The organism is Kitasatospora sp. NPDC001309 (assembly GCF_042896295.1).
In the GTDB taxonomy this organism is placed as follows: domain Bacteria; phylum Actinomycetota; class Actinomycetes; order Streptomycetales; family Streptomycetaceae; genus Kitasatospora.
The window spans coordinates 226,070-282,720 of the sequence record NZ_JBIAXC010000006.1; the positions used below are offsets into that span (position 1 = coordinate 226,070).

Here is a 56,651-nt window from a genome sequence, read left to right on the forward strand (position 1 = left end):
CATCAGCGTGCTGCGGATCGCCGCCCGGTGGTTCCCGGCGGCGAAGAACCCCTTCGTCGCCCAGCTGACCGGTCTCGCCGGGATGGGCGGCAACCTGGTCACCACCGTGGTGCTCGCCCAGGCGCTGCACAGCGAGGGCTGGACGCCCACCTTCACCGCGATCGCGCTGCTCGGCGTGGCGGTGTTCGCCCTGGTCGCGCTCTTCCTCAAGGAGGCGCCGACGGCCGTACGACCGGTCGACCCGCCGCTCGGCACGCCGGTCGGCACGCCGGTCGCCCGCCCGAAGGTCCGACGGCAGATCCAGGACTGCTGGCGGGAGCCGGGCACCCGGCTGGGCCTGTGGATCCACTTCACCACCCAGTTCCCCGGCAACGCCTTCGGCCTGCTCTGGGGCATGCCCTACCTGATCGAGGCCCAGGGGATGACCCGGGGCGAGGCCGGAGGGCTGCTGACCCTGCTGGTGCTCGCCAACATGGCCTGCGGGTTCCTCTTCGGCCGACTGCTCTCCCGCACCGCCCGGACCCGGATGCCCATCGTGCTCACCGTCATCGCCACCACCGCGCTCGGCTGGGCACTCGTGCTCGCCTGGCCCGGCGGGCACCCGCCGATGTGGCTGCTGGTCGGGATCATCCTGGTGATGGGCAGCAACGGCCCCGCCTCGCTGGTCGGCCTGGACTACGCCCGCACCCGCAACCCGGCCGAACGGCTCGGCACCGCCTCCGGGATCGTCAACATGGGCGGCTTCATCGGCACGATGATCACCCTGTTCGGCATCGGCGTCCTGCTCGACGCCCTCTCCCCGTCCGGCGCCGGGTCCTACTCCGCCGACGCCTTCCGCTGGGCGTTCTGCTGGCAGTACGTGCCGCTCGCGGTGGGGACGGCGATGATCCTGCGGCTCCGGCGGAGGGTCGCGGCGGCGGACGCGTAGGGTTTCTGACCTGCGGAAACGTGATTACCCTAAGGCGAAGTTAGGGTAATCGCGTTTCCGTATGCGGAGCTGGGTCAGCCGCCGTACTCGCGCATCAGCTCGGCGATCTGCGGCGCGGTTCCGTAGATCCGGGCGCCGTGCATCTCCACGGTCAGGGTTCCTTGCCGCGGCACTCGGGTGGGTTCGGTTTTCGCCGCCTTCCGGAGCCGGATCAGGTCCACCAGCTTCAACTTCGGGCATCCCGGGACGATTCGGCTGCCTCGGATGCCGACCCGCTCCCCACCCGGGCAGGCGAAGTACGCACCGAACGGCGGCCCGCTGTCCTCCTCCCGGTCCGGCAGGTGGAGCACCATTTCCCCGTGCCGGCAGTGGACCGTCCCGTCGGAGTGGACGGTCAGGCCGGGCCAGTCGTCATGTTCGATCTCCGCGACGATCCGAACCTGCTGCCCGATCGCCTCGGCGAGGGTCTCCGCCATCCGCCGCTGCTGGGTGGGGATGTCGGTGTCGCCTCGGCGGACGGAGGGGAGCAGCTCTTCAGTGACCCAGTCCCTGAACGGTTTGGAAGTCGTCTTGTTGGACCTCATCAGCAGCGAGTAGAGGCCCGCTTCACTCACCACGCGCAGGAATGGATTCGCGTGGCTATACAGTTTCTGACCTGCGGAAACGTCGCAACTATCACTTTTGGTGATAGTTACCGATCGCATGTCGACGGTGCGGTGCTGACGGTTCTCCAGCCCCTTGACGGCCTGGGCCGCATTGCCTCGCCCCAGGACCCGGCACACGTCCGCCGTGACGAACCACGGCTCCCCGTCGATCATCACGACGCGGATCGGCTGCCCCGTGACCGGGAAGCTCGACCGCACCAGCACCATCTGTTCCTGCGGTTCCTGTTCGTCGTCCATGCGGACGCCCCTCCTTCTTCCGGGTGATGGCAGCGCTGCCCGGTGAAACGAGGCCAAACAGGTGAGGTTGCCGGTGCTGGATTGACGTATGGGTGCACGAGTGGTGCCGACCCGGCGCGCGGTCGTGCGTGTACGCCGGGTGGTGCGCGCGGGGCTCGCCGTAGCGGCTCAGATGGTGACGGAGAAGGTGGCCAGGACCCGTTCGGCCAGTTCCTTGTCGCCCTCGACGCTGACCGGGCCGGGGCGGCCGCGGCCGCAGGCGAGGCGGACGTAGGTCTCCCAGTCCATGGTGAGCTGGACGTCGGGGGCCAGGCTGATCGACTCGTCGACGCTGCCGCGCCCGGTGGCGTCCACCCGGACGGTGCGCAGGAACTCCACCGGGCCGGTCACGTCCAGGACGAGGGCCGTCCCGGCCGGGGCGCCGGCGGTGTGGGCGACGGCCTTGGGCAGCAGCTCCAGCAGGACGTCCCGGGCGATCAGGGCGCCGGGGGAGTCCAGGTTGCCGGGGGCGTCGAGGGCCCGGCGCAGGTCCTGCTCGTGCACCCAGACGTCGAAGGCCCGCATCCGCAGCAGCTGGTGGTACGGCACGTCCGTGGCCAGCGGACCGGCGGGCCAGCGGGCCGGCTCCCCGGGTGTCTGCTTGGCGTTCCGCAGCGCGCGGGAGCGGCGGATGATCGTGTACTCCAGCTCGCTGGTCATCTCCAGCGCGGTGTGGCAGCGGCGCTTGTCGACCGGCAGCTCGACGTAGCGGGCGAAATCGGTGGTCACGTGGCGAAGGTCACGCGGCAGCGAGTGGATCGGGCGGGGGTCGCCGAGCAGCTCGGACTCGACCGCGATCACGTGCGAGACGACGTCGCGGACCGACCAGCCGGGGCACTCGGTGGCCCGGTTCCAGGAGCCTTCGGGGAGGGGGGCGACCAGCTCCGATATGGACTCGATGCTCTGGGTCCACGCCTCCGTGTAAGCCTGCACGGTCTGGTTGTCCGTCACGGGAATCTCCGGCCCTCCGTCAGCTTTCCTACGCTCGGCGCCCGGCCGTCGCGGTCGGCCGGGATGGTCCGGCTTCCGGGCGCACACGCTAACCGCACGTTACGCTGCCGGGAGACAGCTGGGCAGCGCTTTCGGGTGACGATCGTAGGTCTCTTGCCGTGGACGGTGGTACTGTGCGCGCTTCATTGATCCAACTCGCGGTCTCCGACGCCGAGCCGGCCGCCGAACGGCGGGCCCGGGCCGCGTCGCTGGTACGGGCCCAGCAGGGTGCCGACCTGGTGGTCCTGCCGGAGCTGTGGCCGCTCGGCGGCTTCGCCCACGACCTCTGGTCGGACGGTGCGGAGACGCTCGACGGGCCCACCTCGGACGCGATGGCGGCCGCCGCGCGGGCCGCCGGGGTGTGGCTGCACGCCGGTTCGATCGTCGAACGCGATCCGGACGGTCCGATCTACAACACCTCGATGGTGTTCGCCCCGGACGGCGAGCTGGTGCACACCTACCGCAAGATCCACCGCTTCGGCTTCGACAGCGGTGAGGCGGTGGTGATGGGCGCCGGGCAGGAGATCGTCACCGCGCCCACCGAGTTCGGCACCCTGGGCCTGGCCACCTGCTACGACCTGCGCTTCCCGGAGCTGTTCCGGGCGCTGCTGGACGCCGGGGCCCAGTTGCTGGTGGTCCCGGCGGCCTGGCCGGCCAAGCGGCGCGAGCACTGGACGCTGCTGGCCCGGGCCCGGGCGCTGGAGGAGCAGGCCTTCGTGCTGGCCTGCAACACCGCCGGGACGCACGCCGGGGTCGAGCAGGCCGGGCACAGCATCGTGGTGGATCCGTGGGGCCGGGTGCTGGCCGAGGCCGGGCCGGCCGAGGAGGTGCTGACCGTCGAGTTCGACCCGGCCGAGGTGGGTCGGGCGCGCGAGGAGTTCCCGGTGCTGCGGGACCGTCTGCTCGGCATTCCGGCGCCGGTCCAGCGGTAGGCACGGGCGGGGGCACGGGGTCCGGGAGGGTTGGTTCGTACCTGCTCCGGGTCCGTTTGAGAAGATGAGCACTCGTCGTGTTCCCCGCCGCCGGTCGGCCGGTCCGTCGCGGGTCGGTACGGTGGCCCGCCCCAGGAGGTCGCGCGCATGTCCGGCACCGGCGCCGGCGACACCCCCCGCCCCGTCGTCATCCAGCGCAACAGCCTGCGCGAGCAGATCGCCGGCGCGCTCCGCGAGGAGATGATGGCCGGCCGGCTGGAGGCCGGCCGCAACTTCACCGTCAAGGAGATCGCCGAGCTGTACGGCGTCTCCGCGACCCCGGCCCGCGAGGCGCTGGTCGACCTCGGCGCCCAGGGGCTGCTGCGGGCCGAGCACCACCGCGGCTTCACGGTGCCGGAGCTGGGCTGGGAGGACTTCCTGGAGATCTTCGAGGCCAGGGTGCTGCTCACCGACAGCTTCCACCGCCAGTTCGCCACCCGCCGGGCCCTGCCCGACCTCACCCGGCTGCCCTCGCTGAGCCGCCGGGCCGACGCGGCGGTGCGGGCCGCCCGGGCCGGGAACCTGGACGTGATGGTGGGCTGCGACCGCCGGTTCTGGCAGGAGGTCTCCGCCCTGCTCGGCAACCGCCGGATCGCGGAGTACCTGGACTGGCTGCGGGTGCAGTCCTGGATGTTCGCCGCGCGGTACCTGCGGGCGATGCCCACCCTGGGCGGGGTCTGCTGGGACCGCCACCCGGACCTGGTCGAGGCGATCGGGGCCCGCGACCTGCACGGCGCGCACCGGATCATCTGCGAGTACAACCTCTTCACCGTCCGGCTGCTGGCCGGGCTGGCCGGGCGGCCGCTGGAGTCGGTGACGGTGCTCGGGCTGCTCACCGAGGTCGCGGACGGCGAACCGCTGCCCGTCCCGGTGGAGCCGCCCGCGCCGCAGCCGGGGTGGCACCGGCCCCGTCAGCTCCCGGCGGACCGGCCGGCGCCGGACGCCGTGGAGGAGTACGGGGCCGCGCCGGAGCCCGGGACGGCCCGGGGCGGGCGGTCCCGGCGGGGTGACGAGGTCGGCCGCGAACTGGGCCGCGAGCTGGGACTCGGCCTCGGTCTGGTGCCGCAGCCGCGCTGGGTGCCGCACACCAGGTTCGGCCGACGGCTGCCCGAGCCGCCCCCCGAGGCTCCGCAGGGACGGCCCGATCCGCGTCCGGCCCCGGGCCGGTAGGGTGGGCGGGCGTCGGACCGGCCGCCCGCACGGGCCGTCCGGGTACCGACCCCGCCCCCCGTCGTCGCCCCGCCCCGCGGGCGATCCCGCCGTCCGGAGAGGAACTGCCGGCCATGGCCTGCGACCTCTGGCTCGTCCCGTTGGTGGACGTGCTGAGCCACAGCCCCGACAACCCCTTCCGGGACGACCTCGCGCTCTACAACGCGGTGCTCACCTCGCGCGGCCTGCCCGAGGTGCCGGTGTACCAGTTCGTCCCGGGTCTGAGCGGGGCGGTCGAGCCGATAGCCGCCTTCGACTACGACTCGCTGCACTTCCTGCGCCGCGCCTACCTGTTGGGCCTCACCGGCCTGGACATCACCCCGGTCGACGCGCTCGGCAGCGACTACGAGCAGCTGCTGGAGATGTTCGAGAGCAGTGCCGAACAGTCGCACCTGGTCTGGCACTTCGACCACGCCGGCGCCTACGTGCCGATCGAGTTCCCGGCCCCGCTGGTGGACGAGACGCTGCTCGCCGCCGGCGGCCCGCTCGGCTCCAGCCACGGGCTGCTGCGCGAACTGCAAGCCGTGGCACCGGCCCTGGGCATCGACCCGCTCAACCCGCCGAGCCCGACCCGACCGCTCGGCCCGACCGGCCTGGAGCAGCCGTTCGGACCGCCGATCGACGACCTGCACCCCTTCGCCCGGGAGCGGCACGCGTGGTCGGGCCTGTACGCGGCGGCGACCCGGAGCCTCGGCCAGGGCTCGATGATCGTCTTCGCCTGACGCCCCGGCATCGCCTCCGGCTCCGCTCCGCGCCGACCCCAGGCCCCCGATCCCCGGGTGCCAGGCCCGTCCGGCTAGCGCAGCGGGCCCTCCGGCGGCCGCTGACGCGGCATGGTGGGCCTCGTCCCCGGCGGCGGCAGCACCCGCACCTGGGCGCCCACCCCGGGTTCGGTGCGGCCGCCCCAGGTCCCCGCGGACTGGGTGGGCAGCTGGGTCATCGAGGCGCGGAACTCCAGCATCCACTCCGAGGTCTCGGTGCGGACCATGTCCGAGACGTCCTCGCAGAACCGGCGCAGCACGCCCAGGCAGCGCTCGGCGGCCTCGCCCGCGGTGCCCTCGGTCGGGCCGAGCACCTCGCGCACGCACTCCGACGCCCAGTCGAACTGGAAGGCCTCCAGGCGGCGTTGGAGCGCCTGCGCGGTGGAGACGTCCCGCATCCAGCCGGAGGTGAGGCCGAAGACCCGGTCGGTGCCGTAGCAGGCGGCGGAGAGCGCGAAGCCCACGTAGCCCCAGGCGGTGCCGTGGGCGAGCGTGCCGGTGAGGCCGACCAGCGGGGCGGTCACCCCGCTCGCCGCGAAGCCGGCCGACCCGAAGCGCAGCAGGCGCGCCCAGCGGCGCTTCCAGATCCGGTCCCGGCGGTACCACTCGATCGCCTCGACCGCCCGCTCCTCGGACCAGCGGTAGAGCTCCTCCAGCCGCTCCGCGGGCTCGCCCCAGTCCCCGAGCGGGAACTGGCGGGCGCTCAGATCGGTCCGGTACCGGGTGGAGGCCCGCCGGGCCACGGCTGCGGCGGGCTGGTCCTCCTCGCCGATCTCCTTGCCCCAGGCACTCTCCTCGGGCTGCATTTCCGGCTGGCTCACCTGTGGGGCTCCCTGTGGCGGGCGGGCGGCATGGTCTGTCGGCGCATCGGCTGACGCGACGTCCGCCGGTGGTTGTCCAACAGCACTTCTTACCGCCAAATGGCTGACCGCGGGGAGCTTCCCCGGTGATCGTTACCGGTTTCGGCCACCGGAACACGAGGTGGGGCGGTTGCGGGGCCCGGCGAGATTTCACCCGTCCGAGCGAGGCGCCGGTGACCCGCCGTCCTGACCCGGACACCCGGCGCGCATCCGACCCGGCCCGACTTGGAGGATCCTCCAAGCTCATCGGTGTACGGACCGCTTCTCCTGGAGGATCCGACGGGACCGGAGAGCGGCCGGAACAGGCCACCGACTACGCTGCCAGGCGTGAAGGTCCTCGTCATCGGCGGCGGCGCCCGCGAACACGCCCTGTGCCGCTCCCTGTCCCAAGATCCCTCCGTGACCGAGCTGCACTGTGCCCCGGGCAACGCCGGGATCGCCCAGGTGGCGACGGTCCACCCCATCGACCAGTCGGACGGCGCCTCGGTCGCCCGACTCGCCGCGGAACTCGGCGCCGACCTCGTGGTGGTCGGCCCCGAGGCCCCGCTGGTGGCCGGCGTCGCCGACGCCGTCCGCGCGGCCGGCATCCCGGTCTTCGGCCCCTCCGGCGCGGCCGCGCAGCTGGAGGGCTCCAAGGCCTTCGCCAAGGACGTGATGGCCGGCGCCGGCGTGCCCACCGCCCGCTCGTACGTCTGCACCACCGCCGAGGAGGCCGCCGAGGCGCTGGACGCCTTCGGCGCCCCCTATGTGGTCAAGGACGACGGCCTGGCGGCCGGCAAGGGCGTCGTGGTCACCTCCGACCGCGCGGCCGCGCTGGCGCACGCCGCCTCCTGCGAGCGCGTGGTCATCGAGGAGTACCTCGACGGCCCCGAGGTCTCGCTCTTCGCCGTCACCGACGGCACCACCGTGCTGCCGCTGCAGCCCGCGCAGGACTTCAAGCGCGCGCTGGACGGCGACGAGGGCCCCAACACCGGCGGCATGGGTGCCTACTCGCCGCTGCCCTGGGCGCCCGCCGGGCTGGTCCAGGAGGTCCTGGACACCGTCCTGCAGCCGACCGTGGACGAGCTGCGCCGTCGCGGCACCGAGTTCTCCGGCCTGCTGTACGCGGGCCTGGCGCTCACCTCGCGCGGCACCCGGGTGATCGAGTTCAACGCCCGCTTCGGCGACCCGGAGACCCAGGTCGTGCTGGCCCGGCTGCGCACCCCGCTGGCCGGCGTCCTGTTCGCCTCCGCCACCGGCACCCTGGACCAGTTGGAGCCGCTGCGCTGGGACGAGGGCGCGGCCGTCACCGTGGTCGTCGCCTCCGAGGGCTACCCGGCCGCGCCGCGCACCGGCGACCCGATCGAGGGCCTCGCCGAGGCCGAGGCGGACGGCACCGCGTACGTGCTGCACGCCGGGACGAGGGCGGACGGGGACGGCCGGGTGCTCAGCGCCGGCGGCCGCGTCCTGTCGGTCACCGCGACCGGCACCGACCTGGCCGAGGCGCGCGAGCGCGCGTACGCGGCGGTGGAGCGGATCTCCCTCAAGGGCGGCCAGCACCGCACCGACATCGCGCTCAAGGCGGCCAACGGCTGACGCCACCGCGACCCCGGCGGCCCCCGTGCGAACCCTTCGCGCGGGGGCCGCGGCCGTGCCGGGCCCGCGGGCGGGCGCCGAAGCGTGGCCGAAGCGGGGCCGAACAACCCGCAGGGCGCAGCGCCCGGGGCGTTTCCGGGGTCGGAGCGTTTCCGGGGTCCGACGCACCGATCGGCGGGCGGATTCCAGCCCATCGGGTGACAGCACCCGCATCCGGCTGACGTAACCCGGCGCCCGGCCTTATGGTGCGCTGGATCGCCGTGCGACGGTGCCGTGCGCCGGGGTCGCCGCCGGGTAGCGGCGCGCCCGCGGGGGGATGCTGGACGGCGATCGGCCGGGTGGTCGCCCGGTGCTTCGCACCGGACCGGTAGCGGCCCCCGGGCGGCGTCGCCGGACCGACCGCGGCGTCACCGCGACGACCGGGCGGTGTCACCGGGACGAGTGGAAACCGGGGCGATCCGGAACGCCCGCCCGGACCGGGGCGTCGAAAATGTCAGTAGCGCCACACAGCATGCACTGCCGGGATCGGACGCCTCCGCTTCCCGGTCGGAACTGATCGTTTCGAGTCGCCTCAGGGCCCGTGGCGGGTGCCCGAGGGCTCCGAAGGGGGTGCCGCACCGTATGGCCGTCGACACCGCGCGCGCTCACGCCCAAGCGGTCCTGCGGATCCGGGGCCTCGCCCTGGCCGTGGCCGTCCTGCCCGCCGCCGTGGCGGTGGTCCTGCTCGCGGGCCGGTTCACCGGCCGGATCGGGGCCGCCGGCTCCTCCGACGCCGCCGGCTGGGACGCCGTCCGGTGGGTGGTCTGCGCGGTCGCCGCGCTGACCCTGCTGGTGGCCGGGCTGACCGCCCGGGCACTGCGCCGGGCCGTCCCGCCGCAGATCCCGGCGGTGCCGGTCGAGCGGGCCGGCGCCCCCGAGCTGTACCGGCTGATCGACGAACTGGCCGAGCGGCTGGACGTCCCGGCCCCGTCGGCGGTGGCGCTCACCCCGGACTGCGACAGCTGGCTGGAGGACGTCGCCCCGCCGCGCCGCCCCCACCCGCTGCGGCCGCACCCCTCGCCCGCCGCGCCGGTCCTGGTGATCGGCTCGCCGTTCCTGTGGTGGATGCGGTCCGGCGAGCTGCGCGCCCTGCTCGCCCCCGTGGTGGCCGGCACCGCCGCCTCCGCCGACCCCGAGATCGCCGCCGCCCGCCGCTTCCTGCGCGCCCTGGACGCCTGTCTGGACTCCGGTCCGGCCGCGGCGCCCGGTCTCGGCGGCGGCACCCTGACCGTCCCGCCGGCCCCGCCCCGCCGGGGCCCGGCCCGGCTCGCCGACCGGATCACCCGGCGGATCGCCCGCCGGCTGCTGGGCGCCTGCCGCGGCCACTCCGCCGAGCTGGAGCGGTCCGTCGCGGGCTGGGCCTCCGAGCAGGCCAGGACGGTCGACTACGGCCTGCGGATCGCCGCCCAGGAGCAGGTCGGCCTGGCCTACGCCGGCTGGGACCGGCTGCTCACCCGGGTCGCGCTGCCCGCCTGGCGGCTCGGCCGCCACCCCGCGCACCTGAACGCCGGCGTGGTCGCCGCGCTCACCGAGCTGTCCCGCCGCGACCGGCTGGCCGACGGTTACGGCACCCGGCTCGGCGACCGCCCGGCCTGCGACCTGTTGGAGGAGCCCGGCGCGGTGGACCGCGCGGTCTCCCGGCTGGCCGCCGAGCTGTTCTTCGGCCGCCCGGCGGCCGGGACCTGGCACGAGCTGGAGTGGGTCGACTACCCGGCCGAGGTGGTGGACGCCGGCTGGCGGGCCAGGGCCGCCGCCCTGCAGTCCGCCCTGGACCGGCTCGCCCCGCAGTCCCGCCCGGGCGCCCCGACCCTCACCCGGCTGCTGGCCCGGCTGGCCGAGGGCGACGGCGAGCGGCTGGCCGCCGCCCTGGCCGCCCAGCTCGCCCGCACCACCACCCCGGCCCCGCTGCTGGAGCCCGACCGCACCGGCCGCGACCTGCTGGTCGACCACGTCACCGCGATGGTCTGCTGCGCCGCCGTGGACACCGCGGGCGGCGCCCCCGGCCTGGACTGGCTGGACGGCCCGGTGCTGCTGCTCGGCGGGGTCCGCCGCACGGACCTGGCCGGCCCGGTCGCCCAGGCGGTGGAGCAGGGCCAGGACGGGCCGCTGCGCGCCTGGCTGGACGCCGCCGAGGTGCGCCTGGAGAAGCCCGTCCGCCTCTGAGGCCCCGGGAGGCCCCGACCGCCCCGGGGCGGCGCTCGGCCCCCGGCACGCGCCCCCGGGGCCCCCGGCCGCCGGCCGTCTCCGCAGGCCGGAGGCCCTGTCCCGGCGGAGCGGAAGATTCCCGACACCAATTGCTACCGTGGGGTGACGGAGCGCCAGCACTGTGTGGTGTATTAGACCGCACGCACATCCGGGGGGCACGTGCCAACCGGGCCTCGGGAGCCGAAGGCGCGCCGGTGTCGAAAGCGACGAGCGACGAGCGACGAGCGAGGGCAGCGAGCGCCGGAGCGAGGAACGTCGACACCGGATCGGGAGCGGCCGGAGGCGAGCGAGGGATTCGCGGAAGTGCACCTGGGAGGGGCGCGTGGGGACCGAACTCAACGGCCGCTGGGAGTCGGGCACGCACGCTTACAGCGTCTCCGACCCTTTCGGCCAGGGCCCGCTGCCCTGGCTGCGCAGCCCCGACCAGTACCTCGCCGGGGCCGAGGGCGCGGTGCCCTGGTACGTCTCGGTGGACGCGCCCGGCCAGCAGCCGCTGTCGGCGGGGGTGCGGCCCAAGCCGCCGGTCGGCACCCCGCAGAGCTCCAACGACGTGGACCAGCAGATCAAGGGCTTCGCCTCGGCGGGGGTGATCCGCCCCGGCGGCTCGGTGGACTTCCGGGTCACCGTCAACCCGCCGCGCGAGTTCACCGTGGACGTCTACCGGATCGGCCACTACGGCGGCGACGGCGCCCGCCACATGACGTCCAGTCCGCTGATCTCCGGTCTGGCCCAGCCCGCGCCGCTGGTGGTCGAGCGGACGGTCTCCTGCCACCACTGGTGGCACTCCTGGCGGTTGCAGGTCCCGCCGCACTGGCAGCCCGGCGCGTACGTGGCCGTGCTGACCACCGCGGACATGCTGCACCGCAGTCACATCCCGTTCACCGTGCGGGACGTCGCCGAGCAGGGGCGGAGGGCCGAACTGCTGCTGGTGGTCCCGGACGTGACCTGGCAGGCGTACAACCTGTTCCCCGAGGACGGCCGGACCGGTGCCAGCCTGTACCACGCCTGGGACGGCCGGGGCGGCCTGGTCGGCGAGCCCGAGGCGGCCGTCACCGTCTCCTTCGACCGCCCGCACGCCACCGCCGGGCTGCCGCTGCACGTCGGCCACGCGTACGACTTCATCCGCTGGGCCGAGCGCTACGGCTACGACCTCTCCTACGCCACCGCGACCGACCTGCACGCCGGGCTGGTCGACCCGGGCGAGCACCGCGCGCTGGTCTTCCCCGGCCACGACGAGTACTGGTCCGAGCCGATGCGCCGGGCCGCCGAGCGGGCCCGGGACGGCGGCACCTCGCTGGTCTTCCTGTCCGCCAACACCATGTACTGGCGGGTGGAGCTGACCGCCGCCGCCTCCGGCGAACCGAACCGGCTGCTCAACTGCCGCAAGCGGCAGAAGGTCGGGCCGGGCAGCCCGGCCGCCGGGGTGCCCGGCGCGGCCAGCGCGCTCTGGCGGGACGCCGGGGAGCCCGAGCAGCACCTGCTGGGCGTGCAGTACTCGGGCCGGGTCGCCGCGCCCGTGCCGCTGGTCGCCCGGCACACCGCGCACTGGCTCTGGGACGGCACCGGGCTGCAGGAGGGCGACGAGCTGCCCGGACTGGTCGCGGGGGAGGCCGACCGGTACTACCCGAAGGTCGCGCTGCCCGAGCACACCGAGCGGGTGTTGCTGGCCCACTCGCCGTACCGGGACCTGGCCGGCCGCACCCGCTACCAGGAGACCTCGCTGTACCGGGCGCCCAGCGGCGCCTACGTCTTCGCGGCCGGTACCTTCGCCTGGTCGCCCGCCCTCGGCCGCCCCGGGCTCACCGACGAACGGGTCCAGCGGGCCACCGCCAACCTGCTGGACCGCCTCTGCAAGAACTGAGTCCGGGCCGCGTGGGAACCGAGCCCCGGGCTCCCCGGGAGCCCGGTCGGGCGGGCGTGAAAGACTGCGGGGGCAGTGACCTCCCCTTTCGCGGTGCCCCACGCCCGTGAACGACCCCTGAGGACTGAACACCTTGAGCGGATTTGTCACCAAGCCCGAGCCGGTCCAGGTACCCGGCCTGGTCCACCTGCACACCGGCAAGGTGCGCGACCTGTACCGCACCGGGTCGGGCGAGCTGGTGATGGTGGCCAGCGACCGGATGTCCGCCCACGACTGGGTGCTGCCGAACGAGATCCCGGACAAGGGCCGGGTGCTCACCCAGCTCTCGCTCTGGTGGTTCGAGCGGATCGCCGACATCGTCCCCAACCACGTGATCTCCACCGAGGTCCCGGCCGGCGCCCCCGCCGACTGGAAGGGCCGCACGCTGATCTGCAAGAGCCTGGACATGATCCCGGTGGAGGCGGTCGCCCGCGGCTACCTGGCCGGCTCCGGCCTGACCGAGTACGAGGAGAGCCGCACGGTCTGCGGCATCGCCCTGCCGGAGGGCCTGGAGAACAGCTCCGAGCTGCCCGCCCCGATCTACACCCCGGCCCTCAAGGCCGAGGTCGGCGAGCACGACGAGAACGTCCCGTACGAGGAGACCGCCCGCCGGATCGGCGCCGAGCTGGCCAACCAGGTCCGCCGCACCACCCTGGACGTCTACGCCCGCGCCCGCGACATCGCCCGCGCCCGCGGCATCATCCTGGCCGACACCAAGTTCGAGTTCGGCCTGCTGGACGGCGAGCTGATCATCGGCGACGAGGTGCTCACCCCGGACTCCTCCCGCTACTGGCCGGCCGACGAGTACCGGCCGGGCCGCTCGCAGGCGTCCTTCGACAAGCAGCTGATCCGCGACTGGCTGGTCTCCCCTGCCTCCGGCTGGGACCGCTACAGCGAGCAGCCGCCGCCGGAGCTGCCCGCCGAGCTGGTCGAGCGGACCCGGGCCAAGTACATCGAGGTGTACGAGCGGCTGACCGCCACCAGCTGGGTCTGAGCCCCTCCGCCGCCCGCGAGCACCGGATCCGTCAGATCCAGCCGTGCTCGCGGGCGATCCGCACCGCCGCGTGCCGGTTCTCGGCGCCCAACTTGGTGGCCGCCGAGGACAGGTAGTTGCGCACGGTGCCCTGGGACAGTCCGGCCCGCCCGGCGATCTCCGCGATCGGGGTGCCGTCCGCGGCCAGTTCCAGGACGTCCGTCTCGCGCGGGGTCAGCGGGGTCTCCCCGGCGCTGATCGCGTCCGCCGCCAGCTCCGGGTCCACGTACCGGCCGCCGGAGAGCACGGTGCGGATGATGCCGGCCAGGTCGGCCGCCGAGACGGTCTTCGGCAGGAAGCCGCGCACCCCGACCTCCAGCGCCCGCTTGAGGTAGCCGGGGCGGCCGTGGCCGGTGACGATCATGCAGCGGCAGTCCGGCAGCACCTGGCGCAGCTCGGTGGCCACCTCGATGCCGTCCTTGCCGGGCATCTGGAGGTCCAGCACCGCGACGTCCGGCCGGTGCGCCCGGGCCATCGCCAGCGCCTCCGGGCCGGAGCCGGCCTGGGCGACCACCTCGATGTCCTCCTCCAGCGAGAGCAGCGCGGCCATGGCGCCGCGGATCAGGTGCTCGTCGTCGGCGAGCAGGACGCGCACGGGCGGGGTGTCGGTCATCGGACGGCCTTCCTCGGCAGCGGGGCCCGCGGTGGCGGGGGATCCGCGGGGGCAGCGGGACCCGCAGTGGGAGCGGGATCCGCGGTGGCAGGGGTCAGAGCGGTACGGCGGCGAGCATCCGGAAGGTGCCCGGCACGGCCGTCGGGACGGTCAGTTCGCCGTCGTGGGCGGCCAGCCGCTCGCGCAGGCCGCGCAGCCCGGTTCCGGCGCCCTGGGAGGGCAGCGGGACCTCCGGCACGCCGTCGTTCTCCAGTTCCAGCACCGCCCGGCCGTCCTCCCGCCGCAGCCGGATCCGGCAGTGGGCGGCCTCGCTGTGCCGCAGCACGTTGGTGGTGGCCTCGCGGATCACCCAGCCGAGCACCGACTGCACCGGCAGCGGCAGCCCGTCGGCGTTCTCGCCGAGGTCGATCTCGCAGGCGATGTCGGCGGAGCGCAGTACGGCCCGGGCGCCGATCGCCTCGGCGCGCAGGTCGGCGGTGCGGTAGCCGCGGACGACGTCCCGGACCTCGCGCTGCGACTCCTGGGCGATCCGCTGCACCTCGGACATCTGCTCGGCGGCCTCCGGGCGCCCGCGCTTGGCGAGTTGGACGGCGAGCTCGCTCTTCAAGGCGATGGTGGTGAGGTTGCGGCCCATCACGTCGTGCAGGTCGCGGGAGAAGCGCAGCCGCTCCTCGGCGACGGCCAGCCGGGACTGCGCCTCGCGGGCGGTGTCCAGTTCCCAGACGACGGCGGTCACCCACGCGGCGCTGCGGCAGCTGCCGATCAGCACGAAGGTGCCGATGACCGCGCCGACCACCCACCCCGCGGTGGTGAGGAGGTTGATGCCGGCCAGCAGCATCGCGGGAGCGACCGCGAGCGGCGCGGCGACCGCGCCGACGAAGGCCCAGCGCACCGGCAGGCCCACCCCGGCCGGTCCGGTGGCCCCGCCCACCAGGGCGGCGGCGATCACGGTGGTGAACGGCGCGCCGGGATTCGGTGACAGGCTGTCGGAGGACGGCCCGAGCAGCAGCAGGGCCCAGGAGCCCCCGACCGCGAGCGCGGCGTTGACGGCCAGCCAGCGGCGGTGGGGGCTGGGCCGTCCCAGGTAGTGGTCGAGGGAGGTGCGGTAGGCCCGGATGGTGACCAGGACCGAGGCGAGGGAGAGCACCAGGGCGACCCGGGCGAGGGAGGCCGAGCCCGTGATCCGTACCGAGGAGGCACTGGCCAGCAGGTTCACCGGCAGCCCGATCCACGCGACCAGGTAGAGCGACCAGCGGAAGTACAGCTCGGCGCGTTGCGGCTTGCCGTAGCCCTTCCAGCGGCGGATCGGCCCCCGGACCATCGCAGTGCCCCCGTCCGAGTCACGATCGTGTCGCTGTCTTCATATCAGAGGCGGGCCGGGGGCGGGTCCTTCGGTTTCCCGTTCGTCCTGGTCGTTCGCCCTGGTCAGCGGCGCGGTTCCCAGCGGAAGTAGCGGACCGCGCCCCAGATCGCGAGGCCCAGCCAGACCGTGCCGGTGACCAGGTGCGGGGCGGCGGCGTCCCAGCTGCCCAGGAAGCCGGTCGGGGCGGCCGAGCCGTCGGTGCCGAACCAGCCGACCCGGATCAGCTGGAAGGCCGGGGTGGTCGGCAGCAGCCGGCAGACGTCGGCCAGCTGGGAGGGCATCACCTCCAGCGGGACGAACAGGCCGGAGCCGAACTGCATGACCAGCATGACCGGCAGGGTGGTGATGCCCGCGCTCTCCACGGTCTTGGTGAAGGCGCTGGACAGCGCGGCCAGGGCGATCATGGTGGCCAGCGTGAGCACCAGGCCGACCAGCATCAGCAGCGGGTTGACCGGCACCGCCAGGTGCAGGCCGAGGCTCCCGCCGACCCCGATCAGGGCGGCCATCAGCAGGCCGAGGGTGAGCGAGGGGACGCCGGTGCCGAGCAGGATCTCCAGGTCCCGGGCCTCGCCGGTGCGCAGCCGCTTGAGCACCAGCTCGCCGCGCCGACCGACGTACGCGGCGGTCAGGTTGTAGTACACGACGAAGGCCAGGACCATCCCGACCGAGCCGTAGACCAGCATCGAGTCGATGTCCAGGCCGGGGGTGTTCTCGGCCTGCTGCTTGAGGATGCTGCGCAGCGAGCCGATCAGCACCACCGGCAGCACCACGGCGGTGAACAGGGCGGTGCGGTTGCGCAGCAGCAGGGTGGCCTCGGCGCGGCCGAGGGCGAGCAGGCGGCCGGCGGTGGTGCTCGGGGCACCCGTGGCGGAGGTGGCTGCGGTGGTCATCGGGCGGATCCGATCAGGCGGCGGCGGGCGGGACGGGTGGGGGCGGCGGGCCCCGCGGGCGGTGTGGCGCCGGGCGGGGCCTGGTGGGCGGCCTCGGAGGCGATGGCGAGGAAGGCCTCCTCCAGCGAGGCGCTGCGGGCGTCCAGGGCGCCGAGCGCGATCCCGTGGTGGCGGGCCCAGCCGAGCAGGTCGGTGAGGGTGTCCTGGAGGCAGGTGCTCTGCACGGTGACCTTGCGGCCGTCGACGGTGACCTCGGCGCCGGCCAGGACGGGCAGCGCGGCCCCGGCCCGCCCGTGGTCGAGCAGCTCGGGGAGCTCGAAGGTGATCCGGGAGGGCCGGCCGGCGATCACCTCGGCGACGGTGCCGGTGGTGACGACCCGGCCGCCGTGCATGATGGCCAGTCGGTCGGCGAGCTCCTCGGCCTCCTCCAGGTAGTGGGTGGTGAGCAGCACCGTGGTGCCCTGGGCGCGCAGTTCGCGGACCAGCCGCCACACGGCGGCGCGCGCCTCCGGGTCGAGGCCGGTGCTGGGCTCGTCCAGGAACAGCACCTCGGGGCGGCCGAGCAGGGCCATCGCGAGGTCGAGCCGGCGCCGTTCGCCGCCGGACAGCTGCTTGACCCGGACGTCGGCGCGGTGGCCGAGGCCGACCAGCTCCAGCGCCTCCGCCACCGGGCGGGCGCCGCTGGTCATCCCGGCCCAGGTGCGGCCGGTCTCGGCGGCGGTGAGCTCGCCGGGGAAGCCGCCCTCCTGGAGCATGATGCCGATCCGCGGCCGGACGGCGGCGCGCTCCGCGAAGGGGTCGTGGCCGAGCACCCGTACGCTGCCGGCGCCGGGAGCGGCCAGGCCCTCGATGACCTCCATGGTGGAGGTCTTGCCGGCGCCGTTGGTGCCGAGCAGGGCGAACAGCTCACCGCGGCCGACGGTCAGGTCGACGCCACGGACGGCGTGGTACGCGGCGGCGCCGGTGCCGTAGTGGCGGTGCAGGTCGGTGACCTCGATCACGCTGTCGCCGGGGCGGGCGGGCTGGCTCTTTTCCATGCCCCAAGCCTTCCGCCGCCGGGGCCTTCCGGGCAGTGCGGGCCGTCATCGGTCCGTGCTGCGGATCCACGGGTCGGCGATGACAAATGTCATGGGGAGGAGCGGGGGAGGAGCACGGGAGAACGTGCGGGAATACGCCGAAGGCCCCCTCGATCCGAGGGGGCCTTCGCTCTGGAGCGGACGACGAGATTCGAACTCGCGACCCTCACCTTGGCAAGGTGATGCTCTACCAACTGAGCTACGTCCGCATGGTCAGACTATTGAGTTGTGCTGTGCTCGCACACTGCGAGCGGACGACGAGATTCGAACTCGCGACCCTCACCTTGGCAAGGTGATGCTCTACCAACTGAGCTACGTCCGCATGGTGCCTGGTGGGCACCTGCCGCCTCTTTGGATCTCTCCGTTGCGGCGACGAGGAATACTCTACAGCATCGTTCGAGGTGGTCGCCCCACCCTTTCGGTCCAGGCGGGCGGGGCGACCTGGGGCGTGCCCCGACGGGGTCAGTTCGCTTCGGCGAACGCCTCGTAGACGTGCTTGGGGATGCGACCGCGGGCCGGGAGTTCCATGCCGCGCGACAGGGCCCAGGCGCGCACGGCGGCCGGGTCCGGGGTGAGCGCGGTGCGGCGGAAGGACTTTCCGGTGCGGCTCTGCCGACGGCCGGCCGCGACGAACGGAGCGAGGGCCTCCCGCAGCTTTTCCGCGTTGTCCACGGACAGGTCGATCTCGTACGACTTCCCGTCGACACCGAAGTGGACGGTTTCCGCTGCGGCACCGCCGTCCAGGTCGTCGGAGAGCGTGACAACTACACGCTGAGCCATGGGTGTCAATCCTCTCGGGCAATTCGGCCGCCGGTTCGCGGAGTGCGCCCGCCGGCCTGATGTGCACCCACTCGCGCAAGCGCATACGGGCAGGCCTGGTGGCCCGCCGGATACGCAGCACTTGCCGCGACAGGTGGCCCTATTCTGCACCCGAAGGGGGTCGAAATCGAAGAGTTCGGCATTCTTTTCCGGATATTCACGAGTCTTCGCGGCACTGCCGGATACCGGAGTGCGGGACGGGAGGATCTGTCCCCAAGTGCCGTATTCGGGTGTTCTTCGGGCAGCGCGGTTCGGGGCCCCGAATCCCGGGAAACGGGGCCGCCCGGGCGGGGGGTGGGGGCGTCGGATCCCTTGTGGCGTAAGGGGCCTGGGTCTACGCGCGTCACCCGCCCCGGCCAGCAATCCTGCCCCGAACGGCCGGTAGTCTGGAGTTCCCCCGCCTCACCGAAGACACCACCGGGAGTGCCAGTGGCACGCGTCGTAGTCGACGTCATGCTCAAGCCGGAGATCCTCGACCCCCAGGGCCAGGCGGTGCAGCGTGCACTGCCCCGTCTCGGATTCACCGGGATCGCCGACGTCCGCCAGGGCAAGCGTTTCGAGCTGGAGCTGGAGGGTCCGGTCGACGACGCCGCGCTCGCCCGTATCCGCGAAGCCGCCGAGACCTTTCTCGCCAACACCGTGATCGAGGACTTCACCGTCCGGGTCGAGGAGGCGGCGAAGTGACCACCCGCGTAGGCGTCGTCACTTTCCCCGGTTCCCTCGACGACCGCGACGCCCAGCGCGCGGTCCGCCTGGCCGGCGCGGAGCCGGTCGCCCTCTGGCACCGTGACAAGGATCTCCACCAGGTCGACGCCGTCGTCCTGCCGGGCGGATTCAGTTACGGCGACTATCTGCGCTGCGGCGCGATCTCCCGCTTCTCGCCGGTGATGGAGACCGTCATCGAGCAGGCCCGGCTCGGAATGCCGGTGCTCGGTATCTGCAACGGCTTCCAGGTGCTGTGCGAATCGCACCTGCTGCCCGGCGCGCTCACCCGGAACGACTCGCTGCACTTCATCTGCCGCGACCAGAAGCTCCGGATCGAGAACGCGGGCACCGCCTGGACCGGGGATTACTCGGTGGGCCAGGAAATCGTCGTCCCGCTCAAGAACGGCGAGGGCCGCTTCGTCGCCGAGGCCCACGTCCTGGACGAGCTGGAGGCCGAGGGCCGGGTCGTGGCCCGATACCTCGACGTCAACCCGAACGGTTCGTACCGCGACATCGCCGGCATCACCAACGCCGCCGGCAATGTCGTCGGCCTGATGCCGCACCCGGAGCACGCCGTGGAGCCGCTCACCGGTCCGACCACCGAGGGACTGGGCTTCTTCACTTCCGTCCTCAAGCAGCTGGTGAACGCCTGATGAGCCTCGACACCGTCAAGAACGCCGAGCAGACCCCGGACGCCGCCCAGCCGTGGGCCGAACTCGGCCTCAAGCAGGACGAGTACGCGCGCATCCGGGAGATTCTCGGCCGCCGCCCGACCGGCGCCGAACTCGCGATGTACTCGGTCATGTGGTCCGAGCACTGTTCGTACAAGAGCAGCAAGGTCCACCTCAAGCAGTTCGGCGAGAAGAAGCCGGATTCGGACGCGATGCTCGTCGGCATCGGCGAGAACGCCGGTGTGGTCGACGTCGGCCAGGGCTACGCGGTGACCTTCAAGGTCGAGTCGCACAACCACCCGTCGTACATCGAGCCCTACCAGGGCGCGGCCACCGGCATCGGCGGCATCGTGCGCGACATCCTGGCGATGGGCGCCCGCCCGGTCGCCGTGATGGACCCGCTGCGCTTCGGTGCGGCCGACCACCCGGACACCCGGCGCGTGCTGCCCGGCATCGTCGCGGGCATCGGCGGCTACGGCAACTGCCTGGGCCTGCCGAACATCGGCGGCGAGGTCGTCTTCGACTCCTGCTACCAGGGCAACCCGCTGGTCAACGCGCTGTGCGTGGGCGTCATGAAGCACGAGGACATCCACCTCGCGCAGGCCTCCGGCGCCGGCAACAAGGTCATCCTGTACGGCGCCCGCACCGGCGGCGACGGCATCGGCGGCGTCTCGGTGCTGGCCTCCGAGACCTTCGACGACACCAAGCCGACCAAGCGCCCCGCCGTCCAGGTCGGTGACCCGTTCCAGGAGAAGCTCCTGATCGAGTGCACCCTGGAGATCTTCCGGGAGAAGCTCGTCAAGGGCATCCAGGACCTCGGCGGCGCCGGCCTGTCCTGCGCCACCAGCGAGCTGGCCTCGGCCGGCTCCGGCGGCATGCGGATCGACCTCGACACCGTGCACCTGCGCGACCACACGCTCTCGCCGGAGGAGATCCTCATGAGCGAGTCGCAGGAGCGCATGTGCGCGATCGTCGAGCCCGACAAGGTCGCCCGCTTCCTGGAGATCTGCGAGAAGTGGGACGTCATCGCCAACGTCATCGGCGAGGTGACCGACGGCGAGCGCCTGGAGATCTTCTGGCACGGTGAGCTCGTGGTCGACGTGCCCCCGCGCACCGTCGCCCACGACGGCCCGGTCTACCAGCGCCCCTACGCCCGCCCGAGCTGGCAGGACGCGCTCCAGGCCGACGCCCCCACCGCCGAGCGGCTGGCCCGCCCGACCACCGGCGAGGGCCTCAAGGCCGACCTGCTCAAGGTCGCGAGCCACCCGAACCAGGCCTCCAAGTCCTGGATCACCGACCAGTACGACCGCTACGTGCTCGGCAACACCGTGCTCTCGCACGGCGAGGACTCGGGCATGATCCGGATCGACGACGAGACCAACCTCGGCGTCTCGGTCGCCACCGACGGCAACGGCCGCTACGCCAAGCTGGACCCGTACACCGGAGCCCAGCTGGCCCTGGTCGAGGCCTACCGCAACGTCGCGGCCGGCGGTGCCAAGCCGCTCGCGGTCTCCGACTGCCTCAACTTCGGCTCCCCCGAGGACCCGGACGTGATGTGGCAGTTCGCCGAGGCCACCCGCGGCCTGGCCGACGCCTGCCTGGTGCTCGGCACCCCGGTCACCGGCGGCAACGTCTCGCTGTACAACCAGACCGGCGAGGTCGCCATCCACCCGACCCCCGTGGTCGCGGTGCTCGGCGTCATCGACGACGTCACCCGGCGCACCCCGGTCGCCTTCGCCGAGGAGGGGCAGCTGCTCTACCTGCTCGGCGACACGGCGGACGAACTCGGCGGCTCGGCCTGGTCGCAGGTCGTCCACGACCACCTCGGCGGCCTGCCGCCCGCGGTGGACCTGGAGCGCGAGCGGCTGCTCGGCGACATCCTGATCGCCGCCTCGCGCGACGGCATGATCGACGCCGCGCACGACCTCTCCGACGGCGGCCTCGGCCAGGCGCTCGTGGAGAGCTGCCTCAAGGGCGGTCACGGCGCCCGGATCGTCGTGCCCGAGGGCACCGACCCGTTCGTCCTGCTGTTCTCGGAGTCGGCCGGCCGCGCCGTCGTGGCGGTGCCGCGCAGCGAGGAGCTCCGCTTCAACGACATGTGCACCGCGCGTGGCCTGCCGGCCACCCGGATCGGTGTCGTGGACGGCGACAGCCTCGACGTCCAGGGGCAGTTCAGCGTCACGCTGGCCGAGTTGAAGGACGCCCACACCGGCGTCATCGAGGCCCTGCTGGCCTGACCGGCGATTGTCGAGGGGCGGACGGTTCAGTCGAACCGTCCGCCCCTCGGCGTATGTTGGCCCCATGCCCGCCAAGTCCCGTACGTACCAACCGCAGAAGGTCCGCGCCGCGCTGGCCGCCCAGACCGGGGCGCTGCGCGCCGCCGTGGCGGGCCTCGGCGACGAACAGCTGGACCTGCCGACCAGGTTGGGGGACTGGCGGGTGCGGGAGCTGCTCGCCCATCTGGCCGTCCAACTCGACTTCGTCCCCGCGCACCTGGACGATCCGCTCCAGGGGCGCCCGCCGCTCGACCTGCCGGGCTGGGTGGCGGCGGTCGGCACGGTGGCGCCGCTGCTGGACGAGCAGGCCCGGGACCGGGCCGCGGCGGACTTCGGCGGGGACGCGGCCGCCGTCGCGGCGGCCTTCGGGCGGGCCGCCGACGCGCTGACCGGTCTGCTGGCGAAGCCCGAAGCCGCCGACCCGGTACGGCGGTTCGAGATCCGGCTCGGCTCGATGACGCTCGCCGACATGCTGGTCACCAGGCTGGTGGAGACCGTCGTGCACGCCGACGACCTGGCCGACGCCCTCGGCGCCGCCGCGTTCCCGCACGAGCGCCAGGCCCTCGCCGCCGTCACCCGGCTGCTCGCCGACGCGCTGGCCGTCCGGGCCCCTGGCGGCGCGGTCGAGCTGCGGATCCCGCCGTACGCCGTCGTCCAGGCCGTCGAGGGCCCCCGGCACACCCGGGGCACCCCGCCGAACGTGGTCGAGACCGACCCGCTGACCTGGATCCGGCTGGCCACCGGCCGGCTGCCCTGGGCGGCGGCGGTGGCCGACCACCGGGTGTCCGCCTCGGGGGAGCGCAGCGACCTGGGGGCGTACCTGCCGGTGCTGGGGTAGCGGCCCGAACCGGACGCGGCCCTAGTGCAGCTGGTCGACCAGGGCTGCGGCGGCCTTGCGCAGGGGTTCGCCGGTGAGGGCCTGGTCCGGCTCGCCGGTGCCGGGGTTCTGGGACAGCATCAGCACGATGTCGCCCTCGCCCTGGTGCGCGATCCGGGCGAGGGCCGCGGTGCCCTTGCTGCCGAGGATCCGGGTCTGGCCGGGGCCCGGCTGCTCGGTGGCGACCTGCTGGAGCTCGGCGACGGACAGCTCCGCGGCGCGCCGGATGCCCGGCAGGAGCATGTTGACGGCCACCCCGGACTGCGGGACGGCGAACAGTTCGAGGTCCAGCCGCGCCGTGCCGACCTGGTAGGCGCAGCTGACGTCGGCGTTCGGCGGAGTGGCCGGGATCGACGGCATGGTCGGCGGGTGGCTCGCGCCGGACGGCCACGGCTGCGGCGGCAGGCCGTCGCCGACGCTGCCCTGCACGGCGTGCCCGTCGTACTCGTGGTCCGGGGTGACGGCGCCGGGGATCCCGGCCGCCTGCAGCGCCTTGCCGAGGTCGAGGCCGAACGGGCAGGTGTCCTGCTTGTCCTGCTGGAGCTTCTCGGCGGTCGAGCGGACGGAGCCGTAGGACAGTGCGCCGGGCCCGGGGACGCCCCCGGTCGAGGACGAGCAGGCGGCGGCGCCGAGGGCGATCCCGGCGGCGGCGAACACGGCGGTGAGCTTTCGGCGGTGGGCAGCGGTCATGGTCGCAGGGTAGGCGCCGGGGGTCCCGGCCAACTGCCGATCAGGTCTCAACTCCGTTCCGAAGCGCGGCGCCGGACGCTCCTCAGGGCACGGCCGGGCCGCTCAGGTAGGTGCCCTCGGCGGAGTACGGCCAGGCGTTCGGCGTGCAGCCCTTGAGGCCGTAGATCTGCTGCATCATCGCGGGTGCGGGCTTGCCCGGGCCGGGGCAGGTCTCGTGGCCGTGGCCGATCCGGTGGCCGACCTCGTGATTGATGATCAGGGCCCGGTACTCGTCCAGCGGCCCGTCGAACTGGGGTGAACCGGTGTTCCAGCGCTTGGAGTTGACGAGCACCTGGTTGCCGACGTTGCAGTTCACCTCGCCGTGGGTGTCCAGGCCGGAGGCGCCGCAGATCTTGTCGACGGTGGCCGGGGAGGCGATCTTCACGGTGAAGTCGTAGGAGCCGCCGGCGACCAGCTGGAAGGCGTTCTTGCGGTCGTTGGTCCAGCCGCGGCGGTCGCCCAGGAAGCCGTGGATCTGCGCGGCGGCGGAGGCGGCGTCGATGCCGATGCCGTCCTCGACCTCCACCCGGTAGCGGCGCACGGTGCCGCGCCCGACCGCCTTGGCGTTGGCGGGGGCGGTGCTGAACGTGCCCGAGCCCTTGGTGGGGCCGGGGTCCGGGGCGGTGGGCGTCGGCGTGGGCGTGGGCGTCGGGGTGTTCACCGGGGTCGGGGTGGGGGCCGCCGACGGGGTGCCGGGTGCCTGTTCGGCGGGCGGGGCGAGCCGGGCCTGGGCGGAGGCGGCGGGGGCCGGGGCGTCCGGGGAGCGCTCCAGGGCGAAGGCCGCGGCGCCCAGCAGCAGCACGGAGGCCACCAATGCCGTGAGCATGCCAGGTCCGATCCGGCGGGATGCCCGGCGACGGCGTCTGCTGCGAGCGTTCTTGGACTGAGTGGCTCGCCGGCGGGCGGATCTGGCTGCGGGCACGCGCCACACCCTGACATGGCGAACGGGTGAATGTCCATATACCCGGTATGCAACCTTCGGGGCCCGTCGTGCGTTGGGCGGCGCTCGTCGGGCCGGCGGGCGGCCGATCACCGGGGGGCGGTTGACCCCAGGGCCCCGAATGGCAGACTGCACCCATGGCGATCCACAGGAATCTTCTCGACGGCCCCGAACCGACCCTGCTGCCCGAGGACGAGCAGCCCTACCGGATGCTGGCGGAGGAGTCCGCCTCACCGACCCAGGTGGCCGCGGAGTTCCCGACCTTCTGCCTCGCCTGGGCCATGCTCGCCGACGACGCCTACGCCGCCGGCCGGCACGTCGAGTCGTACGCCTACGCCCGCACCGGCTACCACCGGGGCCTCGACGCGCTGCGCCGCAACGGCTGGAAGGGCCACGGCCCGGTGCCGTGGGAGCACCGCGGCAACCGCGGTTTCCTGCGCTGCCTGGCGGCGCTCGCCCGGGCGGCCGGCGCGATCAAGGAGACCGAGGAGGAGGCCCGCTGCTGGCAGTTCCTCAAGGACAGCAGCGCGGAGGCGTACGCGGAGCTCAAGCAGTCGACCGAGCTGTAGGCACCCCGACGGTGTGACCGTGCCCCCGGTGGACGATCCACCGGGGGCACTCAGCACTCCGGGCGCCGGTCGTGCCGGCCGCCGGTTACTTCAGGCGCTTGCCGGCCGAGCGCAGCTGCTCGGCGGCCTCGCGCACGCGGGCGGCCATGCCGGCCTCGGCCAGCTTGCCCCAGGTGCGGGGGTCGTAGGTGTTCTTCTTGCCGACCTCGCCGTCGACCTTCAGCACGCCGTCGTAGTTGGCGAACATGTGGCCGGCCACCGGGCGGGTGAAGGCGTACTGGGTGTCGGTGTCCAGGTTCATCTTCACGACGCCGTTCTCCAGCGCGGTGGCGATCTCCTCGGTGGTCGAGCCCGAGCCGCCGTGGAAGACGAAGTCGAACGGGTCGGTCCGGCCGTACTGCTTGCCGATCGCGTCCTGCAGCTCGCGCAGCAGCTCCGGCTTGAGCACGACGTTGCCCGGCTTGTACACGCCGTGCACGTTGCCGAAGGAGGCGGCCAGCAGGTAGCGGCCCTTCTCGCCCAGGCCCAGCGCCTCGGCGGTGCGCACCGCGTCGTTGACGGTGGTGTACAGCTCGTCGTTGATCTCGTGGGTGACGCCGTCCTCCTCGCCGCCGGTCGGGGTGATCTCGACCTCAAGGATGATCTTGGCGGCGGCGGCCTGGGCCAGCAGCTCCTGGGCGATCTCCAGGTTGTCGGCGAGGGTCTCGGCCGAGCCGTCCCACATGTGCGACTGGAACAGCGGGTTCTGGCCCTTGGCCACGCGCTCGGCGGAGACCGCCAGCAGCGGGCGGACGTAGCCGTCCAGCTTGTCCTTCGGGCAGTGGTCGGTGTGCAGCGCGACGGTGATGTCGTACTTGGCGGCGACGATGTGGGCGAACTCGGCGAGCGCGACCGCGCCGGTGACCATGTCCTTGCTGTGCTGGCCGCCCAGGAACTCCGCGCCACCGGTCGAGATCTGGATGATGCCGTCGCTCTCGGCCTCGGCGAAACCGCGCAGCGCGGCGTGCAGGGTCTGCGACGAAGTGACGTTGATGGCCGGGTAGGCGAACTTGCCCGCCTTGGCCCGGTCCAGCATCTCGTTGTAGACCTCGGGAGTTGCGATGGGCATGCGATCCGCTCCTGTCGGGTTGCGGCGTACGGACGGTGCTGTCCGACGCTGTGTACGCCTTCGTGACGACTCCGTGCCGGCCCGCCGACGCGCGGCGCTGCGGTGTGGCTCTCCGGCACCAAGGTTCGAGGCGACCTCCGCGGTACGGCCATGAGGGTGGTGGGCCGCTGCGGACCGGACGCCGGTGTCATCTTCCCAGACTCGTGCCCGCAGGTCAGCAGGAGCCCGTCTGTCGGGACGGCGTACCGGACGGCGCGGCCGGAACTCGTCGGCGGTTCCGCGCCCACCGGCCCGGTCCGCGCTCCCGGTCGGCGCTCCCGGTGCACGCTCCCGGTCCGCGGCCTCGGCCGGACGTCACCGGAAAGGTACGCCCGCTATCCTGCGCCCGTGGACTACAACCAGCTGGCCGTCAACGTGCTCGACGCCAAATCCCTGATCTCGTCCCTCGGCGCCATCGGGCTGATCGCGATCATCTTCGCGGAGACCGGCCTGCTGGTCGGCTTCTTCTTCCCGGGTGACTCGCTGCTGATCCTGGCGGGCGTGGCCGCCTCGAACGCGGCCTCCTCGGTGCTCGGCGACGGTGCGAAGCTGCCGATCGCCGTGCTGCTCGTGGGCTGCCCGATCGCGGCGATCGCCGGTGCCCAGCTGGGGCACCTGATCGGTGTCAAGGTCGGACCGAGGATGTTCGACAAGCCCGATTCGAAGATCTTCCGCCGCGAGTACGTGGTGAAGGCGGAGGAGTACTTCAACAAGTTCGGCTCGGGCAAGGCCGTGGTGCTGGCCCGCTTCATGCCGATCATCCGGACCTTCCTGAACCCGGTGGCCGGCACCCTGGAGATGCCCGCGAAGACCTTCTTCGTGTGGAACGTCGTCGGCGGCGTGCTCTGGACCGAGTCCATGCTGCTGATCGGCTACTTCTTCGGCGACGCGCTCGCCCCGGTGATCGACAAGTACCTGATCCCGGCCGTGCTGCTGATCGTGCTGCTGTCGGTCTCGCCGATCCTGGTCGAGGTCGTGCGGGAGCGCCGCAAGAAGAAGGCCGGCATCGTCGAGGCCCCGGCCGGCGACGCGGTGCAGAGCGGCAGCGGGCGGCACCGCCGCGGCTGAGGCTGCACGGCGTACGGCTGCACGGCGCGTACGGCTGCACGGCTTCACGGTGCAGTGACGGAGGGCCGGGCCCCGTTCCACGTGGTTTCACGTGAAACAGGGCCCGGCCCTCAGTGTTGCCAGGGGTGCCCGTACGGGTCAGAGACCCAGGTCGTCCAGGTCGTACGCGGTCACGTACTCCAGGCCCTGCTCCGCGATCGCGGCCGCGCCACCGCGCTCGACGATCACCGCGACGCCGACCACCTCGGCGCCCGCCTCGCGCAGCGCCTCGACGGCGGTCAGCACCGAGCCACCGGTGGTGGAGGTGTCCTCGACCGCCAGCACCCGGCGGCCCTTCACCTCGGGTCCCTCGATCCGGCGCTGCAGGCCGTGCGCCTTGCCCGCCTTGCGGACCACGAAGGCGTCCAGCTTCTGCCCGCGCGCGGCGGCGGCGTGCAGCATCGAGGCCGCCACCGGGTCGGCGCCCAGGGTCAGGCCGCCGACGGCGTCGTACTCCAGGTGGGAGGTCGCGTCCAGCATCACCCGGCCGACCAGCGGGGCGGCCTCGCCGTCCAGCGTGATCCGGCGCAGGTCGACGTAGTAGTCGGCCTCCTTGCCGGAGGAAAGGGTGACCTTGCCGTGCACGACGGCCTTGTCCTTGATCTGTGCCAGCAGGGCGTCGCGGTCGTTGCTCATGAGCGTTCAGTCTAGGCCCTGACGGCCTGCGGGGCGCTCGCGGCTAGCGCCGGCGCAGCGCCCTGACCAGCACCACGGCGCCGCCCAGCAGGGCCACCGAGCCGCCGATCACCCACGGCACCGCACTGCGGCCGCCCGCGCCCGGCACCACGATGCCACCGGCCTCGCCGCCCCAGCGGGACGCCGCCCGGGCCCGCGCGCTGCGGGCCGGCAGCGCCGGGGCGTACCGGCCGCGCGGCGGGGCGTGGTCCACCTCCTCGGCCGAACGGCCGACGATGCTGCGGCGGACCGGGCCGGAGAGCTCCGGCTCGTCCTCGTAGGCGAAGAGCGGCTCGACCGGGAGCTCCTCGGCGACCCCGTCCTGCGGACCGCCGGTGCCGGCCTCGGCGGCGTCGCCGTCGCCGCGCTCGTCGATGTCGTCCTCGCCGTCGTTGTCGTCGTCGGCGGCGGAGCCGGTGGGGAGGCCGAAACGCTCGGCATCGGCGTCGGAGAAGGCGATCAGGTCGGAGAGGTCGTCGTCCAGGTCGTCGCCGGGCTGGTCCTGGCGGTCCTCGATGAACACCACCTCGGCGTCCGTCCCGTCGTCCGTCCCGGCGTCGGCCTCGTCCGAGGGCTCCGACCCGGCCTCGTCCGCGGCCTCGTCGGCGAGCTCCTCCTCGCCGACGGCCGGGGCGTCCGGGGAGGTGAGCGCGAGGGCGAAGCGCTCCAGCAGACGGCGGCCGACGGCGTCGAGGGTCTCGGCGTCGAACTCGGTCAGCCGGCCGGTGGCGCTCAGGTCGCCGGTGAACCGGACCGTCGCGGTGCCGTCCTCGGCACCCTCCGCGACGCTCACCCGTACGGTGGCGGTCGCCTCGCCGCTGCCCCGGGCCTCCTCGCCCTCGGCCAGCACGGTCAGCACACCGCCCCGGCCCTCGATCAGCGACAGCACGCCCTTGTAGGTGATCGTGGAGCCGCCGATCCGCAGTTTCAGCCGCCCGCCGATCTCCTCGGCCGGCCCGGTCCCGACCGCCGCCGGCTCGGTGCTCAGACCCGGCACGCTCCGCGCCAGCAGCGCCGGATCCTGCAAGGCCTGCCGCACCAGCTCTGCGGACATCGGGACGACAACCTCATGCTCCATGCCACGGAGCCTACCGACTGGGCCCCGCCCGGTCCCCACCCACCACCGCCCGACTTTCCCCGGCCCGCCCCCGCCCGCCCGGGCTCCGGGGCGTGTCCCGCGCCCGTTCGCCCGGTCGGCCCGTCCGCTCCCGGCCCGGGGCCCCGGAGCCGCTTCGTGCGCGGCGCGGTGCACCGCTCGGACGTGGGCCCGACCGGTGCACCGCCGAGGTCGGCCGCCGGGTCAGCGCGGTGCCAGCAGGGTGAGGGGGGCCGGGGGGCGGGGTGGGCGGAGGGCGGTGAGGCGGGTGGTCGAGGTGCGGAGGGTGTCGGGGGTGAGGGCCCGGGGTGGTGGGGCGTCGGGGGCGAGGGTGAGCGGGGGCGGGGTGGCGGCGGCGAGCAGGAAGTCCTGGGCGGCGTCCGGCGGGCCCGGGCGGCAGCCGGCGGTGGCGCTGCCGTCGACCGCGTACGGGGCGGTCCGCAGCCCGACCGCGCGGAGGCCGGACTCGGTCTGCCAGAGGCCGTCCCCGCCGCCCCCGCCTTCCCCGCCGGCGCGGACGGCGATCCGGCCGCCGGGGGCCAGCAGCCGGGCGGCGAGGCCGTAGAACTCCTGGGAGTGGAACTTGACCGGGCCGCCGTCCGAGGGGGCGGGCAGGTCGGCGAGCACCACGTCGTACTCCTCGTCGGGTGCGCCGCGCAGCCAGGCCAGCGGGTCGGCGGCGGTGGTGCGGACCCTGGGGTCGTCCAGGGCGTGGCCGTCGAGGGCGGCGAGGCCGGGGTCGGTGCGGGCGAGCCGGGGGAGCGCCGGGTCGGCGTCGACGAGGCGGACGGAGCGGACGCCGCGGTGCCGCAGCACCTCCCGCAGGGCGAGGCCGTCACCGCCGCCGAGCAGCAGGACCCGGGCGTCGGGGCCGGCGGCCATGGCCGGGTGGACGAGGCCTTCGCTGCCCCGGTACTCGTCGGGCCCGCAGACCGCGAGCCGTCCGTCGAGGTAGAGCCGGAGCGGGCCCTCGGCGGGGCCGGTGAGCACGATCTCCTGGTACCGGCTGCGGGTGGCGTAGCGGACCTGGTCGCCGTAGAGGGCGTGCCGGGCGGCGCGTTCGATCGGGTCGGAGCCGACGGCGGCCGCGGCGAGCAGGGCGAGGACGAGGGCGCAGCCGGCCCAGAGCAGCCGTCGTATCCGGGGGGCGGGTTCCTCGCGGAAGAGCCAGAGCACCACGGCGGCCCCGGCGACGGCGTTGACCGCCCCGGTGAGCAGGGCGCCGTCGCCGGGGCCGAGCAGGGGGAGGATCAGGAACGGGAAGGCGAGGCCGCCGATCAGCGCGCCCACGTAGTCGGCGGCGAAGAGGTCGGCGACGGCGCGTCCGGCGTCCTCGCGCCGGATGCGTTGGATGAGGGTCATCAGCAGCGGGATCTCGGCGCCGATGAGGATGCCGATGAGGCAGGTGAGGATGACCATCGCGGCCTGGTAGCGGCCGATCCAGGCCCAGCAGGAGTACAGGGCGAGGACGGAGAGCCCGCCGGTGAGGGCGAGGGCGCACTCGACGAGGGCGAAGGCGGTCGCGGGCCGGCGGGTGAGCCGTTTGGCGAGCAGGGAGCCGAGGCCCATCGCGAAGACCATGACGGAGAGCACCACGGAGGTCTGGGTGACGGTGTCCCCGAGCAGGTAGTCGCCGAGTGCCACGAGTTCGAGCTCGTAGACGAGTCCGCAGGCCGCGCAGACGAACGCGGCCAGCAGGACGGTCAGCCGGGCGAGCCGGGGGCGGGAGCGCAGCCGGGAGCGACGGCGGGCGGGCAGGGGGGTGAGGCTTCGCCCGGGCCGGGGTGGGGTGCCGTCGTCGAGGTCCACTCGCGGGCGTGCGGGCGGACCGGCCGGATGGTTGATCACGAACAAACGCTAGGGGACGTGCGGGACGGATCGCTGCGCCCATCCGACGGACAGCGGGAGCCCTCGGATTGACGAATCGTTCCTGCGTACGATTCGTAGGCCTGTGCCGGGTGGCATATGACCGGTTCGGTGCTGCCGGACGGGCTGCTGGTGCCCGGCGGGTGGGCTGTCACGGCCCCGGCACCACCAGCGAGGAACGGGTGCAGACCAGCTGCCCCTCCTGCGGGTAGGCGTGCCAGGTCCGCCAGAGCAGCCGGTCGGTGCCGCCCTGGGTGACCAGGGCGGTGAAGGCGCTCGGGTCGCCCGGGAAGACCCCGGCGAGACCGCGCGGGTGCCCCTCGACCAGGGCCAGCAGCTCCTGGGCGCGGGCCGCGAAGTCGTGCGGGGGCAGGGCCTCGATGCGGGCGGCGAACTCGTACTCCCAGCCGCCGACCTGCTTGGCCACCCGGGCCGGCAGCGGGGTGCGGCGGCCGGGCATGCAGGCGACGGTCTCCAGGCAGTCTCCGGGGCCGGCCGAGATGACCACCTGGTGCGAGGCGCCCAGCAGCCGCAGCTGGAGGGTGCCGGGGGTTCCGGGGCGGCCGCCGTCGAGTCTCAGGTCGCGGACGGCGAGAGCGGGCAGCGGGTCGCCGCCGAGGCACCAGGCCAGGTCACCGGCGCGGGTGTCCGTGTAGGAGGTCTGCAGTGTGGTGAGCATGCTCGGCTCCGCGTTTCAGCTCCGTGCGCGCCCGCCGAGCAGCAGCGAGTAGGCCTAGGCGATGGCGAGGCTGTTCGTGGCTGTGCGGCCCTGGGCGCGGCCGACCGTGGAAGGAAGGATTCCGGCTGGAGATTCAGCAGCAGAGAAGCATGAATACGCCGGGTCCGTCGGTGATTTACCCATCTTTGTCAAGCATTCACCGTTTCGAGCACACCTGCTTCCCGGCTCTGATCGACCCGGTGTGCGACTCTGCACAGCGCGCGCCCCTGTCACCGGCCCGTGCGCCGTGTGCGCCGGTCGTGCGCTCTTCGCGCGCATCATGCGCCGCCGCCCGCCCCACGGGATGTGCGGGCGGGTCTCCGGGTGTGCCCGACAGGCTGTGAGGCCTGCCTGACGGGCAGCAAAGGAGCATGCCACCCAGGGGAGTTGGGGGTCGAATCAGCATGTTCGGCGGGCCAGAATTGGTCCCTGTCCAAGGGGGCGCGCAAAACGAAACGCGCGCCCCATGTGCGCAACGGGCCCCCGGAACCCTCCGCTCCCTTTGCAGAAACCGCTCTCCGGCGGGCTAGGCGGCGCCGCGCGGACCGGACGGGGCCGCCGAGCGGAGCCGTCGGCGGATCAACTCACGTGCGAGCAGGGCATGTTCATCGCACGGGCGGCTGCGGGGGGCACGCACGGGGGGCGGGAGGGCATTCCGCCGCCCGGCATTCCGCACTTCGTGCCCGGCTTCGTGCCCGGCTTCGTGCCCGGCTTCGTGCCCGGGTGGGACGTCGGCGGCTTCTTCCGGTTCTTCCGGATTCCGCACGGCACCAGATGCGCCGCCGACGTCGACCGGCGGTCGCTCAGAGCCGCCGCAGGCGGTCGACGGCCTCCTGGAGGACCTCGTCCTTCTTGCAGAAGGTGAACCGGACCAGGCTGCGCCCGGCGTCCGGGTCGTCGTAGAAGACGGCGTTGGGGATGGCGACGACGCCGCAGCGCTCCGGGAGGGCGCGGCAGAAGTCGATGCCGTCCTTCTCCCCGAGCGGGGTGATGTCGGTGGTGACGAAGTACGTGCCCTCGGGGGTGAAGGCGCGGAAGCCGGCCGCGGTGAGCCCGTCGAGCAGGAGGTCGCGCTTGCGGCGCAGGTCGGTGCGCAGGGTGTCGAAGTAGCCGTCGGGCAGGCGCAGGGCCTCGGCGACGGCGTACTGGAAGGGGCCGGCGCTGACGTAGGTGAGGTACTGCTTGGCGGTGCGCACGGCGGCGACCAGGGCGGGGCTCGCGGTGACCCAGCCGACCTTCCAGCCGGTGAAGGAGAAGGTCTTGCCGGCCGAGGAGATGGTGACGGTGCGCTCGCGCATGCCGGGGAGGGCGGCGAGGGGGTGGTGGGTGGCGCCGAAGACCAGGTGCTCGTACACCTCGTCGGTGATCACCAGGAGGTCGTGCTCGATCGCGAGGGCGGCGATGCCGGCCAGCTCCTCGGCGGTGAGGACGGTGCCGGTCGGGTTGTGCGGGGTGTTGATCAGCAGCAGCCGGGTGCGCGGGTTGATCAGGGCGCGCAGTTCGTCCAGGTCGGGGCGGAAGTGCGGGGCCCGGAGGGTGAGCGGGCGGCGGACGGCTCCGGCCATGGCGATGCAGGCGGCGTAGGAGTCGTAGAAGGGTTCGAGGGCGATCACCTCGTCGCCGGGCTCCAGCAGGGCGAGCAGGGCGGCGGCGATGGCCTCGGTGGCTCCGGCGGTGACCAGGACCTCGGTGTCGGGGTCGTACGCGAGGCCGTGGAAGCGCTGCTGGTGCTCGGCGATGGCCTGCCGAAGCTCGGGGATGCCGGGGCCGGGCGGGTACTGGTTGCCGCGGCCCTCGCGCAGGGCCCGGACGGCCGCCTCGCGGACCTCCTCGGGCCCGTCGGTGTCGGGGAAGCCCTGGCCGAGGTTGATCGAGCCGGTGGCCGTGGCCAGGGCGGACATCTCGGCGAAGATCGTCGTCCCCATCCCGGCAAGTCGGCGGTTCAGCAGCGGCCTGGTACCCATCGGTGGCTCCTCACGGCTCGTCGTCAGGGCCATCCTGGGGCAGTCGGGGGCCGGGGACAAGGATGGCCCGGCGGCCGGGAGGCGCGGGGAGGGTACGGGAACGGCCCGGCCCCCGGCGTCTGCCGGGGGCCGGGCCGCAGGGGTGTGTGCCGGGGCCTCGGTCAGGCCTCCTCGCCGCCCTCGCTGTCGCCGTCCTCGCCCTCGATCTCGTTCTGCAGGCCGAGGCGCTCGACGATCCACTGCTCGAAGCCGACCGCGGCCTGGGTCCAGTTCGCGGTGGTGGTGACGAAGTAGTCCAGGTTGACGCCGTTGCCGACGATCATCTGGACCTCGCCGATCAGGCGGACCACGCCGTCCTCGTGGGTGTGGGTGTACACCTTGGGCCAGAGGGTCTCGCGGTTCCACTCGTCGATCAGGTCGAGGATCTCGCCCTTCTTCTCCAGCGGGTACGCGCGGTCGTAGAAGGCACGGACCGCGAAGAGCTCCTTCTGCTCGCCGCGGAACATGTAGTAGACGCGGAAACCCTCCCAGGGGGCGGTGAGGTCGCCCTCCTCGTCCACGACGTGCTTGAGCTGCATCTGGTCGAGCAGCTGGGCGACCAGGGCCTGGTCCGGGACGACGATCGGCGGAGGGCCGGCCGGTCGGCCACCCTGGCCACCGGGCTGGCCGCCCTGGGGCACGCCGAACGACGGGATGGACGACGGGTCGATGCTCATGGGGGGTCCCTCTTCCTCAGTGCACGTGGTGGCCGGCAATGAGAGGCCGCCCTTTCCACCTCCCATCCTGCCTCATCCGGGGCTCCGCTCACAGGGGCGGCGGGGGCGCGTCGATCTTCGTCCCGGGGGGTCCGGGGGCCTCCGTCACGCACGGTGCCCGGGGTGCGGCGGCCTCGTCGCACGCCCGGCGCGCGCGTGAGCCAAGTCACGCGCCCGGCGCCCGGGTTCGCCTGCCGTACGCGCCGGATGCGGTTAGCGTGCGACGGAACTGGCCCGGGGCAAAGGCCTTTCCTCCCGGGCGAGTTGAGATGTTTTGGACCGAAGGGGGAGCGGGGATGGAGCGTACGGTGACGGGGGAGGGCGCCTCGCTCGGGGCGTTGCTGCGGAACATCCGGCTGGACCGGGGGATGACGCAGGAGCAGTTGGGGGAGGCCTCGGGGCTGAGCGTGCGGTCGATCCGCGACCTGGAGCGGGGGGTGTCCTGCCCGCGGGTGTCCACCCTGCGGCTGCTCACCCAGACCTGGAGCCTCCCGGAGTCCCAGGGCGCCGAGCTGCACCGGATGGCCCGCGCCTGGCGGGACCGCACGCGGCGGGAGCAGCGGGCCCCGGGGACCGAGCGGGTGCCGGGGTACTGAGCGGGTGCCGGGGTGCCGGGGTACTGGGCGGGTGCCCGGCGGCCGCCCCCTCGCGCGGGCGGGGGGACGGCCGTGGGCCGGCGGTGCCGGTGACGGGCGGGGCCGGCGGTTACTTCTCCAGCGGGCCCCGGCCGCGGACGGTGAGCCGGTCGCCCTCCTCGTCCCGCTCGACCAGGACGGTGTCCCCGTCGTGCACCTGGCCGGAGAGGATCGCCCGGGCGAGCTGGTCGCCGATCGCGGACTGCACCAGCCGGCGCAGCGGGCGGGCACCGTACGCCGGGTCGTACCCGGTGAGCGCCAGCCAGTCGCGGGCCGCCGCGGAGACCTCCAGGGTGAGCCGCCGCTCGCGCAGCCGCTCGGCGAGGCGGGCGACCTGGAGGTCGACGATCCGGCTGAGCTCGGCGGTGCCCAGCGGGTCGAAGACCACGATGTCGTCCAGCCGGTTGAGGAACTCCGGCTTGAACGCGGCCCGGACGGCGTCCAGCACCAGGGCCTTCTTCCGGTCCTCCGGGGTGGCCGGGTCGACGAGGTGGTGCGAGCCCAGGTTGGAGGTGAGGATCAGGATCGCGTTGCGGAAGTCCACCGTGCGGCCCTGGCCGTCGGTGAGCCGGCCGTCGTCCAGCACCTGGAGCAGCACGTCGAAGACCTCGGGGTGGGCCTTCTCCACCTCGTCCAGCAGCACCACGCTGTACGGGCGGCGGCGGACCGCCTCGGTGAGCTGGCCGCCCTCCTCGTAGCCGACGTACCCGGGCGGGGCGCCGACCAGGCGGGAGACCGAGTGCTTCTCGCCGTACTCGCTCATGTCGATCCGGACCATCGCCCGCTCGTCGTCGAAGAGGAAGTCGGCCAGGGCCTTGGCGAGTTCGGTCTTGCCGACGCCCGTCGGGCCGAGGAACAGGAAGGATCCGGTCGGGCGGTCCGGGTCGGCGATGCCCGAGCGGGTGCGCCGCACCGCGTCCGAGACGGCCTGCACCGCCTCCGCCTGGCCGATCAGGCGCCGGCCCAACTCCTCCTCCATGCGCAGGAGTTTGGCGCTCTCGCCCTCCAGCAGCCGGCCGGCCGGGATGCCCGTCCAGGAGGCGACCACGTCGGCCACGTCGTCCGGGCCGACCTCCTCCTTGACCATCGAGGCTGAGGCGTCCTGGTCCGCGGCGCGTTCCTGGGCCTCGGTGAGCTCGGTCTCGGCGGCCGGGATCTCGGCGTACATCAGCTTGGACGCCCGCTCGAAGTCCCCGTCGCGCTGGGCCCGTTCGAGCGCGCCGTGCAGGCCCTCCAGCCGCTCCTTGAGCTCGCCGACCCGGTTGAGGCTCTTCTTCTCCTGCTCCCAGCGCGCCGTCAGCACGCTCAACTGCTCGTTCTTGTCGGCGAGATCGCGCCGCAGCCGGGCGAGGCGGTCGACCGAGGCCGGGTCCGACTCCTTCTCCAGGGCCAGCTCCTCCATCCGCAACCGGTCGACGGAGCGCTGGAGTTCGTCGATCTCGACCGGGGAGGAGTCGATCTCCATCCGGAGCCGGGAGGCCGCCTCGTCGACCAGGTCGATCGCCTTGTCGGGCAGGAAGCGGGAGGTGATGTAGCGGTTGGACAGGGTGGCCGCGGCGACCAGGGCGGCGTCCGAGATCTGCACCTTGTGGTGCGCCTCGTACCGGCCCTTGAGGCCGCGCAGGATGGCGATCGAGTCCTCGACGCTGGGCTCGCCGACCAGCACCTGCTGGAAGCGGCGCTCCAGGGCCGGGTCCTTCTCGATCCGCTCGCGGTACTCGTCCAGCGTGGTGGCGCCGACCATCCGCAGCTCGCCGCGGGCCAGCATCGGCTTGAGCATGTTGCCCGCGTCCATCGCGGAGTCGCCGCCGGCGCCCGCGCCGACCATGGTGTGCAGCTCGTCGATGAACGTGACGACCTGGCCGTCGGAGGACTTGATGTCGTTCAGGACGGCCTTCAAGCGCTCCTCGAACTCGCCGCGGAACTTGGCGCCGGCCACCATCGCGCTGAGGTCCAGCGAGACCAGCCGCTTGCCGCGCAGCGACTCCGGTACGTCACCGGCCACGATCCGCTGGGCCAGGCCCTCGACCACGGCCGTCTTGCCGACGCCGGGCTCGCCGATCAGCACCGGGTTGTTCTTCGTCCGGCGGGAGAGCACCTGGACCACCCGGCGGATCTCGTGGTCCCGGCCGATCACCGGGTCGAGCTTGCCGTCCCGGGCGGCCTGGGTGAGGTCGGTGCCGTACTTCTCCAGGGCCTTGTAGGTGCCCTCCGGATCCGGCGACGTCACCCGGCCGCTGCCGCGGACGTCCTTGAAGGCGGCGAGCAGCGCCTTGGGCGTCGCGCCCTGCTGCGCCAGCAGCTCGGCGACCGCCCCGCCCTCGGCGGCCAGGCCGACCAGCAGGTGCTCGGTGGAGACGTACTGGTCGTCCAGGTCGTCCGCGCGCCGGCCGGCCTCGGTGAGCACGGCCAGGGTGTCCCGGGCCAGCTGCGGGGCGGAGACCGTCGAGCCCGTCGCGCTGGGCAGTGCCGTCAGCTGGCGGCGCGCCTCGGCGTCGACCCGGCCGGGGGCCGCCCCGACCGCCTCCAGCAGGGGCCGGGCGATGCCCTCGGGCTGCTCCAGCAGGGCGATCAGGATGTGCACCGGCCTGACGTCCGGGTTGCCTGCGCCGCCCGCCTGCCGGATCGCGGCGGACAGGGCGTCCTGGGTCTTGGTGGTGAACTTGCTGGCGTCCACTGCTGGGGGATCCTCCCTCGTCGTCCTTCACTGCTGCTGGGTACAGCATGCACTAAGTTGAGTGTACTCCGCTCAACTTTCGAGCGAAGGCTTCTCGCGGAGCCGGAGCCGGAGCCGGTGTGCCGGGGTTCGGGCCTGGGCCGAGGCCCGGGGGCCCTGCGGGGCTCAGCCCTTCCGCCGCAGGTGCTGGCGGACGCTGCGCCGGGTCAGGCCCAGCAGCTCCCGGGCCGGCCCGCCCGGCCGCTGCCCGGCCGGCCACACCGCGCGCAGCGGCCGCCGCAGGTCCAGCTCCTCCGCCAGCGGCACCTCGACCAGCCGCCGGGTGGCCAGCTCCTCCACCACCGCCAGCTCGCTCAGGCAGACCGGCCCCGCCCCGGTCATCGCCGCCCCCTTCAACGCCGTGGACGAGGCCAGCTCCATCCGGGGCTGCACGGCGCCCCCGTACGGTGCCAGCGCCGCCTCCAGCACCTCCCGGGTGCCCGAGCCGGGCTCGCGCAGCACCAGCGGGGTGGCCGCCAGCTCCGCCCCGGTCAGCGGCGTGCGGCGACGCGCCCAGCGGTGGCCGGGCGCCACCACGACCACCAGCCGGTCCGCCGCCACCACCGCGCCGGCCAGTCCGGGCGGGGTGGTCGGACCCTCGACGAAGCCGAGGTCGGCGTCCCCGGCCAGCACGTGCCCGGCGACCTCCGCCGAGTTCGCCGTCCGCAGTGTCACCGCCGTCCCCGGACTGGCCTCGGACAGTGCCAGCAGCCAGCCCGGCATCAGGTACTCGGCGACGGTCAGACTGGCCACCACCCGCAGCTTGGCGTCCCGCCGTTCGCGCAGCGCGTCGATCCCGGCGTCCAGTGCCTGCGCCGCCTCCACCACCTGGCGGGCCCACTCGACCACCAGCCGCCCCGCCTGGGTCGGCCGGCTGCCCCGGGGCGAGCGCTCCAGCAGCGGGACGCCGATCTGCCGCTCCATGCCCTTGATCCGGGCGCTCGCGGTCGGCTGGCTCACGCCCAGCTCGGCCGCGGCCCGGCCGACGCTGCCCAGCCGGGCCACCGCGAGCAGCAGTTCCAGGGCGCCCAGTTCGGGGACGTGCGGAGAGAGGGGCATAGGTTCAGGCTATGCCCTCATAGAACCCGCGGCGCTACCGGCGGCCGGGCCGCTCGGCGACGGTGGAACCATGTCCACCTCGGCCGATGTCCGCCCGCTCACCAGCCCCGCCGCTCCTGCCCGCTCCTCCGAGCAGCCCCGGCCGTCCCGTCCCCTCCGCCCTTCCGGGCCCTCCCGCGACTCCCACGGCTCCCACGGCTCCCGGTTCTCCCCGCTCTCCCGGCTCTCCCGCCTCGACCTGGCCCAGCTCGGCCCCAACTGGTACGCCGCCGTGATGGGCACCGCGATCGTGGCCAACGGCGCCGCCGCCCTGCCGGTCCAGCTGCCCGGGCTGATCGGCTTCGGCGAGGTGATGTGGGCGCTCGGCGTGACGGCCCTGGTGCTGCTGGCCGGCGCCCGCCTGGTGCACCTCACCCGGCACCGCGAGGCGGCCCGCGCCCAGCTGCTGGACAACCCGGCCACCGCCGTCTTCTACGGCTGCCCGCCGATGGCCCTGCTGGCGGTCGGCCTCGGCACCCTGCTGCTCGGCTCCCGGGTCATCGGCACCGGGCCCGCCGTCGCCCTGGACGCCGTGCTGTGGGGTGTCGGCACGCTCTACGCGCTGACCGTCGCGGCCGGCATCCCGTACCTGATGATCACCCGGCACCGGGTGTCCGCCCTGGAGGCCAACCCGACCTGGCTGCTGCCCGTGGTCGCCCCGCTGGTCGCCTCCGCCTGCGGCCCGGCCCTCGTCCCCCACCTGCCCGCCGGAACGCCGCAGGAGGCCATGCTGTACGGCTGCTGGGCGCTGTTCGGGATCGGCCTGCTGGCCACCCTGGTGCTGCTGCCCGTGGTCTTCACCGGCCTGTTCCACAGCAAGCTGCCCACCCTGGTGCTCACCCCCGCGCTGTTCCTGGTGCTCGGCCCGCTCGGCCAGTCCGTCACCGCGATCCACCAGCTCGCCGACGCGGCCCGCCCGGTGCTGCCCGCGCTGGCGCCCGTCCTGCTGCCGCTGGCCGAGCTGTACGGGGTCGCCGTGATCGGCGTCGCGATGCTCTGGCTGGCCGTCGCGCTGACCGCCAACCTGCGCGCCCGGCGGGCCGGGATGCCGTTCGCGATGACCTGGTGGGCGTTCACCTTCCCGGTCGGCACCTGCGTCACCGGCGCCGCCGCGCTCGCCCGGCACACCGGCTTCGGCGGCTTCACCGGGCTCTCCGTCGGGCTCTACCTGCTGCTCGGCACCGCCTGGGCGCTCGCCGCGACCGGCACGGCCACCGGGCTGCTGCGCGGACGGCTGCTGGCGCGCTGAGCCGGGGCGGCGGGGCGGGGTGCGGTCTGCCGGTCTGCCGGTGGGTCGGTCTGCCGGTCTGCCGCTAGCCCGGTCGGCCGCAGTGCGGGCTGAGCTGCGACGACCCGCACGGCGGCCGCCGCACTCAGGAGCACGCCGCCGTTGCAGGAACGCGCAGCTGCACGATGGCGGTGCCCGGCCGACCGCCGCGCGCCGCCCGTACCCCCCGCTGGCCTCGGCCTTTACCGGAATCCCCGCCCCCGCCCGCGGCCCCGCGCCCGCTGCGGGATGCAGATAGCTGCAATTGCGTGAACCTGCACTCGGGCGGCACTTGTTCACCGGCCGTCACACTGTGAAGGTGGAGGTACGCCAGGTCGTCCGGGCACCGCAGTCCGATGGTGGCGACCAGCTCTTCAGAACTGACCACGCGGGCAACGTCCCGCACGCGTGGAACGGGGGGGAAGAGCCCCGGCCGGGATCCATGTGTGGTGATGGAGCCCGAACCGGTACCGGCGAGGCGTTGCTGCTCCGCCTCGACGGAATCGCCCTGACCTGGCGTACCGATGGCGGCCCCCGGGACCCCGTGTGCGACGGCACCCGGACCCGGGGGCCCGCCGTCCGACCGGTAGCGTGAGACGCCCGGCCACCGGTGCCCGCGGACCGCGCAACCCGCGGCCCCGCGCGTACGGACCGGGACAGCAAGGGGAGAGGCGTCCGGCAGGGAGAGTACGACGTGACGGCGGAACCGGCGGTCGCGCCGCACCAGGCGGTACCCGAGGGCGAGGAGCCCGACGAGGCCGCCCGACAGCTCTACCTCGCGGTCATCGCCGAAGGCGGCCGCATCCCGTTCGCCGACGTCACCGACGCCGACCGGGCCGCGCTGCGGCAACTCCTCGACATCGGCCTGGTCATGGTCAACCGGATGGACCGCTGCTACACCGCCGTCAGCCCGCGCTCCGTCAGCGACCGGGTCGGCGCCGAACTCCGCAGCGAGGCAACCCGGTTGCTGGTCCGCGCCGAGAACCTCCCCGGCGCCCTCGACGGCCTCACCCGCGCCTACGACGCGATGCCCCGCCCGTCCGGCACCTCCGGCGGCGCGGTCTACGTCGAGGGCCACGTCCACATCCGCCAGCGGATCTCCCAACTGGTCTCCGACTGCCGCTCCGAGGTCCTCACCGCCCAACCCGGCCACCGCCCCGCCGACACCCTCCAGGTCGCCCTCGCCCAGGACGTCCAACTCCTCCAGCGCGGCTGCTCCCTGCGCACCGTCTACCAGCCCGTCGCCCTCGTCGAACCGGCCGCCCTCGCCTACGCCGAGAAGGTCACCCGGCACGGCTCGCAGATCCGCGTCCTCGACGAACCCTTCCAGCGCCTGATCGTCTTCGACCGCAGCGTCGCCGTCATCTCCGCCAACGACGACAACAGCACCGCCGCGTTCATCAGCGACCCGGCCACCCTCGCCTTCCTGATCGGCGGCTTCGAACGCGACTGGGCCCGCGCCGACACCGCCGAGGCCGCCGCCGCCCTCGGCCAGGGCCCCGCCCGCACCATCCCCGACCGGGTCGGCCGCCTGCTCGCCCGCGGCCTCACCCAGCGCGCCGTCGCCACCCGCCTCGGCCTCAGCGAACGCACCGTCGCCGGCCACATCTCCCGCCTGCGCGACCGGTACGGCGCCCAGACCCTCTTCCAGCTCGGCTGGCTGATGAGAGGCGCCCGCGATGACCGATGAGCCCGGCCCGGCCGAGCGCGCCCTCTACCTCGACGTCGTCCGCGCCGGCGGCCGGCTGCGCCCCGAGGACCTCGCCCCCGCCGACCGCGCCACCGTCGCGGCCCTCGTCGCCCGCGGACTCCTCACCCCGACCGCCACCGGCTACACCGCCGCCAACCCGCGCGCCCTCGGCGACCGGCTCGGCACCGAACTCCGCCTCCGGGCCACCCGCCTGCTGGTGCACGCCGAGCGGCTGCCGGGGACCCTCCAGCCGCTCTCCCAGGCCTACGAGGCGCTCCACCGGCCGTCCGGGTCCGGGGAGGAGGGGGCCGGCGACGCTGCCCGGCCCGACGGCGGCGGGGGCGTGGGCGTGGGCGGGGCCGGTGTGGGCGGGGCCGGTGTGGGTGCCGCCGCCGTCCGCCAGTGCATCTCCGAACTCATCGCCGAGTGCCAGGAGGAGTTCCTCGCCGCCCGACCCGGCCACCACTCCGCCGAGGCCCTCCAGACCAGCCTCGCCCAGGACCTCGCCCTGCTCCGGCGCGGCTGCTCGATGCGCACCCTCCACCAGCCCGGCGCCCTCGACGACCCCGCCACCCTGCGCCAGGTCGCCCTCCGCAGCGGCGAGGGCGCCGAGGCCCGGGTGCTCGCCGAACCGTACGAACGGGTGCTGGTCTTCGACCGCTCGGTGGCCGTCATCCCCGCCGTCGAGGACCGCAACCGCGCCACCGTCGTCACCGACCGCACCACCGTCGCCTACCTGGTCGCCCAGTTCGAACGCGACTGGACCCGCGCCACCCCCGCCGACCGCAACCTCGGCGCCCCCCACCCCACCACCGTCCGCATCGGCCGCCTGCTCGCCCGCGGCCTCACCCAGCGCGCCGTCGCCACCCGCCTCGGCCTCAGCGAACGCACCGTCGCCGGCCACATCGCCCGCCTCCGCGAGCGCTACGGCGCCCAGACCCTCTTCCACCTCGGCTGGTACCTCCGCGGGGAACGCCATGGCTGACCCCACCACCCTCCTCGCCGCCACCCTCCCGGACGCCGCCGCCCGCGCCCTCTACCTCGCCGTCCTGCGCGAGGGCGGCCGCATCCGCGCCGAGGAGGTCGGCGCGGGTGACCGGGAAGCACTCGGACGGCTGGTGGAACTGGGGCTGCTGGTACCGCAGTTGCTGGACGGGTGCTACAGCGCCGTCGACCCGCGCGCGGCCACCGAGCGGATCGGCAGCGAGATCCGCCGACAGAGCATTCGCCTGCTCGCGGAAGCAGAGCAACTCCCCGAGCTGATGGGCGAACTCACCCAGGCCTACGACACCAGCCCGAAGCGGCGGAGCGACTCGACCGGGGTGCGCTACGTCACCGGGCTGGAGGAGATCCGTTACGAAATCGACCGATTGACCGAGGAGTTGCCCGGAGACGGCATGTCGGCCCAGCCCGGCGGCCCCCGCCCGGCCAACGAGATACCGGACTCGCTACGGCACGCCCGCCGCTTCCACGAACGCGGCGGCACCGTGCGCTCCCTCTACGAGGTCTCGGCCAAGTACGACCCGCCGACCGTGCGCTTCGCCGCCCAGGTGTCCCAGCTGGGCGCCACCATCCGAGTCCTCGCCGTACCGTTCAGGCGCTTCCTGGTCTTCGCCCGCACCGTCGCCATCATTCCCGCCGCCGCCGACTACAGCACCGCCGCCGTGGTCGACGACCCCGCGACGGTCGCCTTCGTGGTCGATACCTTCGAGACGCTCTGGCAGCAGGCCGAAGGCGTCAACTGGGACGCACTGGACGACGGTTCCCTCGACTCCGCCGTCCATGAGCAGGTGGGCCGTCTGCTGGCCCGAGGGCTCACCCAGCGCGCCATCGCCACCCGCCTGGGCCTGAGCGAGCGCACGGTGGCCGGTCACATCGCCCGCCTGCGCGAGCTGTACGACGCCGAGACGCTGTTCCAGCTCGGCTGGCAGATGCGGGGTGAACGGCCATGACCGACCAGGGCATCGCCCTCCCGGACACCGCCGCCCGCGCCCTCTACCTCGCCGTCCTGCGCGAAGGTGGCCGCATCCGCGCCGCCGAGGTCGGCGCGGGCGACCGGGAGGCACTCGGGCGGCTGGTGGAACTGGGTCTGCTGGTACCGCAGTTGGTCGACAACTCGTACAGTGCCGTCGACCCCCGGGCGGTCGCCGAACGCATCGGCGCCGACATCCGCAGGGCCGGCGCCCGGCTCCTTGCCGAGGCCGACCAGGTCCCCGAGCAGCTGCGCGACCTCACCCGTGCCTACGACACCGCACCACGCCGGGAGCCGGGCCTGGGCCGGGCCCGGGTCGTCACCGGCAAGGCCGAGATCCGGCACGAAGTCGCGCAACTGACCCAGGAGTTCGCCAGCGAAGCCCTGAGCGCCCAGCCCGGCGCCGCGCGCGACGCCGGCCAGCTCGCCGAATCCCTCGCCCGCACCCGCCGCTACCTCGAACGCGGCGGTGCCATCCGATGTCTGTTCGAGCTCGGTGCCCGCACCGACCCCGGGGCCGTGACGTACGCAGCGGCAGCCACCGCACCGGGCTGCGCGATCCGGGTGCTCGACCGCCCGTTCAAGCGCTTCCTGGTCTTCGACCGGACCGTTGCCGTCATCCCCGCAGAGTCTGACCTCAGCAGCGCCGCCGTGGTCGACGACCCGGCGACGGTGGCCTTCATCGTCGAGGCCTTCGAACAGCTGTGGCAGCGGTCCGACAGTGTCGACTGGGCGTCCCTGGACGGCGGCGCACCGGAATCGGACCTCCGTGACCAGATCGCCCGCCTGCTCACCCAGGGCCTCACCCAACGCTCGATCGCCACCCGCCTGGGCCTCAGCGAGCGCACCGTGGCCGGTCACATCGCCCGCCTGCGCGAGCTGTACGACGCCGACACGCTGTTCCAACTCGGCTGGCAGATGCGGGGAGTCCGTGATGCCTGAGCCGGTACTCGACCTGCCCGATGCCGCCCGCGAGCTCTACCGCGCGATCCTGGAGGACGGCGGGCGGCTCCGGATCGCCGACATCCCGGGGGAGGCCGCCGACACCGTTCAGACCCTGTTGGAAACCGGCCTGTTGAAGCTGTACGCCTCGGACGGCGTGCTCAGCGCGGTCAATCCGCGCACGGTCACCACGCGGATCGCGGCCGAGTTGCGGGCGGCCGGTACCCGCATGCTGGTCCAGGCGGAGGAAGTGCCCGACCTCCTCGACGACCTGGCCGCCGCCTACGACAGTGCTCCGCGACGCCACGACGGCGCCGGGGCCACCCAGATCGTCCACGGACACGCGAACATCCGGCACCGGGTCTCCCAACTCGTAGAAGAGCTGGGCAACGAGGCCCTGTCCCTGCGCCCGGGAGGTGCCAGGCCGGCCGAGGCCGCGGACGACATCGTGGCGCACGCCCGCCGCTACGCCGAGGCGGGCGGCACACTGCGCACGATCTACGAGGTCGCGGCCCGGCTCGACGGCCCGACGGTTCGGATCGCCGCGCGACTGACGGAGGCCGGCTGCCACATCCGGGTCCTGCCCGTCCCGTTCCGACAGCTGATGATCCTCGACCGGACCGTGGCGGTGATCCCCGCCGCCCCGGACGACAGCAGTGCGGCCTTCATCGAGGACCCGGCCGTGGTCGACTTCCTGGTGCGGGACTTCGAGACGCACTGGCAACAGGCCGAAGGCGTCAACTGGGCCGCCCTCGCGGACGGTTCCACCGAAGCCGCCGCCCACGAACAGGTCGGCCGTCTGCTCGCCCGAGGGCTGACCCAGCGTGCCATCGCCACCCGCCTGGGCCTGAGCGAGCGCACGGTGGCCGGCCACATCGCCCGCCTCCGTGAGTCGTACGACGCCGAGACGCTGTTCCAGCTCGGCTGGCAGATGAGGGGAGCCCGCAGTGCCTGACCCGGACCTGCCGGACGCCACCGCCCGTGAGCTCTACCGCGCGATCCTGGCCGAGGGCGGCCGGATCCGCATCGGCGAGGTCCGCCCCGAGGACGAGGCCGCCGTCCGGCAGCTCGCCGACCTCGGCCTGCTCGTCCTCCGCACCGCCGACGGCACCTACAGCGCGGTGAACCCGCGTGCCGTCGGCGAGCGCATCGGTGCGGACCTGCGGGAGGAGAGTGCCCGTCTCCTCGCCCGCGCCGCGGCCGTCCCGGACCTGCTGGACGACCTGACCCAGGCCTACGACACCGCGCCCCGTCGCGCCGACCCGGTCGGCGGGGTCCGGCGGGTGGTCGGCATGCCGGAGATCCGGCACCTGATCTCGCAGCTGGTCAAGGACTACCCGCACGAGGTCCTCGCAGCTCAGCCCGGCGGACCCCGGCCCCACGACCACATGCAGGACACGCTCGACCACAGCCGCCGCTACGTCGAAGCGGGCGGGGCGATGTTCACCGTCTTCGAACCGTCGGCCTGCACCGATCCACGGACGGTCCGGTACGCGCTGCACTCCACCCAGGTCGGTGCCCCGATCCGGCTGCTGGAGGGGCCCTTCACCAAGACGCTGATCTTCGATCGCACCGTCGCCATGATCCCGGCCACCCCCGACCACACGGTCGCCGCCGTCGTCGAGGACGCCGCGATGGTCGCCTACCTGGTCGGGGTCTTCGAGCAGCAGTGGCAGCAGGCCCAGGCCGTGGACTGGGAGTCACTCGCAGCCGGCTCCGCCCCGGTAGCCCACGAGCAGGTTGGCCGCCTGCTCGCCCGAGGCCTGACCCAGCGCGCCATCGCCACCCGCATGGGCCTGAGCGAGCGCACGGTGGCCGGTCACATCGCGCGCCTGCGGGAGCTGTACGACGCCGAGACGCTGTTCCAGCTCGGCTGGCAGATGCGGGGAGCCCGCGATGCCTGAGCCGGTACTCGACCTGCCCGACGGCGCCGCCCGTGAGCTCTACCGGGCGATCCTGGCCGAGGGCGGCCGGATTCGCGTCGGGGAGATCCGCCCCGAGGACGACGCTGCCGTGAAGCAGCTCGCCGACCTCGGCCTGCTCGTCCTCCGCGCTGCGGACGGGTCCTACAGCGCGGTGAACCCCCGCTCCGTCGGCGAGCGCATCGGTGCGGACCTGCGGGAGGAGAGCGCCCGTCTCCTCGCCCGCGCCGCCGCCGTCCCTGACCTGCTGGACGACCTGACCCAGGCCTACGACGTGGCTCCTCGCCGGATGGACCCGGTCGGCGGAGTCCGGAGGATGGCCGGCATGCAGGAGATCCGGCACCTGATCTCACAGCTGGTCAAGGACTACCCGCACGAGGCGTTGTGCGCCCAGCCCGGCGGGGCTCGCCCGCCGGAGCACATGAATGACTCCTTGAAGCAGAGCCGGCGCTACATCGAAGCGGGTGGATCCATCCGCACCACCTTCGAGCCCTCGGTCTGCTCCGATCCGCCGACCGTCGGGTTCGCGCTGGAGTCGACCCGGATCGGCGCTCCGATCCGGGTGTTGGAGGGCACGTTCACCCGGACCCTGATCTTCGACCGCACGGTGGCCATGATTCCTGCGGCTTCCGACAACACGGTCGTCGCCGTGGTGGACGACCCCGCGATGGTCGCCTACCTGGTCGGGGTCTTCGAGCAGCAGTGGGCTCAGGCACTGGCCGTCGACTGGGCGTCACTGGCAGCGGGCAGTTCGCCGGCCACCTACGAGCAGGTGGGTCGCCTGCTCGCCAGGGGTCTCACACAGCGGGCGATCGCCAGTCGCATGGGCCTGAGCGAGCGCACGGTGGCCGGTCACATCGCCCGGCTGCGTGAGGTGTACGACGCCGAGACGCTGTTCCAGCTCGGCTGGCAGATGCGGGGAGCCCGGACGGGGGAGTCCGGTGGGTGAGCCCTGCTCAGCCGGTGGCGGCGCCGGTCGGCCAGTAGCCGGGGACGGAGGTCTGCTGCTGCCGGGGGACGTTGAAGCGGTCGCCGGGGGCGGTCCAGAAACCCTCGCGGAGGGAGAGCGCCATGCCGGCCCAGTCGAGGGCGGTCTCCACGGTGTGGTGGAGGGCCTCCTGGGACCAGGTGTCGTCGAAGACCAGCGGCAGGACGGGGGCGACCTGCTCGATGGTGGCGATCAGCGGGTTGTGGGTGATGGCCTCGTCGACGAGAAGGACGATCGGCTTCCGCAGCGCCGACGCCCAACCGAGTTCGAGGCTGACACCGGCCGAGAGCGGGGCGCCGACGTAGGCGAACACCAGGTCCGCGGACTGGAGCGCCCGGAAGTCGGAGGGGACGCGGGGCTCGGGTGCCCGGCCGGCGACGGTCCAGGCATCGCTGTGGTGCGCGCTGTACACGGCGGCACCGCTGCGCAGGAGGGTGGTGCGGAGCGTCGTCAGCCGCGTCCGGCTGGCGAGCGTCACCACGCTGTCCGCGGGGCCGGTCAGCCGCATCAGCGGCGCGGCCAGGAACACACGTGCACGCCGACCCTCAGGGGCCTGGCTGTCGTTGTGACGCAGGTAGGGCTCGGTCATGTCGACTCCGGGGGATTGCCTTAAGGCCTATCGGCACGCCGACTGGCGGGAACATGGGCTGCTCAGGCTTTGGGCTTGTCTTGTGTGGTGAGGTACTGGTCGCTCGTTTGAATGGGCATTGCCAAGTTTGCCAGGCTTGCTGAGACCATCGAGAGCGAACTGATCGTCCATCGATCCGGCCCGTCGCGTCCAGGGTTGCCCTGTGTCATCTGGCTGCCTGGCAGGGAGATGACGCAGCTGACTCTGTGGGTGAGCTTGGCAGCTACGAGTGTTATGCGGCAGCATGTGGACGATAGTGCTTCTCTTGCTGATTCGTTCGATACAAGACGGAAGGGGTGGGCGCATGTCTCGCATGTACCGATTTGTCCGTAGGGCGCTGCTGCCTCTGGCCATTGGTGCGGCTGCTCTGGTGGGTGTGTATCTCACGGCAGTTGATGCTGATGCCCCGCCCGCGTCTGTGTCGGCGGCTGTTTCTGTTGCTGACGACCTGGGGTGGTCCTGACGATCGTCTTGGCGGTTCCGTTTTGAGTGGGCGCCAGGGCAGGAGCGGCGAAGCCGCGTTGGGCCGGGACTTCGGAAAGGCCCACTGCAAGGCGTCGGCCTTACTGGGGTGGCACCTCTGAAGCTCTGGCGAGGGCGTATCCGAGCTGGAACAGGGAGTCGACGTTGTACTCCTCCCTCATCTCCGCGATGTGTCGAGCCAGCGTGCGCTCGCTGATGCCCAACCGCCTTGCTATGACTCGGTGATTGGTGCCGGCAAGAAGTAGGTCGATGACCGTCTGGCGCAGACGGGACACCACCTGCTGGGGTACGGCCCGGTCTCCATCGAAATCAAGTGCCCGGTTCCAGCTTGGTTCGAACACTGCCTCGGCGAGATAGTTGGCAATGGTTGGCTCAAATATAAAGGCGGCCGAGGTCATGTCGTCTGCGATTGGAATGACCGCAATTCGCCGATCTATGACAATCAAGCGAATATAGGGTTCGTCCAGAGTCCGGTACTGTCCGCCGGCCTTGGCGAGTTTCGCCACGTAGTCCCGTGTTGGCTGGTGGTAGCGGGTGCTGGCGTGGTAGATCGTGCGCATTGTCGTTCCACGGTGCAGCGTTTCCAGGTCTCGCTCGATCATGGCGTCGAGGAGCTCTGGCGGTCGCGGTCCTCCTGGCTGGAGCGCCAGTGCCTCTTCCATTCCGGCGGAAATGCACTGGCCTAGGCGCTGATTGATGAGAACCTTTCCATGGATGTATTCGATCGAGCCGCCCGTCTGGCGCTGGGAATGGAATTCATTGGAGAGCTCTTGGAGCTCAAGTGGCAGTGAAACGGCGCGTGACAGCAAGTCCAGCGCTTGCCTTTGCCAGGTGTTGCTGATGCGATCGGCGAGTTGAGCGGGATCAACTGCAACGAGGATGCCGGGCTCGTCCGAATCGGGGACAAGCAGTCCTATGTCGATCAACTCGGCCAGCGGATTGCCGCTCTCGGGGTAATGAGCATTGCTGGGAAAACGCCCACCATTTTGGACAATCTCCAGGTACGCGGTGCGCGCTTCTGCCGAGAGGGCGTGTGGCCCACCTTGGGTGGAAGCCGCGTGGGCTCGTCCACTCATTTGCGGCTCCCTGCCGTCGATCCGAAGATGTCCAAGATCTGGTCTCCTGGATTTTAGGGTGCCGATCCTCGGTCGGAGGATGGTCAGGACGTTCCGTACTGGTTCGGGCCGCTGGTCGGCTGCCACTCTCTCACCGCAACGCAGCCGCCGGCACCCCCCGAACAGGAGGGAGCCGGCGGCTGGTGGTGCGGTGCGGGCCCCGGGTCAGCGCTTGGGGCGCCAGACGACGAGGGCGCTGGATTGGGGGGTGGGGGGCTGGTAGGGGACGAGGTCGCGGCGGTAGGAGGCGTGGACGGCGGCCTCGCGCTGCTGGAGGGCGGTGGCGGCGCCTTCGAGGGAGTCGGCCAGTTCGGTGATGCGCGACTGGAGGGCGCTGACCTGGTTCTCCAGCTCGATGATCCGCTTGATGCCGGCCAGGTTGATGCCCTCGTCCTGGGAGAGCCGCTGGACCTCGCGCAGCTGCTGGATGTCCCGGGCGGAGTAGCGGCGGCCGCGGCCGGCGGTGCGGTCGGGGCAGACCAGGCCGAGGCGGTCGTACTGGCGCAGGGTCTGCGGGTGGAGGCCGGAGAGTTCGGCGGCGACCGAGATGACGTACACCGGGGTGTCCTCGGTGAGGACGTACTGCGGCGCGGACGCGGCGCGGCGGGGGCGGCCGCCGGCGGGGTTGCCGGGGAGGCCTTCGCCGAGGCCCGGGCCGATCGGGCCGTTGGAGGCCATCGGGTCCATCGGGTTCGTCGGGTTCAGCGGGTTCGGGGACATCTGGTCGTCACGCTCCCTTCGCCGCCCGGAAGAGAGCGGCTCGTGGGTCGTCGGAGGCGGTGGCCTCGCGGTACTGCTCCAGGGCGTCCAGCGCGTCACCGGCGACGTGCTGGGGGACGACGACCTCGACGGTGACGAGGAGGTCGCCGCGGGTGCCGTCCTTGCGGGTGGCGCCCTTGCCGCGGGCGCGCATGGTGAGGCCGTTGGCGCTGCCCGGGGGGAGCTTGAGCTTCACGGCGGGGCCGTTCAGCGTGGGCACCTCGATGGTGGCGCCGAGGGCGGCCTCGGGGAAGGTGACCGGGACGGTGACGGTGAGGTTGTCGCCCTTGCGCCCGAACACCGGGTGGGGGTCGACGTGCACGGTGACGTAGAGGTCACCGGGCTGGCCGCCGCGTTCGCCCTGGGCGCCCTTGCCCTTGAGCCGGATCCGCTGGTCGGCCTGGACGCCGGCCGGGATGCGGACCTGCATGGTGCGGGCGGAGCTGGCCCGGCCGCTGCCGTGGCAGTCGGGGCACGGGTCGTCGACGATCATGCCCCGGCCGCGGCAGTCCTTGCAGGGCTCGGAGAGCGCGAAGGCGCCCTGGCCGCGGCTGACGGTGCCGGCGCCGACGCAGGTCGGGCAGACCCGGGGGGTGGTGCCGGTCTTGGCGCCGGTGCCGTTGCAGAGCCGGCAGGGGGCCTGGCTGGTCATCCGCAGCGGGACGGTCGCGCCGTCGACGGCCTCCTCGAAGGAGAGCGTCACCTCGGTCTCGACGTCGGCTCCGCGCCGGGGCTGGGCCTGCCGGGCGCCGCCGCGGTTGAAGAGGCCGCCGAAGACGTCGCCGAGTCCGCCGCCGCCACCGCTGCCCTGGTTGCCGTTGAAGAGGTCGCCGAAGTCGAAGCCGTAGCCACCGGCGCCGCCGGGGCCGCCGGTGCGGAAGCCGCCGTTGGCGAAGAGGCTGCGGGCCTCGTCGTACTCCTTGCGGCGCTTCTCGTCGGAGAGGACGTCGTACGCCTCGGAGATGTCCTTGAAGCGCTCCTCGGCCTTGGCGTCGCCCTTGTTCGCGTCCGGGTGGAACTCGCGCGCCAGCTTGCGGTAGGTCTTCTTGATCTCGGTGGCGGTGGCGTCCTTGGGCACGCCGAGGACCTTGTAGTAGTCCTTCTCGACAAAGTCCTTGCCGCTCATGCGCCCACCTCGCTCCGCCCGGAAGCCGCTGAGCGGTTCACGCACCCCTCGATGGTTCGCTCGCTGTGCTCGCTCACCGCTCCCGACACCTCCCGATGTCCATCGTCACTGCGCTGTCAACAGCCGCCGGAAGAAGCGCTGCTGACAGCGCGCTGCGGAGCCGGCCGCCGTACTGGCCGGCGTACGACTCCGCAGCGCACTGGTTGTCAGCTGTCACAGGTTGTCAGCTGTCCGAGCCACCGTCGGACTTGTCCTTCTCGGCGGACTTCGCGTCGGCGTCCGGGCCGGGCGTCGTCTGGGTGCCGGGCTGGGGCTCGGCCACGGCGACCATCGCCGGGCGGATGATCCGCTCGCCGATGCGGTAGCCGGGCTGGAGGATCTGGACGCAGGTGTCCTCGGTGACGTCCGAGGAGTAGCTGTGCATCAGCGCCTCGTGCTGCGTCGGGTCGAAGGGCTCGCCCTCCTTGCCGAACTGCTGCAGGCCCAGCTTGGCGACGACCATCTCCAGGGAGTCGGAGACGGACTTGAAGCCGCCCGTCACCTCGCCGTGCTCGCGGGCGCGGCCGATGTCGTCCAGGACGGGGATCAGGGACTCCAGGATGTTGGAGACCGCGATCTCGCGGACGGTCAGCCGGTCGCGCTCGACCCGCTTGCGGTAGTTCTGGTACTCGGCCTGCAGTCGCTGCAGGTCCGCGGTGCGCTCGGCCAGCTCGCGCTTGGCCGTGGAGAGCTCCTCGGGGGTCTCGCCGGCACCGGCCGAGGCGGCTTCCTCGGCGGCCTTGATCACGGCCTCCTCGGCGGCGGAGTCGTCGCCGGGCTTGCCGCCCTGCGGCTTGTCCGTCATGCCGACGCACCGCCCTTGGGCTTCTCGTCGTCGACGATCTCGGCGTCGACGACGTCGTCCTCCTTGGCGTGGGCGGAGTCGCCGGCCGCGGCGGCACCGGCACCGGCGGCGTCGGCGTTGGCGTAGAGCGCCTGGCCGAGCTTCTGGGCGGTGGTGGAGACCTTCTCGGAGGCCTCGCGGATCTTCGCGATGTCCTCGCCCTTGAGGGCTTCCTTGAGCTCGCCGATGGCGGTCTCGACCTCGGTCTTGACGTCGGCCGGCAGCTTGTCGGAGTTGTCGGCGATGAACTTCTCGGTCGAGTAGACGAGCTGCTCGGCGGAGTTGCGGGTCTCGACGGCCTCGCGGCGCTTGTGGTCGTCCTCGGCGTACTGCTCGGCCTCGCGGCGCATGCGGTCGACCTCGTCCTTCGGCAGCGAGGAGCCGCCGGTGACGGTCATCTTCTGCTCCTTGCCGGTGCCGAGGTCCTTCGCGCCGACGTGCATGATGCCGTTGGCGTCGATGTCGAAGGTGACCTCGATCTGCGGCAGGCCGCGCGGCGCCGGCGGGAGGCCGGTCAGCTCGAACATCCCGAGCTTCTTGTTGTACGCGGCGATCTCGCGCTCGCCCTGGTAGACCTGGATCTGCACGGACGGCTGGTTGTCCTCGGCCGTGGTGAAGATCTCGGAGCGCTTGGTCGGGATCGTGGTGTTGCGCTCGATCAGCTTGGTCATGATGCCGCCCTTGGTCTCGATGCCGAGGGACAGCGGGGTGACGTCGAGCAGCAGGACGTCCTTGACCTCGCCCTTGAGGACACCGGCCTGGAGCGCGGCGCCGATGGCGACGACCTCGTCCGGGTTGACGCCCTTGTTGGCGTCCTGGCCGCCGGTCAGCTCCTTGACGAGCTCGGCGACGGCGGGCATGCGGGTCGAGCCACCGACCAGGACGACGTGGTCGATCTCGGAGAGCGAGATGCCGGCGTCCTTGATCACGTTGTGGAACGGGACCTTGCAGCGGTCCAGCAGGTCCGCGGTCAGCTGCTGGAACTGGGAGCGGGTGAGCTTCTCGTCCAGGTGCAGCGGGCCCTCGGCGGAGGCCGTGATGTAGGGCAGGTTGATCGAGGTCTCGGAGGACGAGGACAGCTCGATCTTGGCCTTCTCGGCAGCCTCGCGCAGACGCTGCAGGGCCATCTTGTCCTTGGACAGGTCGACGCCGTGGCCGGACTGGAAGACCTTGACCAGGTGGTCGACGACGCGCTGGTCCCAGTCGTCGCCGCCGAGGTGGTTGTCACCGTTGGTGGCCTTCACCTCGACGACCCCGTCGCCGATCTCCAGCAGGGAGACGTCGAAGGTGCCGCCGCCGAGGTCGAAGACCAGGATGGTCTGGTCGTCCTTGTCCAGGCCGTAGGCCAGGGCGGCCGCGGTGGGCTCGTTGACGATGCGCAGGACGTTGAGGCCCGCGATCTCACCGGCCTCCTTGGTGGCCTGGCGCTCCGAGTCGTTGAAGTACGCCGGGACGGTGATGACGGCGTCGGTGACGGTCTCGCCCAGGTAGGCCTCGGCGTCGCGCTTCAGCTTCTGCAGCACGAAGGCCGAGATCTGCTGCGGGTTGAAGTCCTTGCCGTCGATGTTGATCTTCCACCCGGTGCCCATGTGGCGCTTCACCGAGCGGATGGTGCGGTCGACGTTGGTGACCGCCTGGCGCTTCGCCACCTCGCCGACCAGGACCTCGCCGTTCTTGGCGAAGGCGACGACGGACGGCGTGGTCCGCGCGCCCTCGGCGTTCGTGATGACGGTGGGCTCGCCACCCTCCAGAACGCTGACGACCGAGTTCGTCGTACCGAGGTCGATGCCGACCGCGCGTGCCATCGTAGATACCTCCACGGAAGAGTTGAGCTTTACAGGCTCAAGGATGCACGACCCGGCGGGCATCGTCAACAGCTATGAGTGTTCGGCGCTCAACTTTGCTGATGCCGGTCCGGAGGGGGCGGGGGTTCCCGGCGCGCGTGGCCCGGGGCGGCGCGCGTGCGGTCACGTGACTGCCGCCATAGCTTGGGAACCTTCTGGAGGACTGTTGGCGACCTGTAATGTCCGGGCCGTCGGCCCGGCAAGTTACCGACCAGTACAATCACTCGGACAACCGCGGTCCCGCAGAACGCAGCACGCAAACCGCAGAACCGCAGACACTGCTCAACCGCAAGCCGCAGGAGACGGAGAGCGATGCAACTAGCAGCGATCGTCATCTCGCTGGTCACGTTCGTGATCGGCACCGCGCTCGCCCTCCGTGCGGCGTGGCACATTTTCAGGGTCGTGCTGACCGGCGCGCCGGACACCACCCGCTTCGGCAAGCCCGCCCAGCGGGTGAAGACCCTCGCGACCGAGTTCTTCGGCCACACCCGGATGAACCGCTGGGGGATCGTCGGCATCGCCCACTGGTTCGTCGCCGTCGGCTTCTTCAGCCTGGTGCTCACCATCGTCAACGCGATGGGCCAGCTGTTCGACGCCGAGTGGGAACTGCCGATCATCGGCAACTGGATGATCTGGCAGCTCTTCGTCGAGCTGGTCGGCACCCTGACCACCCTGGGCATCGCCACCCTGATCGTGATCCGGTTGATGAGCCTGCCGTCCCGGTCGGGCCGCAAGTCCCGGTTCGCCGGCTCGATCGCCTGGCAGGCCTTCTACGTCGAGTACACGATCCTCGGCATCGGCCTGTGCATCCTGATGCTGCGCGCCCTGGAGGGCGCCCTGGCCGGCGTCGACTCGTACGGTCCGGAGCACCTGGTCTCGTACCCGATCACCTCGGCGCTGAGCGGGCTGTCGCACGGCACGCTGGAGAACCTGGTCTACCTGTTCGCGATGCTGAAGATCTGCATCTCGTTCGCGTGGGCGATCACCATCGGCCTCAACCCCTCGATGGGCGTGGCCTGGCACCGCTTCCTCGGCTTCTTCAACATCTACTTCAAGCGCGAGGACGACGGCGCCACCGCGCTCGGCGGGCTCCGTCCGATGACCAGCAAGGGCGCGCCGATCGACTTCGAGGACCCGGCCGACGACGCCGTCTTCGGCGTCTCCCAGGTCGAGCACTTCTCCTGGAAGGGCATCCTCGACTTCTCCACCTGCACCGAGTGCGGCCGCTGCCAGTCGCAGTGCCCCGCCTGGAACACCGGCAAGCCGCTGTCCCCCAAGCTGCTGATCATGAGCCTGCGCGAGCACGTCTACGGCAAGGCGCCGTACCTGCTGGCCGGTGGCGGCAAGGACATGGAGGGCGTCGAGCAGGCCACCGCCGAGCAGCTCAAGGACGTCCCGGCGGCCGCCCTGGCCGAGGCCGAGCGCCCGCTGATCGGCACCGCCGAGGAGAACGGCGTCATCGACCCGGACGTGCTGTGGTCCTGCACCACCTGCGGCGCCTGCGTCGAGCAGTGCCCGGTGGACATCGAGCACGTCGACCACATCGTCGACATGCGCCGTTACCAGGTGATGATCGAGAGCAACTTCCCGACCGAGGCCGGGACGATGCTCAAGAACCTGGAGAACAAGGGCAACCCGTGGGGCATGGCCACCAAGGCCCGCCTCGACTGGGTCAAGGAGCTCAAGAAGGAGACCGGCATCGAGGTGCCGGTGATCGGCGAGGACATCGACCCCGCCGAGGTCGAGTACCTCTACTGGGTCGGCTGCGCCGGCGCCCTGGAGGACCGCGCCAAGAAGACCACCAAGGCCTTCGCCGAGCTGCTGCACACCGCGGGCGTGAAGTTCGCCATCCTCGGCAAGGAGGAGACCTGCTCCGGTGACTCCCCGCGCCGCCTGGGCAACGAGTTCCTCTTCCAGATGCTCGGCGCGCAGAACGTGGAGACGCTGAACGCCGCGCTGGAGGACGCCCCGACCAAGCGGATCGTGGCCACCTGCCCGCACTGCTTCAACACCATCGCCAACGAGTACCCGCAGCTCGGCGGGCACTTCGAGGTGATCCACCACACCCAGCTGCTGCAGCACCTGATCGACGAGGGCAAGCTCGTCCCGGTCAACCCGGTCGAGGGCCTGATCACCTACCACGACCCCTGCTACCTGGGCCGCCACAACAAGGTCTACAGCCCGCCGCGCGAGATCATGGACAAGGTCCCCGGTCTGCGCCAGCAGGAGATGCACCGCCACAAGGAGCGCGGCTTCTGCTGCGGCGCCGGCGGCGCGCGGATGTGGATGGAGGAGCGCATCGGCAAGCGGATCAA

Annotated in this window: 49 protein-coding genes and 2 tRNA genes (2 of these 51 running past the window's edge); 24 read left to right on the plus strand and 27 right to left on the minus strand. The window is 72.8% G+C overall.

The features are described 5' to 3' along the window. On the plus strand, positions 1–928 hold the 3' portion of the coding sequence (locus ACFY2K_RS08895; protein WP_387710394.1) for a nitrate/nitrite transporter. Its footprint begins 434 nt before the window's first position; the window shows 928 of its 1,362 coding nt (coding positions 435–1,362); its start codon lies beyond the left edge, outside the window; the stop codon is at positions 926–928. Positions 929–1,002: 74 nt separating this feature from the next. Here ACFY2K_RS08895 and ACFY2K_RS08900 read toward each other — a convergent pair whose 3' ends face one another. Together ACFY2K_RS08900 and ACFY2K_RS08905 are read right to left on the minus strand one after the other, a co-directional pair. After that, positions 1,003–1,830: a Bro-N domain-containing protein gene (locus ACFY2K_RS08900; protein WP_380587562.1), complete on the minus strand. Its 828-nt coding sequence runs from the start codon at positions 1,828–1,830 to the stop codon at positions 1,003–1,005. Between the two features lie 168 nt (positions 1,831–1,998). Continuing rightward, positions 1,999–2,820, minus strand: a complete 822-nt coding sequence (locus ACFY2K_RS08905) for a maleylpyruvate isomerase family mycothiol-dependent enzyme (protein ID WP_375882815.1) — start codon at positions 2,818–2,820, stop codon at positions 1,999–2,001. 173 nt (positions 2,821–2,993) lie between these two features. Here ACFY2K_RS08905 and ACFY2K_RS08910 point away from each other — a divergent pair, with 173 nt between their 5' ends. The 3 genes from ACFY2K_RS08910 (at position 2,994) to ACFY2K_RS08920 (ending at position 5,761) form a co-directional block, all read left to right on the plus strand. Next, the gene (locus ACFY2K_RS08910) at positions 2,994–3,791 is read left to right on the plus strand and encodes a carbon-nitrogen family hydrolase (RefSeq protein ID WP_375882812.1); all 798 of its coding nucleotides are present in this window, start codon (positions 2,994–2,996) and stop codon (positions 3,789–3,791) included. Between the two features lie 147 nt (positions 3,792–3,938). Further along, positions 3,939–5,000, plus strand: a complete 1,062-nt coding sequence (locus tag ACFY2K_RS08915) for a GntR family transcriptional regulator (RefSeq protein ID WP_380587565.1) — start codon at positions 3,939–3,941, stop codon at positions 4,998–5,000. Positions 5,001–5,113: 113 nt separating this feature from the next. Then, positions 5,114–5,761, plus strand: coding sequence for a hypothetical protein (locus ACFY2K_RS08920; protein ID WP_375882807.1), 648 nt, complete (start codon positions 5,114–5,116; stop codon positions 5,759–5,761). A 74-nt stretch (positions 5,762–5,835) separates the two neighbouring features. Here the strand turns inward: ACFY2K_RS08920 and ACFY2K_RS08925 are convergent, their stop codons facing one another. Then, positions 5,836–6,621 carry an SLATT domain-containing protein gene (locus ACFY2K_RS08925; protein WP_375882804.1) on the minus strand — a complete coding sequence of 262 codons (786 nt, stop codon included), beginning with the start codon at positions 6,619–6,621 and terminating at the stop codon, positions 5,836–5,838. Between the two features lie 366 nt (positions 6,622–6,987). On the opposite strand from ACFY2K_RS08925, the gene purD reads away from it, so the two are divergent. The 4 genes from purD to ACFY2K_RS08945 all read left to right on the plus strand — a co-directional run bounded on the left by purD (position 6,988) and on the right by ACFY2K_RS08945 (position 13,373). Next, the gene (gene purD / locus ACFY2K_RS08930) at positions 6,988–8,235 is read left to right on the plus strand and encodes a phosphoribosylamine--glycine ligase (RefSeq protein ID WP_375882802.1); all 1,248 of its coding nucleotides are present in this window, start codon (positions 6,988–6,990) and stop codon (positions 8,233–8,235) included. Between the two features lie 621 nt (positions 8,236–8,856). Then, on the plus strand, positions 8,857–10,437 hold the full coding sequence (locus tag ACFY2K_RS08935; protein WP_380523803.1) for a hypothetical protein: 1,581 nt from the start codon (positions 8,857–8,859) through the stop codon (positions 10,435–10,437). A 364-nt stretch (positions 10,438–10,801) separates the two neighbouring features. Beyond that, complete coding sequence (locus ACFY2K_RS08940) at positions 10,802–12,340, plus strand: N,N-dimethylformamidase beta subunit family domain-containing protein (RefSeq protein ID WP_380523806.1); 1,539 nt, start codon at positions 10,802–10,804, stop codon at positions 12,338–12,340. Positions 12,341–12,473: 133 nt separating this feature from the next. Beyond that, positions 12,474–13,373 (plus strand): phosphoribosylaminoimidazolesuccinocarboxamide synthase, encoded by a 900-nt coding sequence (locus ACFY2K_RS08945; RefSeq protein ID WP_387710398.1) that lies wholly within the window; start codon positions 12,474–12,476, stop codon positions 13,371–13,373. A gap of 31 nt (positions 13,374–13,404) precedes the next feature. Here ACFY2K_RS08945 and ACFY2K_RS08950 read toward each other — a convergent pair whose 3' ends face one another. The 7 genes from ACFY2K_RS08950 to ACFY2K_RS08980 all read right to left on the minus strand — a co-directional run bounded on the left by ACFY2K_RS08950 (position 13,405) and on the right by ACFY2K_RS08980 (position 18,134). Continuing rightward, positions 13,405–14,025 carry a response regulator gene (locus ACFY2K_RS08950; protein ID WP_375882790.1) on the minus strand — a complete coding sequence of 207 codons (621 nt, stop codon included), beginning with the start codon at positions 14,023–14,025 and terminating at the stop codon, positions 13,405–13,407. 94 nt (positions 14,026–14,119) lie between these two features. Beyond that, on the minus strand, positions 14,120–15,346 hold the full coding sequence (locus ACFY2K_RS08955; protein WP_375882787.1) for a sensor histidine kinase: 1,227 nt from the start codon (positions 15,344–15,346) through the stop codon (positions 14,120–14,122). 104 nt (positions 15,347–15,450) lie between these two features. Next, complete coding sequence (locus ACFY2K_RS08960; protein ID WP_387710400.1) at positions 15,451–16,278, minus strand: ABC transporter permease; 828 nt, start codon at positions 16,276–16,278, stop codon at positions 15,451–15,453. After that, positions 16,275–17,315, minus strand: a complete 1,041-nt coding sequence (locus ACFY2K_RS08965) for an ABC transporter ATP-binding protein (RefSeq protein ID WP_375882781.1) — start codon at positions 17,313–17,315, stop codon at positions 16,275–16,277. Before ACFY2K_RS08965 ends, ACFY2K_RS08960 begins: the two co-directional genes overlap by 4 nt. 172 nt (positions 17,316–17,487) lie before the next feature. Next, positions 17,488–17,563: transfer RNA gene (locus tag ACFY2K_RS08970), tRNA-Gly, on the minus strand. 40 nt (positions 17,564–17,603) lie between these two features. Further along, positions 17,604–17,676, minus strand: a tRNA-Gly gene (locus tag ACFY2K_RS08975). Between the two features lie 140 nt (positions 17,677–17,816). Next, on the minus strand, positions 17,817–18,134 hold the full coding sequence (locus tag ACFY2K_RS08980; protein WP_030056585.1) for an Lsr2 family protein: 318 nt from the start codon (positions 18,132–18,134) through the stop codon (positions 17,817–17,819). Positions 18,135–18,602: 468 nt separating this feature from the next. Between ACFY2K_RS08980 and purS the strand changes: the two genes are divergently transcribed. The 4 genes from purS (at position 18,603) to ACFY2K_RS09000 (ending at position 22,663) form a co-directional block, all read left to right on the plus strand. After that, positions 18,603–18,857 carry a phosphoribosylformylglycinamidine synthase subunit PurS gene (purS, locus tag ACFY2K_RS08985; RefSeq protein ID WP_030278336.1) on the plus strand — a complete coding sequence of 85 codons (255 nt, stop codon included), beginning with the start codon at positions 18,603–18,605 and terminating at the stop codon, positions 18,855–18,857. Further along, complete coding sequence (gene purQ, locus ACFY2K_RS08990) at positions 18,854–19,531, plus strand: phosphoribosylformylglycinamidine synthase subunit PurQ (protein WP_375882778.1); 678 nt, start codon at positions 18,854–18,856, stop codon at positions 19,529–19,531. Before purS ends, purQ begins: the two co-directional genes overlap by 4 nt. Further along, positions 19,531–21,786 (plus strand): phosphoribosylformylglycinamidine synthase subunit PurL, encoded by a 2,256-nt coding sequence (gene purL / locus ACFY2K_RS08995; protein ID WP_380523815.1) that lies wholly within the window; start codon positions 19,531–19,533, stop codon positions 21,784–21,786. Before purQ ends, purL begins: the two co-directional genes overlap by 1 nt. Before the next feature lie 64 nt (positions 21,787–21,850). After that, a complete protein-coding gene (locus ACFY2K_RS09000; RefSeq protein WP_380523817.1) occupies positions 21,851–22,663 on the plus strand; it encodes a sterol carrier family protein in 813 nt (270 codons plus the stop codon). 21 nt (positions 22,664–22,684) lie between these two features. On the opposite strand, the gene ACFY2K_RS09005 is transcribed toward ACFY2K_RS09000, so the two are convergent. After that, positions 22,685–23,392 (minus strand): hypothetical protein, encoded by a 708-nt coding sequence (locus tag ACFY2K_RS09005; protein WP_380587573.1) that lies wholly within the window; start codon positions 23,390–23,392, stop codon positions 22,685–22,687. Between the two features lie 82 nt (positions 23,393–23,474). Beyond that, the gene (locus ACFY2K_RS09010; protein ID WP_380523820.1) at positions 23,475–24,257 is read right to left on the minus strand and encodes a DUF3152 domain-containing protein; all 783 of its coding nucleotides are present in this window, start codon (positions 24,255–24,257) and stop codon (positions 23,475–23,477) included. Between the two features lie 251 nt (positions 24,258–24,508). Between ACFY2K_RS09010 and ACFY2K_RS09015 the strand changes: the two genes are divergently transcribed. After that, positions 24,509–24,940, plus strand: coding sequence for a DUF3151 domain-containing protein (locus ACFY2K_RS09015; RefSeq protein WP_375882763.1), 432 nt, complete (start codon positions 24,509–24,511; stop codon positions 24,938–24,940). Between the two features lie 85 nt (positions 24,941–25,025). Here ACFY2K_RS09015 and fbaA read toward each other — a convergent pair whose 3' ends face one another. After that, positions 25,026–26,048 carry a class II fructose-bisphosphate aldolase gene (gene fbaA / locus ACFY2K_RS09020; RefSeq protein WP_375882760.1) on the minus strand — a complete coding sequence of 341 codons (1,023 nt, stop codon included), beginning with the start codon at positions 26,046–26,048 and terminating at the stop codon, positions 25,026–25,028. Positions 26,049–26,435: 387 nt separating this feature from the next. On the opposite strand from fbaA, the gene ACFY2K_RS09025 reads away from it, so the two are divergent. Beyond that, positions 26,436–27,155 (plus strand): DedA family protein, encoded by a 720-nt coding sequence (locus ACFY2K_RS09025; RefSeq protein WP_375882757.1) that lies wholly within the window; start codon positions 26,436–26,438, stop codon positions 27,153–27,155. A 138-nt stretch (positions 27,156–27,293) separates the two neighbouring features. Here the strand turns inward: ACFY2K_RS09025 and pyrE are convergent, their stop codons facing one another. From pyrE to ACFY2K_RS09055, 6 genes are all read right to left on the minus strand, one after another. After that, positions 27,294–27,830 (minus strand): orotate phosphoribosyltransferase, encoded by a 537-nt coding sequence (gene pyrE, locus ACFY2K_RS09030; RefSeq protein WP_375882755.1) that lies wholly within the window; start codon positions 27,828–27,830, stop codon positions 27,294–27,296. Between the two features lie 43 nt (positions 27,831–27,873). After that, positions 27,874–28,947 carry a hypothetical protein gene (locus ACFY2K_RS09035; protein WP_387710405.1) on the minus strand — a complete coding sequence of 358 codons (1,074 nt, stop codon included), beginning with the start codon at positions 28,945–28,947 and terminating at the stop codon, positions 27,874–27,876. A gap of 222 nt (positions 28,948–29,169) precedes the next feature. Further along, positions 29,170–30,813 (minus strand): polyamine aminopropyltransferase, encoded by a 1,644-nt coding sequence (locus ACFY2K_RS09040; RefSeq protein WP_387710407.1) that lies wholly within the window; start codon positions 30,811–30,813, stop codon positions 29,170–29,172. A gap of 169 nt (positions 30,814–30,982) precedes the next feature. Continuing rightward, positions 30,983–31,510: a DUF2617 family protein gene (locus tag ACFY2K_RS09045; protein ID WP_375882747.1), complete on the minus strand. Its 528-nt coding sequence runs from the start codon at positions 31,508–31,510 to the stop codon at positions 30,983–30,985. 842 nt (positions 31,511–32,352) lie between these two features. Next, positions 32,353–33,513 carry a pyridoxal phosphate-dependent aminotransferase gene (locus ACFY2K_RS09050; RefSeq protein WP_380523830.1) on the minus strand — a complete coding sequence of 387 codons (1,161 nt, stop codon included), beginning with the start codon at positions 33,511–33,513 and terminating at the stop codon, positions 32,353–32,355. Between the two features lie 161 nt (positions 33,514–33,674). Next, entirely contained in the window at positions 33,675–34,229 is a 555-nt protein-coding gene (locus tag ACFY2K_RS09055; RefSeq protein ID WP_375882741.1) for a YbjN domain-containing protein, read from the minus strand. Positions 34,230–34,564: 335 nt separating this feature from the next. On the opposite strand from ACFY2K_RS09055, the gene ACFY2K_RS09060 reads away from it, so the two are divergent. Next, on the plus strand, positions 34,565–34,864 hold the full coding sequence (locus ACFY2K_RS09060) for a helix-turn-helix domain-containing protein (RefSeq protein ID WP_380523832.1): 300 nt from the start codon (positions 34,565–34,567) through the stop codon (positions 34,862–34,864). A gap of 109 nt (positions 34,865–34,973) precedes the next feature. Here the strand turns inward: ACFY2K_RS09060 and clpB are convergent, their stop codons facing one another. Beyond that, positions 34,974–37,580, minus strand: a complete 2,607-nt coding sequence (gene clpB, locus ACFY2K_RS09065; protein WP_375882735.1) for an ATP-dependent chaperone ClpB — start codon at positions 37,578–37,580, stop codon at positions 34,974–34,976. A gap of 165 nt (positions 37,581–37,745) precedes the next feature. Next, the gene (locus ACFY2K_RS09070) at positions 37,746–38,678 is read right to left on the minus strand and encodes a LysR family transcriptional regulator (RefSeq protein WP_375882733.1); all 933 of its coding nucleotides are present in this window, start codon (positions 38,676–38,678) and stop codon (positions 37,746–37,748) included. A gap of 70 nt (positions 38,679–38,748) precedes the next feature. Here ACFY2K_RS09070 and ACFY2K_RS09075 point away from each other — a divergent pair, with 70 nt between their 5' ends. From ACFY2K_RS09075 to ACFY2K_RS09110, 8 genes are all read left to right on the plus strand, one after another. Next, positions 38,749–39,966: a TDT family transporter gene (locus ACFY2K_RS09075; RefSeq protein WP_380644140.1), complete on the plus strand. Its 1,218-nt coding sequence runs from the start codon at positions 38,749–38,751 to the stop codon at positions 39,964–39,966. A 712-nt stretch (positions 39,967–40,678) separates the two neighbouring features. After that, positions 40,679–41,674, plus strand: coding sequence for a LuxR family transcriptional regulator (locus ACFY2K_RS09080; RefSeq protein WP_380523836.1), 996 nt, complete (start codon positions 40,679–40,681; stop codon positions 41,672–41,674). Continuing rightward, on the plus strand, positions 41,664–42,659 hold the full coding sequence (locus ACFY2K_RS09085) for a LuxR family transcriptional regulator (RefSeq protein WP_380523838.1): 996 nt from the start codon (positions 41,664–41,666) through the stop codon (positions 42,657–42,659). The genes ACFY2K_RS09080 and ACFY2K_RS09085 overlap by 11 nt, the downstream gene beginning before the upstream one ends. Beyond that, entirely contained in the window at positions 42,652–43,626 is a 975-nt protein-coding gene (locus ACFY2K_RS09090; protein WP_387710411.1) for a LuxR family transcriptional regulator, read from the plus strand. Before ACFY2K_RS09085 ends, ACFY2K_RS09090 begins: the two co-directional genes overlap by 8 nt. Then, positions 43,623–44,588 carry a LuxR C-terminal-related transcriptional regulator gene (locus ACFY2K_RS09095; protein WP_387710413.1) on the plus strand — a complete coding sequence of 322 codons (966 nt, stop codon included), beginning with the start codon at positions 43,623–43,625 and terminating at the stop codon, positions 44,586–44,588. Before ACFY2K_RS09090 ends, ACFY2K_RS09095 begins: the two co-directional genes overlap by 4 nt. After that, positions 44,581–45,543 (plus strand): LuxR family transcriptional regulator, encoded by a 963-nt coding sequence (locus ACFY2K_RS09100; RefSeq protein WP_387710414.1) that lies wholly within the window; start codon positions 44,581–44,583, stop codon positions 45,541–45,543. The genes ACFY2K_RS09095 and ACFY2K_RS09100 overlap by 8 nt, the downstream gene beginning before the upstream one ends. Next, positions 45,536–46,492 carry a LuxR family transcriptional regulator gene (locus ACFY2K_RS09105; protein WP_387710416.1) on the plus strand — a complete coding sequence of 319 codons (957 nt, stop codon included), beginning with the start codon at positions 45,536–45,538 and terminating at the stop codon, positions 46,490–46,492. Before ACFY2K_RS09100 ends, ACFY2K_RS09105 begins: the two co-directional genes overlap by 8 nt. Continuing rightward, positions 46,485–47,459, plus strand: coding sequence for a LuxR family transcriptional regulator (locus ACFY2K_RS09110; RefSeq protein WP_387710418.1), 975 nt, complete (start codon positions 46,485–46,487; stop codon positions 47,457–47,459). The genes ACFY2K_RS09105 and ACFY2K_RS09110 overlap by 8 nt, the downstream gene beginning before the upstream one ends. Positions 47,460–47,466: 7 nt before the next feature. Here ACFY2K_RS09110 and ACFY2K_RS09115 read toward each other — a convergent pair whose 3' ends face one another. The 6 genes from ACFY2K_RS09115 to dnaK all read right to left on the minus strand — a co-directional run bounded on the left by ACFY2K_RS09115 (position 47,467) and on the right by dnaK (position 54,297). After that, positions 47,467–48,087, minus strand: coding sequence for a hypothetical protein (locus ACFY2K_RS09115; RefSeq protein ID WP_380523844.1), 621 nt, complete (start codon positions 48,085–48,087; stop codon positions 47,467–47,469). A gap of 602 nt (positions 48,088–48,689) precedes the next feature. After that, positions 48,690–49,685, minus strand: a complete 996-nt coding sequence (locus ACFY2K_RS09120) for a helix-turn-helix domain-containing protein (protein ID WP_387710420.1) — start codon at positions 49,683–49,685, stop codon at positions 48,690–48,692. 204 nt (positions 49,686–49,889) lie between these two features. Further along, complete coding sequence (locus tag ACFY2K_RS09125) at positions 49,890–50,402, minus strand: heat shock protein transcriptional repressor HspR (protein WP_375882928.1); 513 nt, start codon at positions 50,400–50,402, stop codon at positions 49,890–49,892. A gap of 49 nt (positions 50,403–50,451) precedes the next feature. Next, positions 50,452–51,609: a molecular chaperone DnaJ gene (gene dnaJ, locus ACFY2K_RS09130; protein ID WP_375882710.1), complete on the minus strand. Its 1,158-nt coding sequence runs from the start codon at positions 51,607–51,609 to the stop codon at positions 50,452–50,454. Between the two features lie 223 nt (positions 51,610–51,832). Next, a complete protein-coding gene (gene grpE / locus ACFY2K_RS09135) occupies positions 51,833–52,453 on the minus strand; it encodes a nucleotide exchange factor GrpE (protein WP_375882708.1) in 621 nt (206 codons plus the stop codon). After that, positions 52,450–54,297: a molecular chaperone DnaK gene (gene dnaK / locus ACFY2K_RS09140; RefSeq protein ID WP_380523849.1), complete on the minus strand. Its 1,848-nt coding sequence runs from the start codon at positions 54,295–54,297 to the stop codon at positions 52,450–52,452. The genes grpE and dnaK overlap by 4 nt, the downstream gene beginning before the upstream one ends. A gap of 351 nt (positions 54,298–54,648) precedes the next feature. Here dnaK and ACFY2K_RS09145 point away from each other — a divergent pair, with 351 nt between their 5' ends. After that, positions 54,649–56,651 carry the 5' portion of a (Fe-S)-binding protein gene (locus tag ACFY2K_RS09145; RefSeq protein ID WP_380523851.1) on the plus strand. The gene runs 220 nt beyond the window's last position, so 2,003 of the gene's 2,223 nt are visible here — the first part of the coding sequence; it begins with the start codon at positions 54,649–54,651; its stop codon lies beyond the right edge, outside the window.

Coding starts and splice junctions, on each gene's coding strand:
- purL (WP_380523815.1), top strand. CDS start 19,531: ATGAGCCTCGACACCGTCAAGAACGCCGAGCAGACCCCGGACGCCGCC.
- ACFY2K_RS08920 (WP_375882807.1), top strand. CDS start 5,114: ATGGCCTGCGACCTCTGGCTCGTCCCGTTGGTGGACGTGCTGAGCCAC.
- ACFY2K_RS09000 (WP_380523817.1), top strand. CDS start 21,851: ATGCCCGCCAAGTCCCGTACGTACCAACCGCAGAAGGTCCGCGCCGCG.
- dnaK (WP_380523849.1), bottom strand. CDS start 54,297: ATGGCACGCGCGGTCGGCATCGACCTCGGTACGACGAACTCGGTCGTC.
- ACFY2K_RS09075 (WP_380644140.1), top strand. CDS start 38,749: ATGTCCACCTCGGCCGATGTCCGCCCGCTCACCAGCCCCGCCGCTCCT.
- ACFY2K_RS08955 (WP_375882787.1), bottom strand. CDS start 15,346: ATGGTCCGGGGGCCGATCCGCCGCTGGAAGGGCTACGGCAAGCCGCAA.
- ACFY2K_RS08960 (WP_387710400.1), bottom strand. CDS start 16,278: ATGACCACCGCAGCCACCTCCGCCACGGGTGCCCCGAGCACCACCGCC.
- ACFY2K_RS09035 (WP_387710405.1), bottom strand. CDS start 28,947: ATGGAGCATGAGGTTGTCGTCCCGATGTCCGCAGAGCTGGTGCGGCAG.
- ACFY2K_RS09115 (WP_380523844.1), bottom strand. CDS start 48,087: ATGACCGAGCCCTACCTGCGTCACAACGACAGCCAGGCCCCTGAGGGT.
- ACFY2K_RS09010 (WP_380523820.1), bottom strand. CDS start 24,257: ATGCTCACGGCATTGGTGGCCTCCGTGCTGCTGCTGGGCGCCGCGGCC.
- ACFY2K_RS09095 (WP_387710413.1), top strand. CDS start 43,623: ATGACCGACCAGGGCATCGCCCTCCCGGACACCGCCGCCCGCGCCCTC.
- grpE (WP_375882708.1), bottom strand. CDS start 52,453: ATGACGGACAAGCCGCAGGGCGGCAAGCCCGGCGACGACTCCGCCGCC.
- ACFY2K_RS09090 (WP_387710411.1), top strand. CDS start 42,652: ATGGCTGACCCCACCACCCTCCTCGCCGCCACCCTCCCGGACGCCGCC.
- fbaA (WP_375882760.1), bottom strand. CDS start 26,048: ATGCCCATCGCAACTCCCGAGGTCTACAACGAGATGCTGGACCGGGCC.
- ACFY2K_RS09125 (WP_375882928.1), bottom strand. CDS start 50,402: ATGGCCTCCAACGGCCCGATCGGCCCGGGCCTCGGCGAAGGCCTCCCC.
- ACFY2K_RS09110 (WP_387710418.1), top strand. CDS start 46,485: ATGCCTGAGCCGGTACTCGACCTGCCCGACGGCGCCGCCCGTGAGCTC.
- dnaJ (WP_375882710.1), bottom strand. CDS start 51,609: ATGAGCGGCAAGGACTTTGTCGAGAAGGACTACTACAAGGTCCTCGGC.
- ACFY2K_RS09060 (WP_380523832.1), top strand. CDS start 34,565: ATGGAGCGTACGGTGACGGGGGAGGGCGCCTCGCTCGGGGCGTTGCTG.
- ACFY2K_RS09050 (WP_380523830.1), bottom strand. CDS start 33,513: ATGGGTACCAGGCCGCTGCTGAACCGCCGACTTGCCGGGATGGGGACG.
- ACFY2K_RS09085 (WP_380523838.1), top strand. CDS start 41,664: ATGACCGATGAGCCCGGCCCGGCCGAGCGCGCCCTCTACCTCGACGTC.
- ACFY2K_RS09045 (WP_375882747.1), bottom strand. CDS start 31,510: ATGCTCACCACACTGCAGACCTCCTACACGGACACCCGCGCCGGTGAC.
- ACFY2K_RS09100 (WP_387710414.1), top strand. CDS start 44,581: ATGCCTGAGCCGGTACTCGACCTGCCCGATGCCGCCCGCGAGCTCTAC.
- ACFY2K_RS09120 (WP_387710420.1), bottom strand. CDS start 49,685: ATGAGTGGACGAGCCCACGCGGCTTCCACCCAAGGTGGGCCACACGCC.
- ACFY2K_RS08915 (WP_380587565.1), top strand. CDS start 3,939: ATGTCCGGCACCGGCGCCGGCGACACCCCCCGCCCCGTCGTCATCCAG.
- ACFY2K_RS08965 (WP_375882781.1), bottom strand. CDS start 17,315: ATGGAAAAGAGCCAGCCCGCCCGCCCCGGCGACAGCGTGATCGAGGTC.
- ACFY2K_RS09055 (WP_375882741.1), bottom strand. CDS start 34,229: ATGAGCATCGACCCGTCGTCCATCCCGTCGTTCGGCGTGCCCCAGGGC.
- ACFY2K_RS08900 (WP_380587562.1), bottom strand. CDS start 1,830: ATGGACGACGAACAGGAACCGCAGGAACAGATGGTGCTGGTGCGGTCG.
- ACFY2K_RS09015 (WP_375882763.1), top strand. CDS start 24,509: ATGGCGATCCACAGGAATCTTCTCGACGGCCCCGAACCGACCCTGCTG.
- ACFY2K_RS09070 (WP_375882733.1), bottom strand. CDS start 38,678: ATGCCCCTCTCTCCGCACGTCCCCGAACTGGGCGCCCTGGAACTGCTG.
- ACFY2K_RS08935 (WP_380523803.1), top strand. CDS start 8,857: ATGGCCGTCGACACCGCGCGCGCTCACGCCCAAGCGGTCCTGCGGATC.
- ACFY2K_RS08950 (WP_375882790.1), bottom strand. CDS start 14,025: ATGACCGACACCCCGCCCGTGCGCGTCCTGCTCGCCGACGACGAGCAC.
- pyrE (WP_375882755.1), bottom strand. CDS start 27,830: ATGAGCAACGACCGCGACGCCCTGCTGGCACAGATCAAGGACAAGGCC.
- ACFY2K_RS08980 (WP_030056585.1), bottom strand. CDS start 18,134: ATGGCTCAGCGTGTAGTTGTCACGCTCTCCGACGACCTGGACGGCGGT.
- ACFY2K_RS09005 (WP_380587573.1), bottom strand. CDS start 23,392: ATGACCGCTGCCCACCGCCGAAAGCTCACCGCCGTGTTCGCCGCCGCC.